Raw genomic sequence first — 47633 nt, forward strand, 5'->3', positions numbered from 1 at the left:
TCGCCAACGCACCCCACATTCCCGTGCACCTGGGGTCGATGAGCGACAGCGTGCAGTGCGTGATCCGCGAGCATGGCGCCACCATGGCGCCCGGCGACGCCTACGTGCTCAACGTGCCCTACAACGGCGGCACCCACCTGCCCGACATCACGGTGGTGAGCCCCGTATTCAGCGCCGAGCACAACGCGCCGCCGTTCACGGTGCGGCCGGAACCGCTGTTCTACGTGGCCGCGCGCGGCCACCACGGGGACGTGGGCGGCATCACGCCCGGCTCCATGCCGCCCAACAGCACCACCATTTTGGAGGAGGGCGTGCTGCTCGATAACGTCAAGATCGTGGACCAGGGTGTGTTCCTGGAGCCGCTGGTGCGCGAACTGTTCGGCGCCGGCCCGTGGCCGAGCCGGAACATCGACCAGAACATCGCCGACCTGATCGCCCAGCTGGGCGCCTGCGAGACGGGCGCCAACGAACTGCTCAAGGCCGTGGCCACTTATGGCGAGGACGTGGTGCTGGCCTACATGCAGCACGTGCAGGACAACGCGGAGGCGGCCGTGCGCCAGGCCATCAGCGGCCTGCGCGACGCCAGCTTCGAGTACGAGATGGACGACGGCGCGCTGCTCAAGGTGAGCCTCACCATCGACCACGCCACCCGCAGCGCCACGGTGGACTTCACGGGCACCAGCGCCCAGCGTCCCACCAACTTCAACGCGCCGCTGTCGGTGTGCAAGGCGGCCGTGCTGTACGTGTTCCGCACCCTGCTCGACAGCGATATCCCGATGAACGAGGGTGTGCTCAAACCGCTCAACCTGATCATCCCGCAAGGCTCGATGCTCAATCCCGTGTACCCGGCGGCCGTGGTGGCCGGGAACGTGGAAGTGTCCCAGTACGTGACCGATGCGCTGTACGGTGCGCTGGGGGTGTTGTCGGCCTCGCAGGGCACGATGAACAACTTCACGTTCGGGAACGAAGAGCACCAGTATTATGAAACCATCGCCGGCGGTTCCGGCGCCGGCCCTGGCTTCAACGGCACGGCCGCCGTGCAGACCCACATGACCAACTCGCGCATGACCGATCCGGAAGTGCTGGAATGGCGCTTCCCGGTGCTGGTGGAAACGCACGCGATCCGGCGCGGCAGCGGCGGCGCGGGCCGGCACCAGGGCGGCGACGGCGCATTGCGCCGGATCCGCTTCCTGGAAGCGATGACGGCCAACATCCTGGCCGGCCACCGCCGCGTGGCGCCGTTCGGCCTCGATGGCGCGGCGGCGGGTGCCTTGGGCCGCAACTGGGTCGAACGCAGCGACGGCAGCGTCGAGCGATTCGGCGCCACCCACACGGCCGAAATGCGGGCCGGCGACGTGTTCGCCATCGAAACGCCGGGGGGCGGCGGCTACGGCGTGTAATTTTCACCGGCGGCGCGGTCAGGGCTCGCGGCGCCGCCGGATACTCCACCGAGCCCGCATCACACTGGGGACACCAAAAAAATGAAGAAAACTATGCTTGCGCTCGCACTGGGCGCATCGGCAGGGATGGCCGCGGCCCAATCGGCCGTGACCGTGTATGGCATCGTGGACATGGGGCTGGTACGCGAGAGCGGCGCCGCCGCCGGCGCCAGCACCAAACTGACCAGCGGCGTGGCATCCGGCTCGCGGCTCGGCTTCAAGGGCAGCGAAGACCTGGGCGACGGCATGGCCGCCATCTTCCTGCTGGAGAACGGCTTCCAGGCCGACACCGGCGCCATGGGCCAGGGCGGCCTGCTGTTCGGCCGCCAGGCCTACGTGGGTCTGCAAAGCCGGGCCGGCACCGTCACGCTGGGCCGGCAGTACACGCCGCAATACCTGGCCGTGGCCGCCGTCGATCCCTTCGGTTCCGGCCTGGCGGGCGACACCAAGAACCTGATGGCCGCCACCGGCAACAGCGCCAGCCGCATGGACAACGCGATCAAATATGTGAGCCCGGCTTCGCATGGCCTGAGCGCGGAGCTGGTGTACGGCGCGGGCGAGGTGGCTGGCGACAACACGGCGGCCCGCCAGTTCGGCGGTGCGCTCGGCTATGCGACCGGGCCGCTGGCCGTCAAGCTGGCGTACCACAATCGCAACAACGATACAGCCACCGTGAAGAACGCCAGCAGCGCGCGCAACACGGTGCTGACGGCAAGCTATGATTTCGGTCCGGCCAAGGCGCACCTGGCCTATGGCACTGACAAGGGGACCAACAGCGCGCCGCTGCGCAATGCCACCAATCCGTTCGGCTACGCGGTGGCGCCCACGCCATCCACCGACAGCGCCGACCTGCTGCTGGGCGTGACCGTGCCCGTGGGCGTGCAGACCTGGATGGCTTCCTACATCCGCAAGAATGACAAATCGGCATTCAACCAGGACGCGGAACAGTTCGCGCTTGGCTATCGCTACTATCTTTCCAAGCGCACCGATGTTTATACTGCCTATGCGCGCATCCGCAACAAGAACGGCGCCGGCTATACGGTCGGCAGCGCAATCGAGGGCGGCACGGGCGACCGCGCCGTCAACCTGGGGCTGCGGCACGTGTTCTGAGCCGCCACGCCACACTGAAAACAAAATAGGGGAGGGGCATCATGGGTAAGGTATTCAAGAGCATCGTCGTGGCGCTGGCCGGAGCGGCCATGGTTTTGCTGTCGTTGACGGCCAGCGCGGCCGAGAAGGGCACGGCCGACGAAGCGGTCGCCATGGTCAGGAAGGCGGCCGAGTACCTGAAAAAGAACGGCAAGGAGAAGGCCTACGCGGAATTCAACAATCCCAAGGGCCAGTTCATCGACCGCGATTTGTACATCTTCAGTTTCTCGGCCAACGGCGACGGCATCGAGACAGCCAATGGTGCCAATCCCCGACTGGTGGGCAAGAACGTGCTGGAGCTACGCGATGCCGACGGCCGCTACATGATCAAGGATATCCTCGCGATCGGCATGAGCAAGGCCGGCAAGGGCTGGGTCGACTACAAGTGGCCCAATCCCGCCACCGGAAAAATCGATGGCAAACGCACCTATGTGGAACGGGTCGATGACGTGATCATCGGCTGCGGCATCTACAAATAGTCTGCTTGCAGGCGGGGCGCCGGGCGCTGTCCGGCACCCCTCCAGCGCCTTGCCCTCCTGCCCGCATCGCCGGGCAGTTCCGTTTTCTTGACAGGTCATCACTATGTCATTTTTGGCCACTATAGTGGCGCGGCCCGCCCCTGCGGCCCAACAATGACCTGAAGAGAAAAATATGCGTTCTACCCTGCTTTTCCTGAGCATGGCCGCCACGCTGGCGACCGTGACCGCCTGCGGTGGTTCGAGTACGACCACCACCGCATCCGACATCGTCACGGCCCCGGCCCAGCGCACCATCATCATGGTGTGGGATGGCTTGCGTCCCGATGCCGTCAACCCCGTCGATACGCCCAATTTGTACGCGCTGCGCCAGGCCGGTGTCCATTTCGTCGATAACCACTCGACCTATCCGACCTTCACGATGATGAACGGTTCGTCGTTCGCCACCGGCTCGTTCCCGAAAACCAGCGGCTTTTACGGCAACACGTTCTGGACTCCGCCGCAGGCTGGCGCGGCCCAGCCTATCCCGGTCGGCAAGAGCGCATCCGGCGGCAACCAGGACTACAACGCACCCGTCTTCACGGAAGACTACGCGGTGCTGAGCACCCTGAACGACTACTATGGCGGCCAGCTGCTGCTGGTCAAATCGCTGTTCAAGACGGCGCAGGACGCCGGCCTGAAGACGGCCGCCATCGGCAAATCCGGCGCCGCCTTCATCCAGGACCTGGGCCGTGGCGGCATCTTCCTCGATGAGAACACCGTGCTGCCAGCCTCGCTGGTAACCGACCTGCAGGCCGCCAATTTCGCGCTGCCCAAGAACACGCCATACGCCTACGCGGCGGGCGCCGTGACGCTGGCCGCCAGCAACGGCGACCCGACGGCCCGCGCCGGCGCGCTCACCTTCGCGCTGCCCAACGGCCTGCAGGCCAAGGACGTCACCGACACCACGCAAGGCAATCCGGAAGACGCGGCCAACAAGTACATGATGAAGGTCTACACCGATTTCATCCTGCCTAAAAAGCTGCCTGACCTGTCGCTGATCTGGTTCCGCACGCCGGACAACACGGAGCACGCCTACGGCCCCGGCTCGGCCAACTACCGCAAGGCGCTGGCGTCGCAGGATGCGCGCCTGGGCGAACTGCAGGCAGCGCTGAAGGCCAACAAGATGGACGCCAACACCAACATCATCGTGGTGTCCGACCATGCACACAGCAATGTGTCCGGTCCCACCAGCCTGTATCCGCTGCGCGCCATCACGGCCAGCACCTCGGTCACCAACGGCGTGACCAACGCCGCGCTGGGCAACCGCGACGCCATCAACGGCTTCTCCGTGTCGGGTGACGTACGCACGGCCGACCTGCTGACCTACGCCGGCTTCCGCGCGTTCGACGGTAATGGCTGCAGCACCTCGGCCATGTACGGCATCAAGGCCGACGGCAGCAACGTGCAGCCCGTGAACGTGGATACCACCGGCGCCCTGTGCGGCACGGCCAACGCCAAGTACCAGGCCATCAGCGCCACGCTGCCCACGCCGGTGGCCAGCTTCAAGGTGCCCGCCACCATGCCGGCCAAGGGCATCGTGGTGGCCGCCAACGGCGGTTCCGACTACCTGTACATTCCCGACCATGACGCGGCCACCGTCGCCGCCGCCGTGCGCTTCCTGCAATCGCGCGAGGAATACGGCGCGATCTTCGTCGACAGCCGCTATGGCGCCATCGCCGGCACGTTGCCCATGTCGATGATCAACCTGGAAAACGCCACCCGCTCCGGCAAGGGCCAGCCCGACATCGTCGTCAGCTTCAACTGGGATGCGCAGCAGCTGGTTAACGGCCTGCCCGGCATCGAGTTCGAAAGCACGGGCGCCAATCGCGGCATGCACGGCAGCTTCAGCCCGATCGACGTGCACAACACGCTGATCGCCGCCGGTCCCGCGTTCAAGACCTCCACCGTGATCAGCAACCCGACCGGCAACGTGGACGTGGCGCCGACCGTGGCCTACCTGCTGGGCCAGTCCATGCCGCAAGCGGATGGCCGCGTGCTGAACGAAGCGCTGGTGAAGCCCGCCAGCAGCGCCAGCGCCGTCGTCAAGAGCGCCGTCGTGAACCCGACGGCGCCGGCCACCGGCCTGGCGTTCAAGGTGCCGACCGACCTGACCGGCGCCACCGTCGACACGACCCTCAGCAACGGCAGCTATTCGATCAACCTGATGGTCAAGGACCTGACGGTGGATGGCAAGACCTACCGTTACTTCGACTACGCGCAACCAGTACGGAATTAAGATGATCGTTACCCGGGCTTTTTTGCTGGCCGGGATCATGGCGGCGGCCGGTAGCCAGGCCGCCGACCTGGATTTCGACAAGACTTTCAGCAGCAAGGGCGAGGCGCGCCAGCTCCATTACAGCGCGACGTACCTAGCCGAAGGCCGCACGCACGCGGTGCAAGTGTGGCGTGATGGCGAGCAGCGCCTCAAGCGCCGCACGGACGACAAGCTGGAGACGCATATCTTCAAGCCGGCCGGCCAGACGGAGTGGCAGATGGTGGTGCTGGACCTGCCGCGCCAGATCCGCACCGATATCGAGCGCACCAACCTGTACCGCATCGGTCACTTCACCGACTGGTTCAGCATGGCGCACGCGCTCACGCGGCCAACCGGCCCTTATCGCTTGACGGCCTTGAAGCAGGCGCCCGTGGCCGACGCGCCATTGGGGCCATGCCGCTGGTATGCGCTGGACCGTGCTGGCACGGTCAGCAACGTCTGCTGGAGCGGCCAGTTACGCTTGCCACTGCTGATCGCCGATGGTGGTGGCAAGACGCTGTGGCGCGTCACCTCCGCCAGCACGGCCGCCTTGCCGCGCGCGGCGTTCGCGCTCAACGACGCCGGCTTCGTGCACAACAACGCCAACGCCGATATCCAGACCGACTAGCCGCGCGATGCGGGGCTGCGCTGCCGCTCCGCTTCGCGGTAGGCCGCCGCGTAGCTTTCCCAGTCGGCCAGCACTTGCTGCTGCCCCGCCTGCGCGTGGTCGAGCAGGTCCGCGCGCCAGCTTGCCACGTCGGCGCCGTAGGCCATCCATGCGTCGGCGTTGGCCGAACCCTGTCGCCCGCTGGAACGCAGGTGTGCCCAGGCCAGCAGGGCGCCCATGTCACACATCACCATTTCAAGGCGGGCCAGTTTGCCATCCCAGTGGTCCAGCGTCAGCCTGTCCTGGTCCGGCAGCAGCTCTTTCAGCACGTAGGACTGGCCGTCGAACGTGAGATCGGTCAGGAAGGCGGGCGTGATGGCCTGCACCCGGCGTTGAATGTCCACGATGCGCCGGGCTTCGCTTTCCCATGCCGGTTGCGGGCAGGGCAGCACCGGCGCCCGCGCGGCCGCCACCACGTGCCCCACGTCGTCGCCCCGGCGGCTGGCGGCGGCGCCATCAGGCAGGGCCGGGACAGGAGCATGGCGCTCCGCTCACGCTGTCGCTGCCTGTTCCAGGTAGCGTTCCAGTTCCCGGATGGGCGCCGCGTCGCAGTACAGCACGTCGCGCCGGGACACGATGGCGTCGCGTACGGTATCGCGCAAGGCTGCGTCGGCGGCCAGCCGGCACGCGAGGTCGGCGTAGCCGGTGCTGTCGGGCTGCACCAGATGGTCCAGCCCCATGCGGCGCAGGATGGCGCTGCCGAACCGTCCGCGCATGAAGCGCCCTTCCACCGTCACGATGGGCAGCGCGCAATCCACGGCCTGCATCGCCGTGTTAAAGCCCGAGAAGCCTATCGTGTCGAGGAACACGTCGGCCTGGCGCAGGATGCTGTAGAAGCGGGCCGGCGGCTGCCACGGGGTGCTCACCAGGTACTGCTCCGGCGCCAGGCCGGCCTGCCTGAACGCGTGGGCCACGCGCGCCCGCAACAGGTCGGTCAGGTCGCTGGCCTGGGGATTGGCGAAGAACAGGAACTGGCAGGGACCGCTGCGCCGGGCGATATCGACCAGCACATGGTCATATTCGGGCGCGTACTTGAACGGCGAGCCGGGACAGACGAACAGCGGCACGCCCGGACGCACGCCCAGCGCCGCCAGGTCCACGTGTTGCGCTTCCACCTGGGGTGGCTCGTAGTGGCAGCCCAGGTTGGGCAGCCGTACCAGTTGTTCGGCATAGTGCTCCTGCGCGTCCTCCGCCTCCAGGCCAGCGGCCGACAGGTAGGCGTCGATGGTGGGCAGTCCGGTCGTTTCGGGATGGCCCCAGGTGGCCAGCTGGCGCGGCGCCAGGCGCAGCGCGGCCAGCCGGGGCGCCATGGCGTCCATGCCCAGTTCCGGGTAGATCAGCACATCGAGGTTGGCGCCCGCGATCAGCCGGGCCCATTCCGCCTCCGAGCGCGTACCCTGCTGCATGGTGGTGGCGCGGCTGCGCGCGTAGGCCGTCTCGCCGTCCTCCTTGCTGCCCAGGTAGTACACATGCAGTTCGAAGCGCTCCCGGTCCAGCTCACTGAACCAGCCGCGCACGATGGCGCGCCACACGGGATGCTCGACCACGTGGGCCGACACCACGCCCACGCGGACGGGCGTGCCCGCCTTGCGCGCCCTGGCAGCGGGGGCGGGTGCGGGCAGGCCGCGCTGGCTGGCCCATTGGCCCATCAGGCGGGCACACATGGCGCCGTACTGCGCCAGCAGCGCGCGGTTGTTCTGTTCGTGGTAGCTGAGGTAGAACGGGTGGCAGCCGCCTACCACGGCCAGCGGATTGGCCACCTTCTGCTGCGCCAGCCAGGTGTCGAACGCGTCCAGGTCGCGGGCGAAGGTGTCGCGTTCGGCCGCCAGGTCGTGTCCGGCCGGTCGGATGATGTGCAGCCTGACGACGGCTTGCTTGAGGCGGATGTCGGGCGCCTGCGGCGCCAGGCTGGCCGCCTGTTCCAGCGCGGCCAGCGCCTCGTCGCGCCGGCCCATCAGGTACAGCGCGCCGGCCTTGTGGTTCCACGCCGTGAGGTGGGTGGGGTCGCAGCGTAGCGCTTCCTCGAAGCACAGCAGGGCATCGTCGCGCCGCTGCAGCGTTTGCAGCACGGTGCCGCGCGCGTTGTGCAGTTCCGGCGTGGCCTGCAGCGCCAGGGCGCGGTCGATGGCGGCCAGCGCGTCCTGCGTGCGTCCCAGGCGATTGAGCACGTCGGCGCGGGCGGCCAGGGCCAGCGCGAAACGGGGGCGCAGGGCCAGCGCGGCGTCGTAATCGGACAACGCTTCCTCGAGCCGGTTCAGGTCGCGGTGCACGTTGCCGCGGTTGTTGAGGGCATCGGGATGGCGCGGATTCAGCGCCAGCGCCCGCGCGTAGCTGTCGAGCGCGAGCTGGTGGCGGCCATTGCCGTGCAGGGCCAGGCCCAGGTTGGAATGGGCTTCCGGGTTGTTCTTGTCAAGGTTGATGGCCTTCTTGATCAGGTCCACGGCCTCCTGGTGGCGTCCCTTCTGGTACTTGATCACGCCCAGGTAGTGCAGGCATTCGACTTGTCTGGCGTGGCGGGCCAGGATGGCCGCGTACAGGTTTTCGGCCGCATCGAGCTGGCCTTGCTGGTGCAGGCCCAGGGCCCGCTGCACTTGCAGATGCAATGGCACGCCGGGCTGGAAGCCGCCCGCCGCCTGATTCGCTGTGTTGCCCAACATCGTAGCCCGCCCCTTGTCTGTCGCAGACAGGCAAGGAACTGCCGAGGGTCGTTCCGGCGCGCGCATCTTGCCAAGAATGCATGTGATTGGAAGGCGATTGTAAGCGATCCATGGGGCGGCGAGCGCATGGCGGGCCGGCTTAGAGGAGTTGCTCTAGCGCCGGCGCAACAGCGGACCGGGGGCGTGCGGCCTCAGAATCCCAGCTCGCCCAGCAGGTCGTCCACGCTGGTCTGGTCCAGCGCGACGCTGCCGTGGGCGCCCGGGCCGGCCGTCAGTTCCTCGCGCGCCTGGGCGACGATGGCGCCGGGCGGGGCGGCGTCGATGAGCAGCTTGAGCAGGTTCTCTTCCGTGCTCTCCATCAGCACCACCACTTTCTTGATCAGTTGCCCCGTCAAGTCCTGGAAGTCCTGGGCCATCATGATGTCCGACAGCGCCGCGCGCGTGCTGCCGCAGCCGCTGGCCACGTTGGCGAGGAAGGCCGTGATGCGGTCGGCCGGCACGGCGCCCGTGTCCAGCTCCTGCAGCAGCGATTGGGCTTCGCGCGCCAGCTGTTCCTGGGCCGGGCCATGTTCCTCCACCTTGCTCAGTACCACATTGGCCGCGTTCTCCGTGAGGTCCGCGATATGCAGCAGGCGCCCGCGCGCGCATGGAAATTGGCTGGCCGCGTCCGCGAGCACGCCATCCGCCCCCAGTTCGCGCAAGGTGTCGTGCAGTTCGCGCACGATCACGCCCAGCCGTTCATAGACGGCGCTGGCGTCGGGCGCGCCAGGCTGCTGGTGCAGGGGCAAGGCGCGGTGCGCGGGGAGGATGGCGTTCATGCGGTTACTCCTTTACGTTGCAGGATAAATTGCAGTTTTTGCTGCAGGGTCGTCGCGTTGAACGGCTTGACGACGTAGCCGTCCGCGCCCGCGTGGGCAGCGGAGATGATGTTTTCCCGTTTCGCCTCGGCGGTCACCATCAGCACCGGCAGGCTGGCCAACCGTACGTCCTGGCGTATGGCCTGCAGCAGTTCCATGCCGTCCATTTCGGGCATGTTCCAGTCGGCGATCACGAAATCGACGGGCGTTGCGCCTGCCAGTTCCGCGTGCAGGCACTGCAGCGCCTTTTTACCGTTCTCCGCTTCCAGCACCTTGGTGTAGCCCATTTCCCGGAGCAGGGTGGCCAGGATGCGGCGCATGGTCTGAAAGTCGTCGACGATGAGAAATTGAAGTGCGCTAGCCATGAAGGGTTCCTTAATTGCGCGCACCGCGGTCATGCCGCCTGCGCGATATTGCATTCTGTCAAAATTAATTACCACAAACCAATTATAGCAAATTATTGTTCTAAATGACGTATTTGGGGAATTCAGTTTTTATTTGCCATATTTGTTGAGCCGGGATGCGGCGGCTGTCGCCCGTGCCGCCGGTGGGCGCGCCATGATTGTGGCGACGCGGCTACAGGATTGATTTGGCTCATAGAATTTTCTTTCGGCATCGACCATACTCGCGGGAAACTTTCTGGGCGCCAACACGGCGCAAGGCCATGCTTCTCAGTTGCGAATTCCCCATCAAGCGGCTCGTCACGCGCGATCTGCTCGCGTGCGCCCCCGATACCTCGCTGCTGGAGGTGGCCAGGCTCATGGCGGCGCGCCGCTGCAGCTCGATCCTGGTGCTGGACGGCGACGAGGCCGTGGGCATCTTCACGGAAAGTGACGTGCTGCACTTCGACCTGTCCAACCCGGCGCTGGCCACGCTGCCGGTGTCGTCGGCCATGAGCGGGCCGGTGCAGACCATCCAGGGCGAGCTGCTGGTGGGCGAGGCGGCCGTGCAGTTCAAGCGCAACGGCATCCGCCACCTGCTGGTGGTGGACGAGCGGGGCCAGCGTCTGGGGATGCTGTCGCAAAGCGACGTGGTGCTCAACCAGGGCGCGGAGTTCTTCCTGCGCATGCGGGCCGTCAGTTCCATTCCCTGCCATACGCCGCTGGTGCTGGCCGAGGAGATGGCGCTCGATGAAGCCGTGGCCGAGATGCGCCGCTGCGGCCGTGACGCGGCCATCATCTCCTATGCCGACGGCGGCCATGGCATCTTCACCCAGCGCGACATCGTGCGCCTGATCGCCAACGGCGGCGGCGCATCGGGCACGGTGGGCCAGCACGCCAGCCGGCCCTTGCGCAGCGTGCAGGCCGGCCAGAGCCTGTACCTGGCCCGCAAGATGCTGGCCCAGAACAAGATTCGCCACCTGGGCGTGCTCGATGACGATGAGCGGCTGGTGGGCCTGCTCAGCTTTAACGATATCCTCAGCAGCATCGAGGATGAATATGTGTCCGAACTGGGCGCGGCCCTGCGCGAGCGCGACCAGGCGCTGTGGGAGTCGCGCTACCACCTGCGGCTGGCCGACCGCGTGTTCGAGTCGACCCTGGAAGGGGTGATGGTGACGCGCGCCGACGGCACCATCGAGCGCGTCAACCCGGCCTTCGAGACGCTGACCGGCTACAGCGCCGAGGAAGCCATCGGCCGCAACGCCAGCATGCTCAGTTCCAAGCGCCAGTCGCCCGAGTTTTACCAGCAGATGTGGGCCCAGCTGGCCGAGACGGGCTGCTGGCAGGGCGAGATCTGGAACCGCCGGCGCGATGGCGAGCTGTACCTGGAACACCTGACCATCTCCAGCATCTGCGACGACGCCGGCGTGTGCACCCATTACGCGGCCATCTTCGCCGATATCACCCAGCGCCGCATGGCCGAGGAGCGGCTGAACTACCTGGCCACCCACGACGCGCTGACGGGCTTGCCCAACCGTTCGCTGTTCGGCGAGCGGCTGGAACACGCGCTGCGCTGCGCCCAGCGCACCCAGCACCGCAGCGCCGTGCTGTTCGTGGACCTGGACCGCTTCAAGCTCGTCAACGACAGCCTGGGCCACGGCGTGGGCGACGAGCTGCTCAAGATGGTGGGCGAGCGCCTGCGCGCCTGCGTGCGCGAGACGGACACCGTGGCCCGCCTGGGCGGCGACGAATTCACGCTGCTGCTGGAAGACGTGGGCGACGCGCGCCACGTGGCCCACATCGCGCAGAAGCTGCTGGACACGATCGGCGCGCCATTCCACATCACCGGCGAGGAAATCTACGTTACGCCCAGCATCGGTGTGAGCATGTATCCGGACGATGGCGAGGACGCGCAAACGCTGGTGCTGCACGCGGACCGCGCCATGTACGAAGCCAAGGGCGCCGGCAAGAACAACTTCCAGTTCTTCATCGGCCAGATGAACACGGACACCAACGAGCAGCTGCAGATCGAGAGCGACTTGCGCCAGGCGCTCGAGCGCGACGAGCTTGTGCTGCACTATCAGCCCAAGGTGGACCTGGCCGACGGCGCCGTGGTGGGGCTGGAGGCGTTGGTGCGCTGGCAGCATCCCACGCTGGGCTTGCTGGCGCCGGGACGCTTCATCCCCATCGCCGAGGAGACGGCGCTCATCATCCCGCTGGGCCAGGGCGTGCTGCGCGAGGCGTGCCGCCAGGGGCGGGCCTGGCTGGACGCGGGCTACGTGTTCGGCACCATGGCCGTCAACCTGTCGCTGCGCCAGCTGCGCTGGGAAGGCTTCCTGCACGACGTGGACACCATCCTGGCCGATACCGGCTTCCCGGCCGAATACCTGCAGCTGGAACTGATCGAGAGCCAGGCCATCGATGGCTGCGCGCAGTGTGAAGGCGTGCTGCACGCGCTGGCCGCGCGCGGCATTTCGCTGGCCATCGACGATTTCGGCGTCGGCTATTCGTCCTTCGTCTACCTCAAGTCGCTGCCGCTCGACACGCTCAAGGTGGACCGCTCGCTGCTGGCCGGCACGGGCCACAGCCGGCGCGACGTGGCGGTGCTGCGCGCCATCCTGGCCATGGCCGACGCGCTCGACATGACGGTGGTGATGGAGGGCGTGGAGACGGAGGACGAAGCGGCCATGTTGCGCACCATCGGTTGCCCGCAGGTGCAGGGCTGGCTGTTCGGGCGCGCCCAGCCGGCGCAAGAGGTCGAGCCACGCCTGGCCCGCCTGCCCGCGGCGTCCACCGCGTCCTATACGGCGCCGGCCAGCCGCCCCCGTTCCCCGTCCCTGGCCCGGTAAGGCGCGGCGCTGCTCGCCGCCACTTGCTGGCTCCACACATCGCCGCTGGCCACGCTGAACACGATGCGCCGGTGGCCGTGGCCGTACAGGCTCTCGGAGGCGACCGGGATGTGCCGTTCGCGCAGCAGCCGCAGCGCCAGCTCGCCGTTGCGGCGGCCGATGTCGTGGCCGTCGCCCAGCAGTGGCTGGGCGAACATGCTGGCGCCGCCGAACACCTTGGCCTGGCACTCGCCCGGCGCCGCGCCCAGGGCGGCCAGATCGCGCAACATCATCTCCAGCGCATCGGCGCAGTAGCGCGCGTCGGGCTGGCCGGCGCGCACGCTGTCGGGCGCGGGCAGCACGCTATGCGACATGGCGCCCACGCGGCGTCGCGCGTGCCACAGCGTGATCGAGACGCAGGAACCGAGCACGGTGCGGATGCGGTGTACCTGGTTGCCCACGAAGTATTGGCCGGGTAACAGGAAGATGTCGGTAACTCGGTGCGCGCGTTGCATGCGATGGGACTCCGCGATGGCTGGCTGGTGGGCGGGAACAGCGCCCGCGCCTCCCTGGATACGCCCACTATAGGCGGCCGCAGCGCGCCTGTCTGTTGTACTTAGGTGCAGGGGGCAAGGGCCGCGCCACTGCACCAAAGTACAAGTTACAGCCGTTCCCCGGTCCGGTACCATCTGCGGCGGCAGGCAGCAGGGCACTCCTGTTCAACAGATTAACGGTGGGCGCGTCTGACCAGCCTACGTGGCCCTGCGCGACTATCCCGATGGCGAGCCCGATGAAGCGCTGTTCAGCCGCTTTTGCATGCGGCCGGCGCGGGTGAGGGCCGTCCACACGCGGGGCACGGGGCGCGGCAAGGCGGCTATGGCGGGGGCGCACTTACGGCTGGCGGGAATGTGACGGTGCCTGATCTTTTTCTTCGCCGCCGCAAACTATTGGCGCTATCATGGAGGCATCGAGACAGACGAGGCGAACAGCGTGGCATGACAAATCCGGTGACACCAGCGTATGCTCCCCCGGAGCGGCCCGCGCAGGGCGACATCCTTGTCGTGGAGGACACGCCGGCCTCGTTGCAGCTGTTGACCGGCCTGCTGAGCGAGGCGGGCCACCGCGTGCGCCCGGCGCCCGATGGCGAGCTGGCCCTGTGGTCGGCCCGTGGCCAGCCGCCCGAGCTGATCCTGCTTGACATCCGCATGCCGGGCATGGATGGCTACGAAGTGTGCCGCCAGCTCAAGGACGATGCGCGCCTGCGCGAGGTGCCCGTGATCTTCCTGTCGGCCTGCACCGACACGGACGACAAGCTGCGCGGCTTCGCCGTGGGCGGTGTCGATTTCATCTCCAAGCCCTACCAGTTCGAGGAAGTGCAGGCGCGCGTGCTGGCCCACCTGGAGCTCGCCCGCCTGCGCCAGCGCCTGGCCTACCAGAACGCGCACCTGGAACAGCTGGTCGAGGCCAAGGCCGAGGAACTGGCCCAGGCCCGGCTGTCGCTGCTGGGCGAACGGCAGTTGCGCGACCTGGCCGAGCGCGAGTCGCGCTTGCGCCTGTCGGAGATCGCCCACATGAACCGCAACGCCAGCGCCACCGTCTATTGCGCGGCCCTGGTGCATGAGCTGAACCAGCCGCTGGCGGCCATCATGAGCAACGCCGAGGCGGCCGAACTGTTCCTGAACATGGAACGCCCGGCGCTGGCCGAGGTGGCCGAGATCCTGGCCGACATCCGGCGCGATGACCTGCGCGCCAGTGAACTGATACAGAGCATGCGCGACCTGCTCAAGAAGTCGGAGGCCGTCACGGCCAGCCTGGACCTGAACGAGGTGGTGCGGGTGGCGGCCATGCTGCTGGCCAGCGAGGCCAGGGTGCGCCAGTGCGCGCTGACGCTGGCGCTGGACGGCCCGGCGCTGCCGGTGGCGGCCGACCGCATCCAGCTGCAGCAGGTGATGATCAACCTGATCCTGAACGGCATGGACGCCATGGCGGACTTGCCGCCCGGCGCGCGCCGCTTGGAGATCTCGGCGGCGCTGGCCGGGGGCCAGGCGCAAGTGCTGGTGCGCGACCACGGGGCCGGCTTCACGTGCGACCTGGAGCGGGTGTTCGAGTCGTTCTTCACCACCAAGCCAGGCGGCATGGGATTGGGATTGTCCATCGCGGCGGCCATCGTGCGCGAGCACGGCGGCCAGATCTGGGCCGGCAACTGCCCCGATGGCGGCGCCGTGGTGGGTTTTCGCCTGCCGCGGGAGGCGCTGCCGGAGCAGGGTGCGGGGGACGCGCCATGACGCCGTCGCCGCTGATCCATGTCATCGACGACGACGTCTCGCTGCGGGCCGCGCTGGGCCGGCTGCTGGCCGTGTCGGGCTACCGGGTGTGCAGCTACGAGTCGGCCAGCGCCTTTCTGGACGCGGCCCCCGACGATGAAGCAGGCTGCATCCTGCTCGACGTCCACATGCCGGGCTTGACGGGGCTGCAACTGCAGGAACACCTGGCCGCGTGCGGCAGCATCCTGCCCATCGTGTTCCTGACCGGCAGCGCCGACATCGCCACCAGCGTGCGCGCCATCAAGGCCGGGGCCGAGGACTACCTGCTCAAGCCGATCACCCGTGACGCCCTGGTGGACGTGATCGAGCGCGCGGTGCGGCGCTGGACGGCCGCCGCCGCCGGGCGGGCCGGGCTGGCCGACTTGCGCCAGCGCCATGCCAGCCTGACGGCGCGCGAGCGGGAAGTATTCGCGCTGGTGATCCAGGGCTTGATGAACAAGCAGATCGCCTACGCGCTGGGCAACAGCGAGCGCACGGTCAAGGCCCAGCGCCAGGCCGTGATGGAAAAGCTGGGCGCCGATTCCGTGGCCGACCTGGTCACCATGGGTATCCGGCTCGGCGTGCTCAAGGGCTGACGCCGTGGCCTATGGCACCAAAGGACAAGATACGGCGCCCGCCGGCTGCGCTACAGTGTGCACCAGGGGTGGCGGACAGGGAAGGCGGACATGACGAGCGCACAGACGGTGGTGGCGATCGTGGAGAACGACGCGGCGTTGCTGAAGGCGCTGGAACGGCTGTTGCGGGCCTGCGGCTATGGCTCGCGCCTGTACGCTTCGGCCGAGCAGTACCTGGCCCGGCCCCAGGGCGAGGCCGCGGCTTGCCTGGTGCTCGACATCGACCTCGGTGGCATCTCGGGCATCGAGCTGCAGCAGCGCCTGGTGGAGCAGGGCACGGCGCCGCCCATCATCTTCATCACCAGCCAGGCCGATGCGGCCAGCCAGCGGCGGGCCCAGGCCCTGGGCTGCCTGGCCTTTCTGCACAAGCCGTTCACTTCCAGCGACCTGCTGGGGGCCTTGCAGGCGGTGGCGCGGCTGCCGCAGCGGCCGCGGGGGACGTGACATGACGCCCCGCATGGTGGCGCGGCGCGCGTGGCCGGGCGCCGCGCTGGCGGCGTTGGCCCGGCGCGTGCGCACGGATGGCGCCATCCCATGAGCGCCACGCCCATCCGCCCGGCGCGCGATGCTTCCATCGCGCTGATCGTCAGCGCCACGCTGACGGGCGTCGTCACGCTGGTGCTGCTGGCGTTCGCCCTGCTGTACTACGACATGGAGCGCGAGCGGCGCTGGGACGCGCTGCGCCAGACGCTGGCCACCAGCGCCGACCAGCTGGCCGTGGCGGTGGCGCTGCCGGTCTGGAACTTCGATCCCAGCCAGATCGAGGTGCTCATGTTCAGCGCGCTGAGCAACCGCAACCTGCAGGCGGCCGTCGTCAGCGCCAGGCCCAGCCAGCTCGACTACGTGGTGCGGCGCGACGCCAGCGGCGCCTTGCGCGGCGGCGGCGCCGTGCCCACGGACGCGAGCCTGCTGCGCGCCACCCGCCCCATCATGGTGGAAGGGCAGCGCGTGGGCGAGGTGGCCGTGTACGCCACGCCGGCGCCGCTGCTGGCCGAATTGCGGCGCAGCCGGCTGGCCATCGTCGGCATCATCGTGGTGCTGGACGCGGCGCTGGTGGCCAGCGTCTACCTGCTGCTGTGGCATCTGATGCTCAAGCCGCTCAAGGCCGTGGGCCAGTACGCGGCCTCGGTGGAGGCGGGCGGGCCGGGCCTGATGCGCCCCGGCGTGCGCTTTTATGGCGAACTGCGCACCCTGAGCGCGTCGGTGCGTAACATGGTGGCGTTGCTCGACAAGCGCTACCGCGACCTGCAGCAGGGCCAGGAACGGTTGCAGATCGCCACCCAAGCGGCCGGCGTGGGGATCTGGGACTGGGACGTGGTGCGCGACGAGCTGGTGTGGGACGACAAGATGTTCGAGCAGTTCCGCGTGCAGCGCGACCAGTTCTGCGGCGCCTACGCGGCCTGGAGCGCGGCCGTGCTGCCCGAGGACTTGCCGGCCGCGGCGGCCGAGGTGGCGGCCGCCCTGCGCGGCGAGCGCGAATACGCGACGGAATTTCGCATCCGCTGGCCGGACGGCAGCATTCGCACCATCCGGGCCGAGTCGCTCATCTTCCGCGACGCACAAGGCCACGCCTTGCGCATGGTGGGCGTGAACTACGACGTGACGGCGGCCCGCCTGGCCGAGCAGGAGCTGCTGCGCCACCGCAATCACCTGGAGGAACTGGTGGCCGAGCGCACGGCGGCCCTGTCGGCGGCCGTCAGCGAGGCCAAGGCCGCCAACCGGGCCAAGAGCGTGTTCCTGGCCACCATGAGCCATGAACTGCGCACGCCCCTCAATGCCGTGATCGGCTTCTCGCGCCTGATGGGCGAGTCGGCCACCATGGGCACCGACGAGAAGCGCAACCTGGCCATCATCCACCGGGCCGGCCAGCAGTTGCTGCGGCTGATCAACGACATCCTGGAACTGTCCAAGATCGAGGCCGGGCGCGCCGTGCTGCAAAGCGAGGCGGTCGATCCGGGCGAGCTGGCGCGCGAAGCGGTGGACATGGTGCGGGCCCGCGCCGGCCAGGCCGGGGTGGCGCTCACGCTGCGCTGCCACGACCTGCCGCCGGCCGTGCGGCTCGATGGCGCCAAGCTGCGCCAGGTGCTGCTGAACCTGATGTCGAACGCCGTCAAGTTCGCCGAGCGGGGCCAGGTGATGCTGGAACTGCGTGGCCGGGCGCGCGAGGAGGGGGGCTACTGGCTCGATTTCGCCGTGCGCGACAGCGGCATCGGCATCGCCAGCGCCGACCAGGCCCGCATCTTCGAGCCGTTCTACCGTGCCGACGATGGGGACGGCAAGGAAGGCACGGGGCTGGGGCTGGCCATCTCGCGTGATTTCGTGGAGCTGATGGGCGGCACGCTGGCCGTCGAATCGGCACCCGGCCAGGGGACCGTGTTCAGTTTCACGCTGGCGGCCGGCGCGGAGGATGTCAGCCGGCTGGCGCCGTCGGCGGAGGCGCAGGCGGAAGTGTGCGGGCTGGCGCCGCGGCAGCGCGGCAAGCGCGTGCTGGTGGTGGACGATAACGCCGATGGCCGCCAGCTGCTGGTGAGCTTGCTGGCGCCGCTCGGTTTTGTCGTGCTGTCGGCCGACAGTGGCACGGCGGCGCTGGAAGTGCTGGCGCGCGAAGCCGTGGACCTGCTGCTGGTCGACTGGCGCATGCCCGGCATGGACGGGCTGGAATTGACGCGCCGGCTGCGTGGCGGCGTGGCGGCCCAGCCCCGCGTGGTGGTGCTCACCGCCTCCGCGTTCGAGGAGGAGCGCCAGCAGGCGTTGGCGGCCGGCGCCGATGACTTTTTGCGCAAGCCGGTGGAGCAGGAAGCCTTGTTCCAGGTGCTGGAGCGGCTGCTGGGGGTGGTGTTCGAGCGCCGCCCGCGCGCGGCGGACGGGCCGGCGGCGCCGGCAGCGCCGGCGGCCACGGCGGCCCAGATGGCCCGCTTGCCGGCATCGGTGCGGGCCGCGCTGCGGGGCGCGCTGCGCGAATTGAACCAGCCCAAGGTGCTCGACATCCTGGCCCCGTACCGGGCCGGGCACGGCCCGCTGGTGGAGGCCGTGGCCGCGATGCTGCAACAATACCAGTACCGGCAACTGTGCCGGCTGATCGAGGAGGCGGAAGGAATGGCGTGACGACGGATGACGATCCCCGGACCCGGCGTGGCCGTTTGGTTCGGTGCGATCATATTCCTCGTCATCGCCGGCCTTTCATTCGTGCCAGGCGCATACAGGAAGACCTGATCGGGGAGGCGCCGCCGGCATCGGTGCCGGCGGCGTATCGCAAGCGTCAACGACGCCGTATCACAGGATCGCGCGCTGGCGCAGGCCGGCCAGTTGTTCCTCGTCCAGCCGCAGCCATTCGCGCAGCACTTCGTCCGTGTGCTGGCCCAGCGTGGGCGGCGCCAGACGATAAGCGACGGGCGAGGCGGCCAGCCGCATCGGGTTGGCCACCAGCGGCACGGCGCCCAGCGTGGGATGCGCGACTTCGATGCGCAGGCCGCGCGCTTGCACGTGCGGGTCGGCGAACACCTGGTCGATACGGTTGATCGGGCCGCATGGCACACCGGCCGCCTCCAGCGCCGCGATCCAGTCGGCCGTGTCGCGCGTGATGGTCACTTGCCGCATCTGCCGGATCAGCACCACGCGGTTGGCCACGCGCTGCGGGTTGGTGGCGAAACGCTCGTCCCGCGCCCATTCCGGATAGCCTGCCACGGCGCAGAACCTGGCGAACTGGCCGTCGTTGCCGATGGCGAGGATCATGTCGCCATCGGCCGTGGGAAAGTCCTGGTAGGGCACGATGTTGGGATGGCTGTTGCCCATGCGGCCCGGCAGCACGCCGCCGGCCAGGTAGTTCGACGCCTGGTTGGCCAGCCCCGCGATCTGCACGTCGAGCAGCGCCAGGTCCACATGCTGGCCCAGGCCGGAGCGGGCCCGCTCGGCCAGCGCGGCCTGGATGGCGATGGCCGCGTACAGCCCCGTCATCACGTCCGTCAGCGCCACGCCCACCTTCTGCGGGCCGGCGCCCGGCTCGCCCTCGGCGGCGCCCGTGACGCTCATCAAGCCGCCCATGCCCTGGATCAGGAAGTCATAGCCGGCGCGCGCCGCGTATGGGCCATCCTGCCCGAAACCCGTGATCGAGCAGTACACGAGGCGCGGGTTGAGGGCCAGCAGGCTGGGGGCGTCCAGGCCATAGCGGGCCAGCCCGCCGAGCTTGAAGTTCTCCAGCACCACGTCCGCCTCCATGGCCAGCTGGCGGATCAGCGCCTGGCCTTCCGGCTGCGCCATGTCGATGGTGACGGAGCGCTTGTTGCGGTTGGCGCACAGGAAGTAGGCGGCCGCGTCGCGGTGCTCGCCGCTGGCGTTGTGCAGGTAGGGCGGGCCCCACGAACGCGTGTCGTCGCCCTGGCCGGGGCGCTCCACCTTGACCACGTCGGCGCCCAGGTCGCCCAGCACCTGGCCAGCCAGCGGGCCGGCCAGCACGCGCGACAGGTCCAGTACCTTGATGCCGCGCAGCGGCGCGGCCCGTTGTGCGGTCGCTTCCATGTGCTTACGAGAAGGCAGCCAGGCCGGTGATGGCGCGGCCGATGATCAGCGCGTGCACGTCGTGCGTGCCTTCGTAGGTGTTGACCACTTCCAGGTTGACCAGGTGGCGCACCACGCCGAATTCGTCGCTGATGCCGTTCCCGCCCATCATGTCGCGCGCCATGCGGGCGATGTCGAGCGCCTTGCCGCAGCTGTTGCGCTTCATGACGGAGGTCAGTTCCACGGCGGCCGTGCCTTCATCCTTCATGCGGCCCAGGCGCAGGCACGATTGCAGGCCCAGCGCGATTTCCGTCAGCATGTCGGCCAGCTTCTTCTGGATCAGCTGGTTCGCGGCCAGCGGACGACCGAACTGCTTGCGGTCCATGGTGTACTGGCGTGCGCGGGCGAAGCAATCCTCGGCCGCGCCCAGCGCGCCCCAGGCGATGCCGTAGCGGGCGCTGTTCAGGCAGGTGAACGGGCCTTTCAGGCCGCGCACGTCGGGGAAGGCGTTCTCCTCGGGGCAGAACACGGCGTCCATCACGATCTCGCCCGTGATGCTGGCGCGCAGCCCCATCTTGCCGTGGATGGCGGGCGCGCTCAGGCCCTTCCAGCCTTTTTCCAGCACGAAGCCGCGGATCGCGCCTTCATCGTCCTTGGCCCAGACGACGAACACGTCGGCGATCGGGCTGTTGGTGATCCACATCTTGGCGCCGGTCAGCTCGTAGCCGCCGGCCACCTTGCGGGCGCGGGTGATCATGCTGCCGGGGTCGGAGCCGTGGTTCGGTTCCGTCAGGCCGAAGCAGCCGATCAATTCACCGCTGGCCAGCTTGGGCAGGTATTTTTGTCTGGTCGCTTCGGAGCCGAATTCATAAATCGGCACCATCACCAGCGACGACTGCACGCTCATCATCGAGCGGTAGCCCGAATCGACGCGCTCCACTTCGCGTGCGGCCAGGCCGTAGCACACGTAGTTCATGCCGGCGCCGCCGTAGGCTTCGGGAATGGTTACGCCCAGCAGGCCCAGTTCACCCATCTCGCGGAAGATGGCGGGATCGGTCTTCTCGTGGCGGAACGCTTCCAGCACGCGCGGGGCCAGCTTGCCCTGGCTGTAGTCGCGGGCGGCGTCGCGCACGGCGCGTTCGTCGGACGTCAGCTGTTCGTCCAGCAGGAACGGGGAATCCCAGTGAAAGGCGGCTTTGCTCATGTTTGTCTCCTGGTGGGGTAGGCCGGCGCGAGGCCGGCATGGAATCGGATGGCACCATCTTAGTGGCGGCCGGGCAGGCGCGCAAACGATTTATTCGCACTCAGATATGCATGGCGCTCATATCTTGAGGCATACTGGCGTGATTTTCTCCCCTTTGGCGCGCCTGTTCGCGCCGGCCAGACATGACCAGAAAAATCCCCATGCTGCAATCGCTGACCTGCTTCGAGGCCGCCGCGCGGCACCAAAGCTACACCCACGCGGCGCGCGAGCTGTCGCTCACGCAGGGCGCCGTGTCGCGCCAGGTGGCCAGCCTGGAGAGTTTCCTGGGGGTGCGGCTGTTCCAGCGCACCCGCCACGGAGTGGCGCTCACGCCGGCCGGCGCGGCCTACGCGCAGCAGGTGGCGCTGCGGCTGGCCGGGCTGGAACGGGACACGCTCGACACCATGGCGCGCCAGGGCAGCGGCGGCGTGGTGCGGCTGGCCTCCGTGCCCACCTTCGCCACGCGCTGGCTGCTGCCCCGCTTGCAGGATATGCAGCGCGTGCATCCCGATATCACGGTCCATATCGATGCCGAGACCCGGCCCTTCATGTTCACCGAGGCCGAATATGACGCGGCCCTGTACGCGGGCAGTCCCGAGCAGATCGCCAACTGGCCCGGCACGCGGGCCGTGCTGCTGATGCACGAGACGGTGGTGCCGGTGGCCAGCCCGCGCCTGCTGGCCGGGCGCAAGCGCTGGACCCCGCGCGATATCGCCACCTTGCCTTTGCTGCAGCAGAGCACCCGTCCCGAAGCGTGGCGCCAATGGTTCGAGGCGATGGAGGTGAGCACGGAGCAGGCCATGCAGGGGCCGCGCTATGAATTGTTTTCCATGCTGGCCACGGCCGCCACGCACGGCCTGGGCGTGGCGCTGATGCCTGCCATGCTGGTGGAATCGGAACTGGCGCGGGGCGAGTTGCAACTGGTGTGCGACCGTCCGCTGGGCGGCGCGCGGGCCTACTACCTGATCACCCCGGACAGCGCGCACGAGAAGCCGCCCGTTGAACAGTTCCGCCGCTGGCTGCTGGCGCAGGCGGGGCAGGGCGCGCCTGTGGTTGGCGCCTGAGGGCGTGCGCATTGTTTCGGTTTAGCGGTACGCCGCCGCGGCCGAACGGTGCGTCGCCCCGGTCCGAAGGCGCGTCGCGGTCAGTCGAAGGGCACCACGCGGTCGTCCGGGCCTGGCACGCAGCCCTCGGCCACGGGGTTCCAGCCATGGTGGACCACCACTTGTTTGTCGTCGTGGCAGATTTCCACGCGCTCGCTGTCGGGCACGCGCTGGCGCATGAACGATTCGAGCGCGGCGGGCAGGCTCACTTGCAGCCGCATGGCGTCGCGGTCCGGCAGCGGATGGTCGTCCAGGTGCAGCAGCGGGAAGAACCAGGGCGCCAGCATCAGCAGGCGCGAGCCCACGTCCACCGGATCGGGCGCGTAGCCCTGGGCGCGCAGCCAGTCCTGGGCGCGCGCGCGCAGGTCGTCCGCATCGGACATGCCGGCCCAAGCCACGGCCAGCATCTCCACTAGCCACTGGTTGCAGTTCTGGTAGGCCAGGCCGTAGGCATAGGCGTTGGCGCTGTATTGGTCGGCCAGCAGGTGCAGGGCGCGTGGATTGTCCAGCAGGGCCGTACGCAGGGGCGGCGTGGCGGCGGCGGGCAGGCGCAACACGGAAATGTAGCCCAGGGCCGGATCGTCCGTCCCCATGGCGAAGCCGGCCAGGCCCTGGTCGTAGATGCGGGGCCGGCTTTCATCGCAGGCGTAGTACAGCTGGCGGGCGGACCAGGCGCCGGTAGTCGGCGCCGTGCCGCCACCGGGCGTGCCATCTTCTGCGCCACCTGGCGCGCCATCGGCGGCCACGGCGGGCGCGCTGCGCCACGCCAGCGCCGCATGGGAATAGCGGATGCCAAAGCGCGACAGGTCCAGGCCAGAGCGGCTGACCAGGGCCACGCTGCCGGCGCTGGCGTCCAGTTCCTCGCGCACCACGGCCGCGAAGCGCAGCAGGTGGTCCTGTTCCGTCGCGTTCAGTTCATGCGGGCTGTCGCAAAAGCGCGAGGCGCCCGACAGGCCGGCGGCATGCGCGACGCCCGCGCAAGCCAGCGCCGCGCCGGCGATCCCCCGCAGAAGCGCGCGGCGCAATGTCAGATACCGACGGGGCGGGCGGCCAGTTCGCCGTACCAGTCGTCGGCCAGCACCAGGTAGAACGGCGCGCGCGTATCGTTGCGGGCGAAGGCGATGCCATAGGCGCGGTTCTGGGCGTAGATAAAGTCACCCTTGTCCAGGTGCTGCTGGGCGAAGGTCTGTTGCGGCAGGTCCAGCACCACGCGCTGTCCCGGCAGCTCGCCCAGCATGGTCACGCGGGCCATGCCGGCGCGCTGGGGCGTGGCGGCGATGTCGATGATGCGGTAGGCGCCATCGGCCACCTTGTTTCCGCCCGACGAGCTGTTGCTGGAGTCGCCCAGCGAAGTCGAGATACTGCCGCTGGAAGCGGAACCGGCGCTCGAGGCCGAGGAAGCGAAGCTTTCCGCGTGGGCGTTCAAGCCCAGCGCCAGCGCGCCAGCCAGCGCTGCGAGACGAACAGAGGTAGAAATTTGCACAACAATATCCTTGATGATGGAATGGCGGTCAGCACCGTTGCATGCTATGCGGCAATATGCGACGGCGTGACATCATAACGCATGACGGGCCCGCCGGCGGCGCGATTGGCGCCGGCGCCACACCGGGATTTGTTACACTGCGCCCTTTTCTGCGATCAGGATCGAGCATGGCGTTGCCAAATGAATTACGGGCGTGGGCGCTGCGCTGCCTGCTGGAGTGCGATCCGCAGGCCAAGGTGGCCGCCGTGGCCGCGATGGCGGCCGCCCATGCGGACGGCAGCTGCACGCTGGCCGTGGAGGCGGCCCTGGCCGCGCCGGATGGCATTCCCGGCCGCCCGGCGCGCCCTGAACTGGTGCTGCCGCGTCTCGTGGGCCGGCGCTCGATGGTGACGGTGGAAGGGCGCGCCATGCTGGTGCACGCGCTGGCCCACATCGAATTTAACGCCGTCAACCTGGCGCTGGACGCGCTGTGGCGTTTTCCCGGCATGCCGCAACCGTACTACACGGACTGGCTGCGCGTGGCGCGCGAGGAAGCCATCCATTACACGCTGTTGGCGCGGCACCTGGGCACGCTGGGGCATGCCTACGGCGACTTCTCCGCCCACGGCAGCCTGTGGGAGATGGTGGAGAAGACCAGCGGCGATGCACTGGCCCGCATGGCGCTGGTGCCGCGCACGCTCGAGGCGCGCGGGCTCGATGCGATCCCGCCGCTGCGGGCCAAGCTGGCCCAGGCCGGCGACGCGGTGGCCGCGGGGATACTGGACATCATCCTGCGCGACGAGATCGGTCACGTGGAGATCGGCAACCGCTGGTACGGCTACCTGTGCCGCCAGCGTGGCGTGGATCCCGTCGCCACGTATGAGGAGCTGCTGGTGCGCTACAAGGCCCCGCCCGTGCGCGGCCCGTTCAACCGGGATGCGCGCCGTCAGGCCGGCTTCACGGACGGGGAGCTGGACGCGTGGACGTGAGCCGCCGGCCGGCGGCGACGCCGCGCTTTGTTTGCGCGGGCCCGCTGTTGTATGATTTCCCACGCCGCGGCCCCGCCGGCCCGGCATCCCCCCATCCCACAACCTGACATGCTGACGAACCACGGAGGCGACCTTGCACTGCCTGGTCATTGAAGACGAAACCGACACCGCGCGCTACATCTGCAAAGGCTTGCGCGAGGCTGGCTACACGGTCACGGCCTGCGCCACCGGGCAGGAGGGGCTCGATTACGCCATCGGCGCGGAATGGGACATCATCGTCATGGACCGCATGCTGCCGGGCGGGATCGACGGCCTGGCCATCGTCGAGCGGCTGCGGGCGCTGGGCAAGCAGACGCCCGTCATCATCGTCAGCGCGCTGACCAACATCGAGCAGCGCGTGTCGGGCCTGCGTGGCGGGGCCGACGACTACCTGTCCAAGCCATTCGCCTTTTCCGAACTGCTGGCCCGCATCGAGGCGCTGCTGCGGCGCGCCGTGCCGGGCCAGGATGGCACCCAGCTGCAGGTGGCCGACCTGAAGCTGGACTTGCGGGCCATGCGCGCCACGCGCGACGGCCGCGCCATCGCGCTGCAGCCGCGCGAATACCGCCTGCTCGAATACCTGATGCGCCACGAAGGCCAGGTGGTCACCCGCACCATGCTGCTGGAGGCCGTGTGGGACTACCATTTCGACCCGCAGACCAATGTGATCGACGTCCAGATCAGCCGCCTGCGCACCAAGATCGACAAGGATTTCCCCACCGCGCTGATTCACACCTTGCGCGGCATCGGCTACTGCCTGTCGGCCCGGCCGCCGGAAGCGGGCCATGCTTAAGCTGCGCGGCTCCATCGCCGCCAAGCTGGTGCTGGGCTACGGCGTGCTGGGCATGGTGTCCATGGTGGCCGTGTCGGCCGTGTTCTACGTGGGCACCATCGGAGTGCTGGACCGCAATATCGATGGCCGCATCATGGCGCTGTCGGACCGCTTGCTGGCCCAGGGCCACGCTGACAGCAGCGCCGCGCTGGCCATCGAAGTGCGCCGCCAGCTCAGCGACGGCATCGACAGCGACCGCGAAATCTTCCTGCTGCAGCGCGGCGACGGCCGTGTCCTGGCCGGTAACCTGAGCGCGTGGCCCGGCCGCTTCGAAGGCGAGCTGCAAAGCGCGGACGTGGTGCGCGATGGCCGTATCACGCCGGCCCGGCTGCACCGCCGGCTGCTGCCCGACGGCTCGTTGCTGATCGTGGGGCGCGACTTGAGCGAGCAGGAAGCTATTCGCGCGCTCGTGTGGCGCGCGCTGGCGTCGGGCGCCGTGCTGTCGCTGTTCTTTACGGTGGCCGGCGCCTTGCTGTTCCGGCGCCAGATCGAGATCCGGCTGGGCGCCATCCGCCGCACGGCCGAGCAGATCGAGGCCGGTGACCTGAGCCGCCGCATTCCCGTGCGCGGCGACGATGAATTCGCGCGCCTGAACGGTGACATCAACCGCATGCTGGACCACATCGAATTGCTGATGGATGGCGTGCGCCACGTCTCCGACGCCATCGCCCACGACTTGCGCACGCCGCTGGGCCGCGTGCGCGGCAAGCTGGAGGATGCGCTGCGCCACGCGCGCGACGCGGGCGCGCTGGAGGGGGCGGCCCGTGACGCGATCGACGACATCGATGACCTGATCCGGCTGTTCGAACGGTTGCTGCAGATCGCGGAAGCGGAATCGGGCGTGCGCGCGCGCCTGTTCGAGAGCGTGGACTTGAACCGCGTGGCCGAGGACCTGGCCGAGATGTACGAGGCCAGCGCCGAGGAGGTGGGGGCGCGCTTGTCGCTGTCCCTGGCACCACAGGCCGTGGTGCTGGGTGACCGCAACCTGCTGGCCAGCGCCGTGGCCAGCCTGCTCGACAACGCGCTCAAGTACGCGGGGCAGGGCGCGGCCATCGTGCTCGCCACCGGCGCCCACGATAGCAAGGTGGCCATCGCCGTGGGCGACAATGGTCCCGGCATACCGGCGGCCGAACTGGGGCGGGTGACGGAGCGCTTCTACCGGCTCGACCAGAGCCGCAACCTGCCCGGCAATGGCCTGGGCCTGTCCATCGTGCAGGCCACGGCCGCGCTCCATGGGGGCGCGCTGGAGCTGGCCGACCATCAGCCCGGCCTGCTGGCGCGCATTGTGCTGCCGGCCGCCACGCCCGGCACCGGCCCTGGGGCCGAACCCTGATCCGTGATCCGGGCCCGGCGCCGGCGCCACCTTACCAATTTGTAATGTCTGCGCAAGGTTGCGGTAATGTGCCGCCCTTTACCATCTGAGCGCGCCGCCGTATCGGCTGGCGCGTGCGCGCCGGCCTTCGCCGGCGCCCTCAGCGGAGCAGACATGAAGCAATCGATATATACCCCACTGGCACTGGCCGCCGCCGTCGCGTGCGGCGCCTGCGCGCCCCTGCCGGCCGCGCATGACGTGGACTGGAAGAACGGCGCCCGTCACGGCTGGGTCTCCGGCTTCTACGACGCCAGCACCCCGCGCAGCGAGCTGCCGCGCTGCCTGGCCGGCGTGCCGGCCGGGGAACTGGCCAGCCACCGTTTCGTGCGCATCGACTACCGCCATTCGCGCCGCATGATGGTGGAAGTGGCCGAACTGCCCGGTGACATGCCCGTCAAGCTGGGCGACCGGGTCGAGCTGTGGCCGCAGGACTGCGACCAGGGCAAGCTGTCGCGTATCTCGCGCGTGATGCCACCGCCCGCGGCCTGACGCGCGTCCGCCACGATTCACCGGGGTGCCGTCATACGGCAGGCACCCGCAACCGACTGCTGCAACCATGGTTTTCCATTTTCAATTCAAGCCCGCCGCGCGCGCGCCGCTGGCCGCGCGTGCGCCTGTGCTGCTGCCTGTGCGCCTGCCCGCGTTCTTGCCTGCGCTGCTGGCCGCTACTCTGGCAGCGACTCTGGCCGTGGCGCCGGCAGCGGCGCAAGCCCAGGCGCTGGACTTGCGCCAGGCCGCCGCGCTGGCGCTGGCCCATAACGCGGACCTGCGCCTGGCCACGCTGGACGCGGCCAGCGCCGACGCGGCCGTCACCATCGCCGGCGCCGCGCCCAACCCCACGCTCACGCTGCAAAGCTTCAACATCAACCCCAACGCGGGCGTGGGCGCCGGCTCGCTGCGCAACAAGACGGTCGACAGCGCGATCCGCATCGACCAGTTGATCGAGCGCGGCGGCAAGCGCCGGCTGCGCGTGGCCAGCGCCGGCAGCCTGGCCGCGGCCAGTGCCCAGGATGCGCGCGAGACGCGGCGCCAGGTGCTGCTGCAAGTGAGCCAGGCTTATTACGACCTGCTGGCCGCCGAGGGCCGGCTGGCCATCATGGACGACAGCGCGCGCCTGTACGACCTGACGGTGGAGGCAGCCCGCAAGCGCCTCAAGGCGGGCGACCTGGCCCCGGCCGACGTGGCCCGGGTGCAGGTGGACGCGCTGCGCGCCCATAACGACGCGGCCCAGGCCGGGGCGGAGCGCTACGCGGCGCGCCAGGTGCTGGCCATGCTGATCGGCCAGCCGGAGCAGGCGGCCCAATTGCAGGTGGCCGACGCTTGGCCTGCCGTGCGGCCCGAATCGGCGTGGCTGGCCGAGTCGCTGGCGCAGGGCGCGCCCGTGCCGGCTGCGCCGCCAGCCGCCGGCGTGGCCAACGCCAACGGCAGGCCCATCGCCAGCGGCAATCCCGACCCCAATTTAAGCCTCAACGCAAGCCCCAACGTGGATGGTGCTGCCCTTGCTACGGCCGACGCGCTGCAAGCAGCACTGGCCCGCCGGCCCGACGTGGCGGCCGCACAGGCGCGCGTGGAGGCGGCCGAAGCTGGCCGCAAGCTGGCGCTGGCCGCGCGCAGCGCTGATGTGACGGTGGGCGTGCAGGCCGAACATTATCCGACCAGCGCCGCCAATCCGCTCGGCAGCGGCAACAGCTTTGGCATCGCGCTGCAAATTCCACTGCAAGTGCGCTACGCCTACCAGGGCGAATTGCGGGCTGCCGATCTCGCGCTCGACAGCGCGCAGCAGCGCTTGCAGCAAGTGCGCCAGCGCGCGCGGGCGGAACTGGAATTGAGCCTGGAACAGGTGCGTACGGCCGGCCAGAAGCTGCGCCGCGACGACGAGGAATTGCTGCGGGCGGCCGGCAAGTCGGCCGACGCCGCCGAATTCGCATTCCAGCGCGGCGCGCTGGGCATCATGGATTTGCTGGACGTGCGCCGCACCTACCGCAGCGCCCAGCTGGACGCGCTGGCCGCGCGCGCCGATTACGCCAAATCAGTAGCGGCCCTGCAGGCGGCCGTCTCGGAAGGAAAATAACATGAGCACTCAAGTAGTATTCAAGCGGGCCGCCGCCACGGTGGCCGTGCTGGCCGCGCTGGCCGCCAGCATTCATTTCGTGCACGCGTCGCAGGCGCCGCACGCCAACGGCGCGGCCACGCCGGCCGCACCCAAGGCCGTTCCCGACACCATCACTTTCGACGCCAACGCGCCCCAGTGGTCCTCGCTCAAGGTGAGCGCGCTGGCGGCGGGCGCTTTGCCCGTGGCCGAGCCGGTCAACGGCCGCATCACCTATGACGAGAATCGCACGGCCCGCGTCAGCTCGCCCATCGCCGGCCGCGTGACGGCGCTGCGGGCCGAGCCGGGCGACACCGTCCACCGTGGCGCCGTGCTGGCGACGCTGGACGCGCCGGAGCTGGCCACGGCGCAGGCGGACTGGCGCAAGGCCCAGGCCGATGAAGGCCGCAAGCGCATGGCCTACGAACGGGCCCAGGCCCTGTACGGCGGCGAAGTCCTGGCCCGCAAGGATTACGAGTCGGCCCAGGCCGACCTGGCCCAGGCCAGCGCCGAGACGCGCCGCGCGGCCCAGCGCCTGTCCAACCTGAACGCCGGCCCCCGCGACGACGGCAGCTTCGGCCTGCGCGCGCCCATCGATGGCGTGGTCGCCGAGCGCCAGCTCAACCCGGGCCAGGAAGTGCGGCCCGACCTGCCCAATCCCTTGTTCGTGGTGACGGACTTGCGCCACCTGTGGCTGGTGGTGGACGTGCCGGAGCGGGGCGCGGGCGCCATCGCGGCCGGCCAGGACGTGGCGCTGGAGACGGACGCCTATCCCGGCGTGCAGTTCCCGGCCAGGGTGGAGCGGGTAGGGCAGACGCTGGACCCGGTCACGCACCGTATCCAGGTGCGCTGTGCCGTGGATAACGCCGACCTGAAGCTGAAGCCGGAGATGTTCGCCCGCGTGTCCTTCCTGGCGCGCGACGGCGCCCACAAGGCCGTGCAGCTGCCCAACAGCAGCCTGTTCGTGGAAGGGCGCTATGAATATGTGTACGTGGAAGTGCATCCGGGCACGTTCCAGAAGCGCCGCGTGGGCATCGCCTTGCGCGGCCATGACACCAGCTACGCGGACGCGGGCCTGACGGGCGGCGAGCGCGTGGTGACGGAAGGCGCGTTCCTGCTGAACGCCGAGGTGGCGGCGCATGCTCAGTAAGCTGATCGATTTCGTCCTGGCCCAGCGCGTGTTCGTGCTGATCCTGACGGCGGCGCTGGCCGCCTTCGGCATCCGCGCGTTCAACAACCTGCCGATCGAAGCCTTCCCCGACGTGCAGGACGTGCAGGTGCAGATCGTGACCCAGTATCCGGGCCAGGCGCCGGAGGAAGTGGAACGCGCCGTCACCTTGCCCATCGAGCGCGAGATGAGCGGCGTGCCGCACCAGACCCAGCTGCGTTCGGTCACCATCAGCGGCCTGTCCGTCGTCACGCTGACCTTCGCGGACGGCACGGACGACTACTTCGCCCGCCAGCAAGTGCTGGAAAAGCTGCAGAACGTGACGCTGCCACCGGGCCTGCAACCGGGCCTGGCGCCGCTGACGACGGCCGTGGGCGAAGTGTTCCGCTACATCGTCGAGGCGCCGCCGGGCATGGGCCCGAACGAAGTGCGGGCGCTGCAGGACTGGGTGGTGCGGCCCCAGCTGCGCATCGTGTCCGGCGTGGCCGACGTGGTCAGCTTCGGCGGCACCGTCAAGGAATACCAGGTGCAGGTCGATCCGGCCGCCCTCAAGCGCTATGGCGTGACGATCGACCAGGTCAGCCAGGCGCTGGCGGCCAACAGCGCCAACGTGGGCGGCGGCCAGGTGCGCCGCGGCGACGAGGCGCTGCTGGTGCGCGGCATCGGCATCTTCAACAGCATGGACGACATTGGCCGCGTCATCGTCAGCGCCACGGCCGGCAAGACGGTGCTGGTGTCGGACCTGGGCACGGTGAGCGCAGGCTTCCGGCCCCGTTCGGGCGTGGTGGCCTTCAACGACAATGACAGCGTGGTCGAAGGCATCGTCCAGATGAGCAAGGGCAGCAACGCGGCCAAGGTGGTGGCCGACGTCAAGCTGGCCGTGGACGCCGTCAACGCCCGCCTGCCCAAGGGCGTGCGCCTGAAGACCATCTACGACCGCACCCAGCTGATCAAGCACACGGTGCACACGGTGGGCGAGAACCTGCTGGTGGGTGCGGCGCTGGTGATCGCCATCCTGATCGTCTTCCTCGGCAACTGGCGCGCGGCCCTGATCGTGGCCACCGTGATCCCGCTGTCGCTGCTGTTCGCCTTCATCATGCTCGACGCGCGCGGCATTCCGGCCAACCTGATCTCGCTGGGCGCGGTGGACTTCGGCATCATCATCGACAGCGCCGTGGTGCTGGTGGAGGCGCTCATGGTGCGCCTGGCGCTGCACGAGTACGACCCGGCCGGCGACTTGTCGCCGTATGCCTGGCGCAAGCGCACGCTCAAGCAGACGGTGGTGGAACTGGGCCATCCCATCCTGTTCGCCAAGGCCATCATCATCGTCGCCTTCATCCCCATCTATACGTTCCAGCGGGTGGAAGGCAAGATCTTCTCGCCGGTGGCTTTCACGCTGTCCTTCGCCATGCTGGGCGCCATCGTGCTGAGCATGACGCTGGTGCCGTCGCTGCTGGCGTGGACCGTCAAGCGCCACCCGATGGCCGAGCGCCACAGCGCCTGGATGGCGCGCCTGACGGCCAGCTACCGGCGCGTGCTGGCGCGGGCCCAGGCCCGGCCACTGCTGGTGTTCGCGGCCTCTGGCGCCGTGCTGGCTGTCACGCTGGCGTTGGCGCCGCTGCTGGGCAGCGAATTCCTGCCCAAGCTCGATGAGGGCAATATCTGGCTCACCATCAGCCTGCCCAATTCGGCCGCGCTGGAGAAGACCCAGGCCATCGAGCACAAGGTGCGCGCCATCCTGAAAAGCTATCCGGAAGTGGGTAACGTGATCTCGCACGTGGGCCGTCCCGACGACGGCACCGACCCGAAAGGGCCGAACAACATGGAAATCCTGGCCGACCTGGCGCCCCGTTCCAGCTGGCGCTTCGACGACAAGGATGCGCTGGTGGCCGACATCTCGGCCCGTATCCGCCGCATGCCCGGCGTGCCCACCAACTTCTCGCAGGTGATCGAGGATAACGTGGAGGAAGCCTTGTCGGGCGTGAAGGGCGAGATCGCCGTCAAGATCAGCGGCCCCGAACTGGACGTGCTGACCCAGGCCAGCGAGCAGATCGCCGCCATCTTGAACGGCATCGCCGGCGCCGCCGACGTGGCGGCCGTGCGTATCGGCGGCCAGAGCGAGATCGACATCGTGATCGACCGCGTGCGCATCGCGCGCCTGGGCGTGAACGTGGCCGACGTGAACGGCGCCATCCAGACGGCGCTGGCCGGGGTGGCCGTCAACACCTACTTCGAAGGCGGGCGCCGCTTCGACATCACGCTGCGCCTGCAAGAGCGCAGCCGCGCCTCCGTCAACGACATCGCGGCGCTGCAGATCAACCTGCCCGGCGGGGTGGGCACGGTGGCGCTGGGCGATTTGGCCCGCATCGAGGTGCGCCAGGGCGCGGCCCGCATCAGCCGCGAGGCCGGCGAGCGCAACGCCTCCGTCAAGGCCAACCTGCTGGGCCGCGACCAGGGCAGCTTCGTGGCCGAGGCCCAGCAGAAGGTGGCGGCCCAGGTGCACCTGCCGGCCGGCTACCAGATCACGTGGGGCGGCCAGTTCGAGAACCAGCAACGGGCCGTGCAGCGGCTGCAGGTGATCGTGCCGATCACGGTGCTGCTGATCTTCTCGCTGCTGTTCTGGGCCTTCCGTTCGGTGCGCAAGGCGCTCTTGATCCTGGCCATCGTGCCATTCACGCTGATCGGCGGCATCGCCGCACTGGCGGCGGCCGGCCTGCATTTCTCCGTGTCGGCGGCTGTGGGCTTCATCGCCGTGGCCGGCATCTCGGTGCAGAACGGCGTGATCATGGTGGAGCAGATCGTGGAACTGGCCAAGGGATCGGCCTCGCTGGCGGCCAGCGCGGCCGAGGGTGCGGCCCAGCGCCTGCGCCCGATCCTGATGACGGCCCTGATGGCGGGCCTGGGCTTGCTGCCGGCGGCCCTGTCGCACGGCATCGGCTCGGAAACCCAGCGTCCGTTCGCGGTGGTGATCGTGGGCGGCATCGTGTCGGCCACCTTGTTCACCTTGCTGCTGCTGCCGCTGGCCTATCCCTATTTCGCGGAGCGCGCCAGCCAGGACTAGGCGCGAGCGCACCAGGCCGGGGCATACACCGGCCATTTACCTTCATTCTTGAGAGAGCACACCATGCATGACCTGAGCGACATCGCCACCTGGCTGGAAAGCCATCCCATCCACCACGAATCGGCCGTGCACGACACGCTGCCCGATCCCACCTTCGTCACCCAGGGCGAGACGGTGGTGTCGTTCAGCACCAATAACTACCTGGCGCTGGCCAACCACCCGCGCCTGGTGGCGGCCGCCAAGGCGGGGCTGGACCGCTACGGCGTGGGCAACTGCGAGTCGCGCCTGCTGGGCGGCGACCTGGAGGTGTACCGCACGCTGGAGCGCCGCCTCGGTGAACTCAAGCACAAGAGCGACGCCGTGCTGTTCGTGACGGGCTACATGACCAACATTGGCGTGCTGTCGTCGCTGGTCAAGGCCGGCATGCTGGCCCGCCTGCACGGCTACCGCGCCAAGACGCGCCGCAAGTATGCCTACTATTCGGATGAGTTCAACCACATCAGCATCCGCGAGGGCATCGCGATGTCGGGCGCCGAGCGCCACACCTACCGCCATTGCGACATGAACCACCTGGAGGAGTTGCTCAAGGCGGCCGAGGGCACCTGTCCCATCATCGTCAGCGACGGCGTGTTCAGCATGGAAGGCACGATCGCGCCGCTGCCCGAGCTGGTGGCGCTGGCCGAGCAATACGGCGCCATCCTCTACATCGACGACGCCCACGCCACCGGCATCCTCGGTGAACACGGGGGCGGTACTTCCGAGCACTTCAACTGCTACAGCCCGTGCATCATGCAGATGGGGACGCTGAGCAAGGCGCTGGGCGCCATTGGCGGCTTCGTGGCCGTGGAACAGGAGATCGCCGACGTGATCCGCCTGACCAGCTCGGCCTACGGTTTCACCTGCCCGCCGCCGCCGGACCAGGCGGCCGCCCTGATCGCCGCGCTCGACCTGCTGGAGCAGGAGCCGCAGCGCCGCCAGCGCCTGTGGGACAACCAGCGCTATTTCGTCGAGAAGATGGCGCCGCTCGGCTACCAGATCCTGTCCACGGCCACCCCCATCGTGCCGGTGCTGATCGGCGACGCGGCCCAGTGCCGGCGCCACGCGCAGGAACTGCGCAAGGAGGGCATCCACGTGGACGCCATCCAGTTCCCGGCCGCGCCGCTGGGCCAGGCCCGCTTGCGCTTCATGATGAACGCCGGCCACACCCGGGCCCAGATCGACCATGCCGTGGCCGTGATGGCGCGCCTGGCCGGGCGGGTGTGAGAAATTACTTTCTAAACAAAAAAGATGACAAAATTCCATTTTCCATGGTAATCTTCGCGTCGATGATTTAAGTGCAACTTAAGTTCAACTTTATAAATACGGCAGGCGGAGCAGGCGCGCCTCTTTTTTGAACGGTAGAAAACAGATGAACAAGCAAATCCGCGCCCTGGCGCTGAGCGTGGCCACCGTGGCCGCTGTGACCCTGGCGCCTGTCGCCCAGGCCACCGTGATCGATATCAGTTCCGCACCCAGCGCCATCACGCTGGCGCCGAACGGCAGCGCTCATTTTGGCGACAAGTTCAAGGCCAACCTGAAGAACGACACTTTCGCTGACCAGTTCACCTTCACCACGGCCGGCACCACCAAGCTGGACTTGATCCTGACCTCGACCAGCACCAGCGCCCTGAACGGTCTGAACATCACCGGCTTCAGCCTGTACAAGGCGAACGGCGCCCTGGCCATGGCCGGCACCCAGGTGCTGAGCGGCGCCACCGACAAGTGGACGCTGGGCGACGCCAGCCTGGCCGCCGGTTCCTACTATGTCAAAGTGAGCGGCAACATGGTTTCCAACGGCGGCGGCGCGTTCGCTGGCAACGGCACCATCAGCGCCGTGCCGGAACCGGAAGGCTTAGCCATGCTGTTCGTCGGCCTGGGCCTGATCGGCCTGGTCAAGCAGCGCCGTCAATCCACGCGCTTCGCCTGAGATTGCCGCCGCGCCGGCGCACCCGTGTGCACGGGGCGCGGGCGCACGGTCTCCGCATTCCACCTCAACTTCTGGTGACTAACATGAAAAACATCACGCAACGCCTGCTGGCGACCGTCGTCCTGGCCACTTCCTGCATCGCTGCGCACGCCGCCGTGGACCTGAGCCAGGCTCCGATCGACATCACCCAAGACCTGATCGATTACAACAGCTCTGATTTCGGCCACACCTTCACGCTGGGCCTGGGCCAGCAAGCCGGCGCGCTGAACAACTACTTCGCCGATAAATACACGTTCGCCATCTCGGGCGTGAACGACGTGGTCGGCCTGATCACGTCGCTGAAAGCGTCGGCCAACGATGGCCTGACCATCACCGGCTTCGACCTGCGCAACGCCGGCGGCATCGTGTTCCACGGTACCCAGGACCTGAGCCAGCCCAGCGAGCAGGCATGGAACTTCGCCTCGGGCTTGCACCCGCTGGCGGCCGGCAATTACACGCTGGAAGTGGATGGCTATGTTGCTTCCCCTAACGGCGGCAGCTACAGCGGCAACATCGCGGTGGCGGCAGCCGTACCGGAACCCGAGACCTACGGCATGCTGATGGCTGGCCTGGGCCTGCTGGGCGTGATCGCGCGCCGGCGCAAGAACGCGCAGTAATCTTCCGCATCCCCCATATCGCCGCGCGGCACGATGCGCGGCGCCCCGTCCGCCCGCGCGCCGTGTTCCGGCCCGCGGGCGGCGGCGTTTTCGGGTCCCGCATCGCCTTGCCGATTGTTCAATAATTTATAAGGAAAGTGCCTAACGGCGGGCGAAAACAGTGTAGACTGCGCAGCCATACCGGCCACGGCCAGTGATGGCGCGCGCGGTGACAAAACAACGCACATCGATGAGTGGAGATATTACTTGAGCCTTTTTCGAACGAAGAATCTGGACCACATGGTGGCGCAAGGGCGCGCTGCGGGTGGCTTGAAAAAAGTACTGGGGCCGCTGGACCTGATCCTGATGGGCATAGGCGCCATCGTCGGCACCGGCATCTTTGTGCTGACGGGCACCGGCGCGCTGACGGCCGGCCCGGCGCTGACGCTGTCGTTCGTCATCGCGGCGCTGGCCTGCGGCTTCGCGGCCATGTGCTACGCTGAATTCGCCTCCACCGTGCCGGTGGCCGGTTCCATCTACACCTACAGCTACGCCACCATGGGCGAGCTGGTGGCGTGGATGATAGGCTGGGACCTGATGCTCGAATACGGCCTGGCCACGTCGGCCGTGTCGGTGGGCTGGTCGGGCTACTTCCAGTCCCTGATCGGCGGCTTCGGCCTGCATTTGCCCGTCGCGCTGACGGCCGCCCCCGGCGCCGTGCCCGGCGTGCAGACCCTGATCAACCTGCCCGCGTTCATGATCATGATGTTCCTGACGGCCATGCTGTCGTGGGGCGCGCGCGAATCGGCGCGCATGAACAGCATCATGGTGGCCATCAAGATCGCCGTGGTGCTGCTGTTCATCGCCGTCGGTGCGCGCCACGTGCAGCCGGCCAACTGGCATCCGTTCATGCCCTTTGGCATGGGCGGCACCATGAGCGCGGCGGCGCTGGTGTTCTTCGCCTTCATCGGCTTTGACGCCGTGACGTCGGCGGCCGAGGAGGTCAAGCGTCCCGAACGCGACCTGCCGATCGGCATCATCGGCTCGCTGGCCGTGTGCACCGTGCTGTACGTGGTGGTGTCGGCCATCATGACGGGCATCGTGCCGTTCCAGAAATTTGCCGGCATCGACCATCCCGTCTCGCTGGCGCTGCAATACGCCAACGAGAACTGGGTGGCCGGCTTCGTCGACCTGGGCGCCATCCTGGGCATGACCACCGTGATCCTCGTGATGAGCTACGGCCAGACCCGCGTCGTGTTCGCCATGTCGCGCGATGGCTTGCTGCCCGCGCGCCTGTCGAGCGTGCATCCCAAGTTCGGCACGCCGTTCTTCGCCACCTGGATGGTGGGCATCATCTTCGGCCTGATCGCGGCCGTGGTACCGCTGGACGTGCTGGCCGAGCTGATCAACATTGGCACGCTGGCCGCGTTCTGCCTGGTATCGGTGGCCGTGGTGGTGCTGCGCAAGAAGCGCCCGGACCTGCACCGCGCGTTCCGTTGCCCCGGCGTGCCGGTGGTGCCGGCGCTGGCCGTGCTGTTCTGCGTGGCCCTGATGACCTTCCTGAGCCGCACCACGTGGATCGCGTTCACCATCTGGCTGGTGATCGGCCTGGTCGTGTACTTCGGCTATTCGCGCCGCAACGCCGTGCTCCATCCCAAGCACTCGTAACTAGCGGCGGGGTCGCAAGAGCGCCGTACTCTTTTCTGTGTGCTGCGCGCTTGCGGCTATCGTTGAAGGCGCGGAAGCGCCTGGAATTCCCGCCAATCCGTGAAGCACCGCACTTTCTTGTGAGAATTTGCGCATTTCTAAGATTGATAAACTGTTATCCTCACGACCGGCCGGCGGCCAGTTCCGCTAGCCGTTCGTTAAGCCAACTTTTATTCAATCAACTATTTGGTGCTTATGTTTTTGCGATTTTGTTCTTGCGTGCCTGGATACGCATTGCTGACCGATTGCGTCAGCGTACAGCCCATCCTGGGTGATGACGTGCCGGCCGACCCGGCGGTGGGCGATCAATTGAGCGCCTGAATGAAAACCAAGATACTCATCGCGTTGCTCGCCCAGTTCGCCCTTGACAGCGTGGTAGGGGGATTCCTTGATGCCCGTCATCTATCCGAACCCGTCTGGTGGTCGGTTACTTCGGCGCTGATAATAGGCGCGCTCATATATTATTGGTATCGGCTGGATAGTACCGAGAAGGCATTCAACCGCACGTATATGTTGACGGTTGGCATAGTGGCGATCGCGCCGTTGGCGGTGCCGCTATATCTGTATCGAAGTAATGAGCGCGGATACCGCTTGCGTCCATTTGGCCGCATGTTGGCCTACGTCTGTGTGGTGATGGTTATTTCAGAAGTGGCCGACAGGGTCGGCCGTGTCATCGGATAAGCGGAGCTCACTGGCCCCCGTGCGCGCGGTTGGCATCGCCCGCGCGCTCCGCGCTCCCGGCCGCTACCGCAGGTCGTCGCTGATTTGTTGCAGAACTTGCTTGAGCTTGCTTTCCTGCTCCGGCGCCAGCTTGGTGAACATGCAGCCCAGGTGGATTTGTTCGCCCAGCAGGAAGGAACGGAAGGGGCGCGTGTAGCGCACTTCCAGTTCCGCCACTTCGACCGTCTCGTCGCCCAGCTCCAGCAGCACGTTCTCCACCTTGCGGCCCTTGATCAGCCCCTTGGCATTGAGCTTGCTGCAGTGCAGGCTGATACCGCCCAGCGACAGGTCGAAGATGGGCAACTCATAGCTGTGGGAGTTGTTGACGACATTGATCACGAACGAGGCCATGCACGTGGCGCCCAGCGGCACTTCCACGCGCTCCGTGGCGCGCCGGTTCAGCACGGCGCACGTTTCGGGGAAATCCATCGGAATATGCTGCGGCTGGCCGGGCAGCGCCTGCCAGTCCTTGCTGGACAGGCGGAACTGCAGCTTGGCCGAACGCAGCCAGGTGACGAAGGTCAGCTTGCCCGGCTGTAGGGTCATCCCCTCGTTCAATTCCATCACAAAATGCGGCAACTCGGGATCGACCGACAGGATGCGCCCCAGCACCACCTCGCGGCTGCCGGGCACGTAGATCGAAATCGGGTCGCCACTTTCGGCCAGTTGGGTCAGCGTATCGCCGATCTCGTCCTCGGACGTCAGCTCGTACGCGTTGGCGTTGGCCGGAATCTGGCTGACCGCGTCTTGTGGCCGTGGCGGTCCCTTGCGGATCGGGGCGGGGTGGAGTGCAGTGAGTGACATGATGTGATGAGCGAAATGTTAGACATGGTTTGGGTCCGCATGAGTTCATCATAGTTCGAGTTTTTCCTGATGGCAACCTATTTCGGATTATGAGAAGGCGGCCATCAGGGTGGGCAGCTCCGCTCAATGCTGGTGGTGGCCGCCCTTGGTCGCTTCGAACATGGGCGTCTCCTGTCCCGTGGCCCCGCCGGCCGGCGCTTGCGGCGCGGCTGGCAGCGCGCCGTCCTGACCCGCGTACTCGTAGGCCAGCGTGCCCGGCGGATGGCGATACCAGCCCGGATCGCGGTAGTCATGCCGTCCCAGGCCCTTGCGCACCTTGACGGTGGTGAACATGCCGCCCATGCCGATGGCGCCGAACGGCCCCATGCCCGTCATCATGGGCAGCGTGTTGGCCGGCAGGGGCATGGGCATGGCGGCCATGTCGGCCATGCCCTTGTCGCCCATGGCCATGTAGTCCGGCACCAGCCGGTTGATCTTCTCCAGCACGTCGTTCTGGTCCACGCCCGTCATGGTGGGCACGTCGTGGCCCATGGCGTTCATGGTGTGGTGCGATTTGTGGCAGTGGAAGGACCAGTCGCCCGGTTCGGTGGCGTCAAACTCGATGGCCCGCATCTGGCCCACGGCGATGTCGGTGGTCACTTCCGGCCAGCGCGCCGCCGGCGGCACCCAGCCGCCGTCCGTGCCGGTGACGGTGAATTCGTGGCCGTGCAGGTGGATAGGGTGGTTGGTCATGGTCAGGTTGCCGACCCGGATCCGGACCCGGTCGCCCTGCGCCACCACCATCGGATCGACGCCGGGGAAGGCGCGGCTGTTGAAAGTCCACAGGTTGAAGTCGAGCATGGTGTTGACCCTGGGCGTGGCGCTGCCCGGTTCAATGTCGAAGGCGTTGAGCAGGAAGCAGAAGTCGCGGTCCACGGCCATGAAGCGCGGATCCCTGGGGTGGGTGATCCACAGGCCCATCATGCCCATGGCCATTTGCATCATTTCGTCCGCGTGCGGGTGGTACATGAAGGTGCCGGCCCGGCGCGCGACGAATTCATACACAAAGGTCTTGCCGGGCGGGATGCCGGGCTGGGTCAGTCCCGTCACGCCATCCATGCCATTGGGCAGGCGCTGGCCGTGCCAGTGCATGCTGGTGTGCTCGGGCAGCTTGTTGGTGACGAAGATGCGGACCCGGTCGCCTTCCACCACTTCGATGGTCGGCCCGGGCGACTGGCCATTGTAGCCCCACAGCCGGGCCGTCATGCCGGGCGCGATCTCGCGCACCACGGGTTCGGCCACCAGGTGGAATTCCTTGACGCCGTCTTTCATCCGCCACGGCAGGGTCCAGCCGTTGAGCGTGACGACGGGATGGTAGGGCCGGCCGTTGGGTGGCGCCAACGGTGGCTGGGTGGCGGGGCTGGCCATGCTGGCCGCTTCCGGCAGGCCGGCCGCGCCCACCCGGCTCACCAGCGCCGTGCTGACGGCGGCGGCGCCTGCGCCGCGGAAGAAATCTCTGCGAGTAACCATTGTTTATTTCCTTGATCTTGTCCTTGTTCGTATGCCGTGATGGGGCGGGCCTTCAGCGGCCGGCGCGCGCCACGTTGCCATCGGCGCCGTCCGCGCCACCCGTCATGGCCGCCTGCAGGGCCGCGTCGGCCAGCCAGAAATTGCGTTGCGCTTCAATCGCCGCGTTCACGCTCAGCACCTGCTCGCGCGCGTCGGCCAGCAGTTCGAACACGCTGGTGAGCATGCCGTTGTAGCGCAGCAGCTGTTCGTCGGCGATGCGCTTGCGCAGCGGGACGATCTCGTCGCGGTACTGGCGCGCCAGCGTGTAGGCGGCGCGATAGGCCGAATAGCTCTCCCGCACCTGCGAGCGGGCCTCGATGGCCCCTTGCGCGGCGCGCTGCAGCGCCTCCGTGTAGGCCGCCTCGGCGCGCGCCACGCGCGCGCCGCCCCAGTCGAACAGGGGCAGTTGCAATTCGATTTCCACGCCGCGCGCGTGGCCGCCGTCGGCGCCCGTGTTGCGCTGGTAGCCGGCGTCGAGCACGTTGATGAAGCGGGTGGCCCGGGTCAGGCCCAGTGTGCCGGCCAGGCCGGCCAGCTCCTTTTGCGCCATCAGGATGTCGACCCGGTTGGCCAGCGCCTGGGCTTCCGCGTCGCCCTGGGCGCGCGGCGCGGCAGGCAGGTCGGGCAGGCGCTCGGGCAGGGTGAACGAGGCGTCCTGGCCGGACAGGCCCAGCAGCCGTACCAGTTGTTCGCGCGCGGCCACTTCGGCGTGCCGCGCCGCCGTCAGCTGGGCCACGGCGTCGGCCAGGAACACCTGCTCGCGCGCTTGCCGCAACGCGCTCCAGTTACCGGCGGCGGTCATGCGGCGCGCCAGTTCGGCGCCCGCTTCGGCCGCGTCCTGGACCTGTTCCAGGTAGCTGACCGACTGGCGTGCGGCGACGGCGCCGTAGAACGCGCGCCGGGTCTGGTTGGCGATGCGCAGCACGTCGCCGGCTACGGCCAGCTGCGTTTGCTCGAAGCGGCGCTGCTCGATGCCACGTGCGGCCGGCATCGTGAGCAGGCTGATCACGGGCAGCATCAGCTTGCGTTCGATGTCCAGGCCCTGGCCATCGGTCAGGCGGGAAAAGGTGAGGGTGGGATTGGGCAGGCGGCCGGCCTGCACCAGGTCCGCTTCGGCGATGCCCAGTTGCGCGTAACTGGCTTGCAGCGCGCGGTTGTTGAGCAGGGCGATGGCGACGGCGCTGTCGGCGCTCAAGGGGGCGGCCAGCAAGGAGGCGACGCGCCGCGCGGCCGCGCCGTCTCCGTTGGCGTTCGCGCGCGCCAGGTCGTGGCCCGTGGCCGGCCTGGTGATGACCTGAACGGCATCGAGGCCGCCGTCCGGCGAGAACGTGGCGCAGCCGGCCAGCGACAGCGCCAGCGCGGCGCCCGCGGCGGCGCGCATGGTGGTGTAACGATACATGGTGACTCCTGATACGTTTGCGCGGGCCGTCAGCGGTCCCGCGTGGCGTTGATGCGGCGGGCACGGCGTCGCGCCTGCCATGCTGCTGGCAGGCTGTCGGCCGCGCGCGCGGATTCAGGCAGAGTGGGAATGCGGCGGCCGTTCGGGGCCGCCGGGAATGTGCGCCGTCACGTGCCTGAGCCGATAGGGAATGGCTTCGGAGCCGGCCGGGCGCATGTCCGCCAGCGCGAGGGCAGGGCACGGGACCGCGATGGCCGCGCCCATGCAGCAGGACGCGCCGTGGCAGCACCGGGCTTTGCCGGCATCGGCTCCGGCATCGCCGTGGCGGGACTGGGCCAGCATGGCGCAATGACCGGGGACAGCGGATGGATCTGTCGCTGCGGCGTGCTGCTGGCCGGCTGGCGCCGCGGCGTTCGCGACGGCCATGAACGCGCCGGCGGCCGCGTATCCCTGCAACGGGAGCGCGGCCAGCAACAGCCAAAGCAGCAAGATGCGGACGTGGTTCATGGTGCGGCGAGTGTAGCACAGGCACACGGCGCGCGTGGCGTCGCCATGGCGTCAGGCCGCCGCTTGGCGCGGCTCCCGGTGCTCCGGCGCGGCGCCGTGGGCCGGCAGGGCCGATGGCGACGGCGGCGTGTGCGGCACTGGCGCCGGTTCGCCGGCATGGCGTGCGCGCCACTGCGATGGCGCCATGCCGCTCACGTTCTTGAACGCCGTGTTGAAGGTGGACTTGCTGTTGAAACCGGCCGCATGGGCCAGTTCCAGCAAGGTGCGCCCAGCCCCGGCCGGGTCGCGCATCATGTTCTGCACTTCGGCGATGCGCAGGCCGTTGACGTAGTCGAAAAAGCTCAGGCCCAGCATGTGATTGAGGTACTGCGACAGCAGTTGCGGCGTGGTGCCGATGCGCTCGGCCAGCTCGGTCAGGCGCAAGTCGCTTTCGAGGAAATCGCGGTGCAGCGACATGCGCCGTTGCAGCCGTTCGCCGATCAGGCGCTGGGTCGCATCGGTCATGCCGGAACGGGCATACTTTTCCCGCTCCGCCGTCGCGCCCGCGGCCAGGTCCGCCGTGGCGGGGTTCGCCGGGACGGGGGCGGCGACGGCCACCAGGGTGGGCGCCGGCGCGGGCGCCGCTGCGGCAGTCCGCCCGGCCGGTGGCGCCACGGGCGCGCAGCGCTCCACTGGCGGTGCCGCCGTGGCAGGGAGGAACACGGTGGCACGCCGCAGCCCGTACCAGCCGACAAAGTAGAACGTGGCCAGCCGGCCCGCCACGAAGCAGGCGGTCCAGTTGCCATGCAGGCGCACGGCCAGCACCCAGCTGATCCACAAGGCCGCCAGCACACAGGACAGTGTCGTCAGCCAGCGCAGCGCGTCCGTGCCGGCCGTCGTATCGCCGGCGCGCAGGCGCTGCCGGTGCTGGCGCAGCCGCAGCAGCACGGCCCCCAGGTAGAACGCGCCCTGGCATTGGTAGAACATGGCCGCCCCGGCGCCATGTTCCCAGTCGGCGAACCAGGGCGCGAACGGGCTGCCGGGCAGCAGCGCCACCAGCGCGGCCGACAGGTAGCAGGCCAGCGGCACGAAATGGATGGTCTGGAAGCGGCCATTGCCCAGTCCCGTCATGCTGCGCACATAGCAGTAATAGAGCACATCGACGGCCAGGTTGGGCCAGGCCATGCCGGCGATCCAGGGCAGGTGCTGGTAGTGCGCATAGTCTTCCAGCGAGGCGGCCGAGATGGTCAGCACGTACAGCGCCAGCCACATGCTGGCCGGACGCTGGCGCGCCAGCGCGATCAATGGCATGGCGAGGAACAGGCCCAGCACCCCCGTCCCGAGGGACAGGTTCTCAAGCAAGATGAGGCTCATTTGGCTTCCTTCGTTAAAAATACCACAACCTTGCCTGTATCTTCCGGCAATGGTGCCCATCCATTGCGCCCGCTTCCCGGCCGGACCGGGTACGCGCCGATCCGGCCGAACCTGTCATCACCGACAACGTTGCGTTTTTGATACAGGCTGGTGCCGCATGGGTGCGCGCCGATCCGTTCAGACGATGGGGCGGCCGTTGCGCACCAGACTGGGCCTGCCGATGCCGGCCACCCGGCGGCATCCACCCGGCGCACGCCACGCAATGAGCGATATTAGCATGTTGATATGGCTAATTGAATGGCAATACAAAATCGCAACACTCAAGACACCTGAAGGAGTATTTGATGAGGTTAAGAATGAAATCGATCCCGCTGGCCGTGGCCCATATCCTGGCCACTGGCGCGCTGACGGCGCTGGCGCCCCACACGGCCCAGGCGCAGGAAGCGGCGGGTGACAATCAGGCCAACAACCAGGCCATCAAGCGCGTGGTCGTGACGGGCTCCTATATCAGCCGCGCCGACCAGGAGACCCCCAGCCCGGTGCAAGTGATGACGGCGGCCGACTTGAAGAAATCAGGCTACACCACTGTCTCCGAGGCGCTGCGCGACATCACGGCCAACGGCCAGGGCACCCTGAGCCAGGGCTTTAATTCGTTCGCGGCCGGCGCCAGCGGCGTGTCGCTGCGCGGGATGACCGTGGGCGCCACCCTGGTGCTGATCGACGGCCACCGCATGGCGCCTTACCCATTGTCGGACGACGGCCAGCGGCCCTTCGTCGACATCACCTCCATCCCTATGGAAGCGGTCGAGCGCATCGAGATCCTGAAGGATGGCGCGTCGGCCGTGTACGGTTCGGACGCCATCGCCGGCGTGGTCAACGTGATCCTGAAGAAGTCCTTCCAGGGCACCAGCGTGCTGGCCGAAACGGGCACTACCCAGCATGGCGGCGGCGCCACCCATCACCTGTCCTTGATGCGCGGCTTCGACCTGTCGGACAACACCAACGGCTACGTGGCCGTGGAATACCGCCACCAGGACCAGATCCGGCTGGACCAGCGCGATGGCCCCTGGACCCGCATGGACTGGTCGGGTGACCCGGGCGGGCGCGACCTGCGCCCCGGCGCGCGCAACAGCATCGTCAGCAACCCCGTCACCCTCACGCCGTATTTGCAGGACCCGGCGCAGGGCAGCGTGGCCGGCGCCTACGCCTTCCTCGACAACGGCTGCGATTTCGCGCGGCGCAACGCCAACCAGTGCGTGTACACCAATACCTGGTCCCAACTGCAGCCGGCGACGGAAAACCTGGACTTGCTGGCCAGCCTCACGAGCCGCCTGAACGAGGACTGGACGCTGGGGCTGAAAGCGTCCTACTTCGACAGCAAGGGCCAGCAAACCATCCGCGACTCCACCATTCCGGTCGGCAGTTTCGCCGGCGTGACGGCCATCGGTCCCAACCGGGCCCCGGCCATTGTCGGCACCATCGATCCCGGCGCTTATACCGTGCCGGCCAGCTATCCGGGCAATCCGTTCGGCCACCCGGCCTATGTGCGGGCGCTGGTGCCGGACACGCCGTTCCGCCGCACCGACATCGATACCAAGTCGTATCGGGCCGTGGCCGACCTGAATGGCACGGTGGCAGGCTGGGACATCGCCGCCGCGCTGGGTCTGACGCGGGTCGAAACGGAAACCATTTACCATGGCTACCTCAATCCGACGGCGCTGCAGCGAGCGCTCAACGACACGGCCAATCCCTTCAAGCTCACCGGCGGCAACAGCGCGGACGTGATGGCCAAGGTCACGCCCGCCGTGCGCGGCAAGGCCACCGATGAATTGAATTTCCTGGAATTGCGCGCCTCGCGCGAGCTGGCCAAGCTGGAAGGGGGCCCGCTCAGCCTGGGCACGGGCCTGAGCTTCGTGCACAAGTCGCTCAACGCCCCGGATCCGGCCGAAGCGCAGGATGGCAGCGTCAACGCGCTGCCGAATGCTTATGCCATCGGCAAGGAAAACAACACGGCGCTGTACGCGGAGCTGGCCGCGCCGGTGCTCAAGACGCTGGAGCTCGATGCGGCCGTGCGCGCCGACCACTACGACACCTACGGCCATTCCTACACGCCCAAGGTGGGCTTCAAATTCTCGCCGTCCTCCATGTTCTCGTTGCGCGGCACGGTGTCGCGCGGCTTCCGCGCGCCGTCGGCGACCGAGAACGGCACCGGCGGCCTGCTGTACGCGTTCAACACCATCCGCGATCCGGTCCTGTGCCCGGAATCGAATCCGGACGGCTCGCCGAACACGGACTCGCCCAAAAACGTGCCGGCCCAGTGCGAACTGAGCCCCACCTACCTGCAAACGACCACCAAGGATCTGCAGCCGGAGAAATCGAAGTCGTACACGCTGGGTGTGATCGTCGAACCGATCAAGAACTGGTCGACCACCCTGGACTATTACAAGATCACGGTGGATAACCAGATCATCTCGGCCTCGGCGCTGGCCAGTTTCGACCCGCTGCTGTATGCGGTGCGGGGCGGCCCGGAGACGGTCACCTATGGCGACGGCAGCACCGGCACCTCGCCGGTCGGCACCATCCAGTACATCTCTACGCCCTACGTGAACGGCCAGACCACCTCCACCGCCGGCGCCGAGTTTGAAACGCGCTACCGCTTCAAGCTCAACGAGGCGGCCAGGATGACGGTGGGCCTGCAGTGGTCGCATATGTTCAACTACAACATGACCCTGAACGGCAAGACCTACAACCTGGCCGGCACCCACGGCCCGGCCATTGTCTCGGGCGACACCGGCAATCCGAAGGACCGCGCGCAGTTCACGCTGTCGTATGACCAGGGACCGTTCACCATCAGCGCCACCACCAACTACGTCAGCGGCTTTGATGTGACCGACCCGTCCAACGGCTTGACCGATTGCGACAGCAGCCTGCAGGCGAACAACTCGCGCTGGAAGGCGGGCCAGGCGCCGGCGCAGTACTGCAAGGTATCGTCGTTCACCTACACCAACCTGTCGATGAGCTACCAGATCAACAAGGCGTGGACCTTGAGCGGCTCGATCACCAACCTGTTCGACCGCTCGCCACCGGTTGACGCGCAAACCTATGGCGGCAACGGCATCAACGCCAGCAGCAACGGCACTGGCGCGGCCTACAACCCTTCGCTGCACGAGACGGGTGCGGTGGGCCGCTTCTACAACGTGGGCCTGAACTACAAGTTCTAAGCCAGCAAAACCGGGGACGGCCCTTTAATTGGGGACGGACCCCAATTTCCCGGCAGGGAAATTTGGGGTCCGTCCCCAATTAAAGGGCCGTCCCCCATGGCCGTTGCCGGTTCAGCTTAGAACTTGACCCACAGGCGGCCGAAGTAGGAAGCGCCGTTCAGGCCGAACTGCACGCTGTCGTACTTGAAGCCGTTGTCGGTTTCGTTCGGATCTTGCGCGGTCGGCTTGACGTTG

General features: G+C 68.0%; 38 protein-coding genes (1 of these 38 only partly in view). 24 read left to right on the top strand and 14 right to left on the bottom strand.

Annotated features, from left to right (window positions below; all coding sequences use genetic code 11):
* From H3H36_RS20705 to H3H36_RS20725, 5 genes are all read left to right on the top strand, one after another.
* Window positions 1-1400, top strand: the final stretch of a protein-coding gene (locus H3H36_RS20705; RefSeq protein WP_182219987.1) for a hydantoinase B/oxoprolinase family protein. Its footprint begins 2236 nt before the window's first position; 1400 of the gene's 3636 nt are visible here — the last part of the coding sequence; its start codon lies beyond the left edge, outside the window; the stop codon is at window positions 1398-1400.
* Window positions 1401-1481: 81 nt separating this feature from the next.
* Window positions 1482-2549 (top strand): porin, encoded by a 1068-nt coding sequence (locus H3H36_RS20710; protein ID WP_182219988.1) that lies wholly within the window; start codon window positions 1482-1484, stop codon window positions 2547-2549.
* Window positions 2550-2590: 41 nt separating this feature from the next.
* On the top strand, window positions 2591-3067 hold the full coding sequence (locus H3H36_RS20715; protein ID WP_182219989.1) for a cache domain-containing protein: 477 nt from the start codon (window positions 2591-2593) through the stop codon (window positions 3065-3067).
* Window positions 3068-3239: 172 nt separating this feature from the next.
* The gene (locus tag H3H36_RS20720; RefSeq protein ID WP_229220019.1) at window positions 3240-5342 is read left to right on the top strand and encodes an alkaline phosphatase family protein; all 2103 of its coding nucleotides are present in this window, start codon (window positions 3240-3242) and stop codon (window positions 5340-5342) included.
* A gap of 1 nt (window position 5343) precedes the next feature.
* The gene (locus H3H36_RS20725; RefSeq protein WP_182219990.1) at window positions 5344-5988 is read left to right on the top strand and encodes a hypothetical protein; all 645 of its coding nucleotides are present in this window, start codon (window positions 5344-5346) and stop codon (window positions 5986-5988) included.
* Here H3H36_RS20725 and H3H36_RS20730 read toward each other — a convergent pair.
* From H3H36_RS20730 to H3H36_RS20745, 4 genes are all read right to left on the bottom strand, one after another.
* Window positions 5985-6452, bottom strand: a complete 468-nt coding sequence (locus H3H36_RS20730; RefSeq protein ID WP_182219991.1) for a DUF2252 family protein — start codon at window positions 6450-6452, stop codon at window positions 5985-5987. The two genes, H3H36_RS20725 and H3H36_RS20730, sit on opposite strands and share 4 nt — an antisense overlap.
* Window positions 6453-6518: 66 nt before the next feature.
* The gene (locus H3H36_RS20735) at window positions 6519-8684 is read right to left on the bottom strand and encodes an O-linked N-acetylglucosamine transferase, SPINDLY family protein (protein ID WP_182219992.1); all 2166 of its coding nucleotides are present in this window, start codon (window positions 8682-8684) and stop codon (window positions 6519-6521) included.
* 191 nt (window positions 8685-8875) lie between these two features.
* Complete coding sequence (locus H3H36_RS20740) at window positions 8876-9502, bottom strand: protein phosphatase CheZ (protein WP_182219993.1); 627 nt, start codon at window positions 9500-9502, stop codon at window positions 8876-8878.
* Window positions 9499-9939, bottom strand: a complete 441-nt coding sequence (locus H3H36_RS20745; RefSeq protein WP_375539611.1) for a response regulator — start codon at window positions 9937-9939, stop codon at window positions 9499-9501. The genes H3H36_RS20740 and H3H36_RS20745 overlap by 4 nt, the downstream gene beginning before the upstream one ends.
* 266 nt (window positions 9940-10205) lie before the next feature.
* Between H3H36_RS20745 and H3H36_RS20750 the strand changes: the two genes are divergently transcribed.
* Window positions 10206-12770 (top strand): EAL domain-containing protein, encoded by a 2565-nt coding sequence (locus tag H3H36_RS20750; RefSeq protein ID WP_182219994.1) that lies wholly within the window; start codon window positions 10206-10208, stop codon window positions 12768-12770.
* On the opposite strand, the gene H3H36_RS20755 is transcribed toward H3H36_RS20750, so the two are convergent.
* Window positions 12722-13264 carry a chemotaxis protein CheD gene (locus H3H36_RS20755; protein WP_182219995.1) on the bottom strand — a complete coding sequence of 181 codons (543 nt, stop codon included), beginning with the start codon at window positions 13262-13264 and terminating at the stop codon, window positions 12722-12724. The two genes, H3H36_RS20750 and H3H36_RS20755, sit on opposite strands and share 49 nt — an antisense overlap.
* 480 nt (window positions 13265-13744) lie before the next feature.
* On the opposite strand from H3H36_RS20755, the gene H3H36_RS20760 reads away from it, so the two are divergent.
* The 4 genes from H3H36_RS20760 to H3H36_RS20775 all read left to right on the top strand — a co-directional run bounded on the left by H3H36_RS20760 (window position 13745) and on the right by H3H36_RS20775 (window position 18792).
* Window positions 13745-15034, top strand: coding sequence for a sensor histidine kinase (locus H3H36_RS20760; RefSeq protein WP_182219996.1), 1290 nt, complete (start codon window positions 13745-13747; stop codon window positions 15032-15034).
* Window positions 15031-15648 carry a response regulator transcription factor gene (locus tag H3H36_RS20765; protein WP_182219997.1) on the top strand — a complete coding sequence of 206 codons (618 nt, stop codon included), beginning with the start codon at window positions 15031-15033 and terminating at the stop codon, window positions 15646-15648. Before H3H36_RS20760 ends, H3H36_RS20765 begins: the two co-directional genes overlap by 4 nt.
* A gap of 90 nt (window positions 15649-15738) precedes the next feature.
* Complete coding sequence (locus H3H36_RS20770; RefSeq protein WP_182219998.1) at window positions 15739-16131, top strand: response regulator transcription factor; 393 nt, start codon at window positions 15739-15741, stop codon at window positions 16129-16131.
* Window positions 16132-16221: 90 nt separating this feature from the next.
* On the top strand, window positions 16222-18792 hold the full coding sequence (locus H3H36_RS20775) for an ATP-binding protein (RefSeq protein ID WP_182219999.1): 2571 nt from the start codon (window positions 16222-16224) through the stop codon (window positions 18790-18792).
* A gap of 168 nt (window positions 18793-18960) precedes the next feature.
* Here H3H36_RS20775 and H3H36_RS20780 read toward each other — a convergent pair whose 3' ends face one another.
* Together H3H36_RS20780 and H3H36_RS20785 are read right to left on the bottom strand one after the other, a co-directional pair.
* Window positions 18961-20202 (bottom strand): CaiB/BaiF CoA transferase family protein, encoded by a 1242-nt coding sequence (locus H3H36_RS20780; protein WP_182220000.1) that lies wholly within the window; start codon window positions 20200-20202, stop codon window positions 18961-18963.
* Window positions 20203-20206: 4 nt separating this feature from the next.
* A complete protein-coding gene (locus H3H36_RS20785; RefSeq protein ID WP_182220001.1) occupies window positions 20207-21385 on the bottom strand; it encodes an acyl-CoA dehydrogenase in 1179 nt (392 codons plus the stop codon).
* Window positions 21386-21567: 182 nt separating this feature from the next.
* On the opposite strand from H3H36_RS20785, the gene H3H36_RS20790 reads away from it, so the two are divergent.
* Window positions 21568-22488 (top strand): LysR substrate-binding domain-containing protein, encoded by a 921-nt coding sequence (locus H3H36_RS20790; RefSeq protein WP_182220002.1) that lies wholly within the window; start codon window positions 21568-21570, stop codon window positions 22486-22488.
* An 80-nt stretch (window positions 22489-22568) separates the two neighbouring features.
* Here H3H36_RS20790 and H3H36_RS20795 read toward each other — a convergent pair whose 3' ends face one another.
* Window positions 22569-23558, bottom strand: coding sequence for a DUF2145 domain-containing protein (locus tag H3H36_RS20795; protein WP_182220021.1), 990 nt, complete (start codon window positions 23556-23558; stop codon window positions 22569-22571).
* Entirely contained in the window at window positions 23555-24010 is a 456-nt protein-coding gene (locus H3H36_RS20800) for a hypothetical protein (protein ID WP_182220003.1), read from the bottom strand. Before H3H36_RS20800 ends, H3H36_RS20795 begins: the two co-directional genes overlap by 4 nt.
* 167 nt (window positions 24011-24177) lie before the next feature.
* On the opposite strand from H3H36_RS20800, the gene H3H36_RS20805 reads away from it, so the two are divergent.
* The 12 genes from H3H36_RS20805 to H3H36_RS20860 all read left to right on the top strand — a co-directional run bounded on the left by H3H36_RS20805 (window position 24178) and on the right by H3H36_RS20860 (window position 38528).
* Entirely contained in the window at window positions 24178-24978 is an 801-nt protein-coding gene (locus tag H3H36_RS20805; RefSeq protein ID WP_182220004.1) for a ferritin-like domain-containing protein, read from the top strand.
* A 133-nt stretch (window positions 24979-25111) separates the two neighbouring features.
* A complete protein-coding gene (locus tag H3H36_RS20810) occupies window positions 25112-25810 on the top strand; it encodes a response regulator transcription factor (RefSeq protein WP_182162539.1) in 699 nt (232 codons plus the stop codon).
* The gene (locus H3H36_RS20815; RefSeq protein WP_182220005.1) at window positions 25803-27182 is read left to right on the top strand and encodes a sensor histidine kinase; all 1380 of its coding nucleotides are present in this window, start codon (window positions 25803-25805) and stop codon (window positions 27180-27182) included. Before H3H36_RS20810 ends, H3H36_RS20815 begins: the two co-directional genes overlap by 8 nt.
* Before the next feature lie 153 nt (window positions 27183-27335).
* Window positions 27336-27710 (top strand): hypothetical protein, encoded by a 375-nt coding sequence (locus H3H36_RS20820; protein WP_182220006.1) that lies wholly within the window; start codon window positions 27336-27338, stop codon window positions 27708-27710.
* Window positions 27711-27777: 67 nt separating this feature from the next.
* The gene (locus H3H36_RS20825) at window positions 27778-29292 is read left to right on the top strand and encodes a TolC family protein (protein ID WP_182220007.1); all 1515 of its coding nucleotides are present in this window, start codon (window positions 27778-27780) and stop codon (window positions 29290-29292) included.
* A gap of 1 nt (window position 29293) precedes the next feature.
* Entirely contained in the window at window positions 29294-30460 is a 1167-nt protein-coding gene (locus tag H3H36_RS20830) for an efflux RND transporter periplasmic adaptor subunit (RefSeq protein WP_182220008.1), read from the top strand.
* Window positions 30450-33539 (top strand): efflux RND transporter permease subunit, encoded by a 3090-nt coding sequence (locus H3H36_RS20835; protein WP_182220009.1) that lies wholly within the window; start codon window positions 30450-30452, stop codon window positions 33537-33539. The genes H3H36_RS20830 and H3H36_RS20835 overlap by 11 nt, the downstream gene beginning before the upstream one ends.
* Window positions 33540-33602: 63 nt before the next feature.
* Window positions 33603-34802, top strand: coding sequence for an aminotransferase class I/II-fold pyridoxal phosphate-dependent enzyme (locus H3H36_RS20840; RefSeq protein WP_182220010.1), 1200 nt, complete (start codon window positions 33603-33605; stop codon window positions 34800-34802).
* 145 nt (window positions 34803-34947) lie between these two features.
* Window positions 34948-35505: an FxDxF family PEP-CTERM protein gene (locus H3H36_RS20845; RefSeq protein WP_182220011.1), complete on the top strand. Its 558-nt coding sequence runs from the start codon at window positions 34948-34950 to the stop codon at window positions 35503-35505.
* 83 nt (window positions 35506-35588) lie between these two features.
* Entirely contained in the window at window positions 35589-36161 is a 573-nt protein-coding gene (locus H3H36_RS20850; RefSeq protein WP_182220012.1) for an FxDxF family PEP-CTERM protein, read from the top strand.
* 246 nt (window positions 36162-36407) lie between these two features.
* Complete coding sequence (bcaP, locus tag H3H36_RS20855; protein ID WP_311196667.1) at window positions 36408-37808, top strand: branched-chain amino acid transporter BcaP; 1401 nt, start codon at window positions 36408-36410, stop codon at window positions 37806-37808.
* Between the two features lie 360 nt (window positions 37809-38168).
* A complete protein-coding gene (locus H3H36_RS20860; protein ID WP_182220013.1) occupies window positions 38169-38528 on the top strand; it encodes a hypothetical protein in 360 nt (119 codons plus the stop codon).
* A 63-nt stretch (window positions 38529-38591) separates the two neighbouring features.
* On the opposite strand, the gene H3H36_RS20865 is transcribed toward H3H36_RS20860, so the two are convergent.
* The 5 genes from H3H36_RS20865 to H3H36_RS20885 form a co-directional block, all read right to left on the bottom strand.
* A complete protein-coding gene (locus tag H3H36_RS20865) occupies window positions 38592-39371 on the bottom strand; it encodes a flagellar brake protein (protein ID WP_229220020.1) in 780 nt (259 codons plus the stop codon).
* A gap of 123 nt (window positions 39372-39494) precedes the next feature.
* Window positions 39495-40880 carry a multicopper oxidase family protein gene (locus H3H36_RS20870; RefSeq protein ID WP_182220014.1) on the bottom strand — a complete coding sequence of 462 codons (1386 nt, stop codon included), beginning with the start codon at window positions 40878-40880 and terminating at the stop codon, window positions 39495-39497.
* Window positions 40881-40932: 52 nt separating this feature from the next.
* The gene (locus H3H36_RS20875) at window positions 40933-42318 is read right to left on the bottom strand and encodes a TolC family protein (protein ID WP_229220021.1); all 1386 of its coding nucleotides are present in this window, start codon (window positions 42316-42318) and stop codon (window positions 40933-40935) included.
* Between the two features lie 114 nt (window positions 42319-42432).
* Window positions 42433-42825 carry a hypothetical protein gene (locus H3H36_RS20880; protein WP_182220015.1) on the bottom strand — a complete coding sequence of 131 codons (393 nt, stop codon included), beginning with the start codon at window positions 42823-42825 and terminating at the stop codon, window positions 42433-42435.
* Between the two features lie 51 nt (window positions 42826-42876).
* Window positions 42877-44178 (bottom strand): helix-turn-helix domain-containing protein, encoded by a 1302-nt coding sequence (locus tag H3H36_RS20885; protein WP_182220016.1) that lies wholly within the window; start codon window positions 44176-44178, stop codon window positions 42877-42879.
* Window positions 44179-44534: 356 nt separating this feature from the next.
* Here H3H36_RS20885 and H3H36_RS20890 point away from each other — a divergent pair, with 356 nt between their 5' ends.
* The gene (locus H3H36_RS20890; protein ID WP_182220017.1) at window positions 44535-47399 is read left to right on the top strand and encodes a TonB-dependent receptor; all 2865 of its coding nucleotides are present in this window, start codon (window positions 44535-44537) and stop codon (window positions 47397-47399) included.
* The last annotated feature ends 234 nt before the right edge of the window (window positions 47400-47633 follow it).

Source organism: Rugamonas fusca, assembly GCF_014042365.1.
Taxonomy (GTDB): Bacteria; Pseudomonadota; Gammaproteobacteria; order Burkholderiales; family Burkholderiaceae_D; genus Rugamonas; species Rugamonas fusca.

Coding starts and splice junctions, on each gene's coding strand:
- H3H36_RS20710 (WP_182219988.1), top strand. CDS start 1,482: ATGAAGAAAACTATGCTTGCGCTCGCACTGGGCGCATCGGCAGGGATG.
- H3H36_RS20715 (WP_182219989.1), top strand. CDS start 2,591: ATGGGTAAGGTATTCAAGAGCATCGTCGTGGCGCTGGCCGGAGCGGCC.
- H3H36_RS20720 (WP_229220019.1), top strand. CDS start 3,240: ATGCGTTCTACCCTGCTTTTCCTGAGCATGGCCGCCACGCTGGCGACC.
- H3H36_RS20725 (WP_182219990.1), top strand. CDS start 5,344: ATGATCGTTACCCGGGCTTTTTTGCTGGCCGGGATCATGGCGGCGGCC.
- H3H36_RS20735 (WP_182219992.1), bottom strand. CDS start 8,684: ATGTTGGGCAACACAGCGAATCAGGCGGCGGGCGGCTTCCAGCCCGGC.
- H3H36_RS20740 (WP_182219993.1), bottom strand. CDS start 9,502: ATGAACGCCATCCTCCCCGCGCACCGCGCCTTGCCCCTGCACCAGCAG.
- H3H36_RS20745 (WP_375539611.1), bottom strand. CDS start 9,939: ATGACCGCGGTGCGCGCAATTAAGGAACCCTTCATGGCTAGCGCACTT.
- H3H36_RS20750 (WP_182219994.1), top strand. CDS start 10,206: ATGCTTCTCAGTTGCGAATTCCCCATCAAGCGGCTCGTCACGCGCGAT.
- H3H36_RS20755 (WP_182219995.1), bottom strand. CDS start 13,264: ATGCAACGCGCGCACCGAGTTACCGACATCTTCCTGTTACCCGGCCAA.
- H3H36_RS20760 (WP_182219996.1), top strand. CDS start 13,745: ATGACAAATCCGGTGACACCAGCGTATGCTCCCCCGGAGCGGCCCGCG.
- H3H36_RS20765 (WP_182219997.1), top strand. CDS start 15,031: ATGACGCCGTCGCCGCTGATCCATGTCATCGACGACGACGTCTCGCTG.
- H3H36_RS20770 (WP_182219998.1), top strand. CDS start 15,739: ATGACGAGCGCACAGACGGTGGTGGCGATCGTGGAGAACGACGCGGCG.
- H3H36_RS20775 (WP_182219999.1), top strand. CDS start 16,222: ATGAGCGCCACGCCCATCCGCCCGGCGCGCGATGCTTCCATCGCGCTG.
- H3H36_RS20780 (WP_182220000.1), bottom strand. CDS start 20,202: ATGGAAGCGACCGCACAACGGGCCGCGCCGCTGCGCGGCATCAAGGTA.
- H3H36_RS20785 (WP_182220001.1), bottom strand. CDS start 21,385: ATGAGCAAAGCCGCCTTTCACTGGGATTCCCCGTTCCTGCTGGACGAA.
- H3H36_RS20790 (WP_182220002.1), top strand. CDS start 21,568: ATGACCAGAAAAATCCCCATGCTGCAATCGCTGACCTGCTTCGAGGCC.
- H3H36_RS20805 (WP_182220004.1), top strand. CDS start 24,178: ATGGCGTTGCCAAATGAATTACGGGCGTGGGCGCTGCGCTGCCTGCTG.
- H3H36_RS20815 (WP_182220005.1), top strand. CDS start 25,803: ATGCTTAAGCTGCGCGGCTCCATCGCCGCCAAGCTGGTGCTGGGCTAC.
- H3H36_RS20820 (WP_182220006.1), top strand. CDS start 27,336: ATGAAGCAATCGATATATACCCCACTGGCACTGGCCGCCGCCGTCGCG.
- H3H36_RS20825 (WP_182220007.1), top strand. CDS start 27,778: ATGGTTTTCCATTTTCAATTCAAGCCCGCCGCGCGCGCGCCGCTGGCC.
- H3H36_RS20830 (WP_182220008.1), top strand. CDS start 29,294: ATGAGCACTCAAGTAGTATTCAAGCGGGCCGCCGCCACGGTGGCCGTG.
- H3H36_RS20835 (WP_182220009.1), top strand. CDS start 30,450: ATGCTCAGTAAGCTGATCGATTTCGTCCTGGCCCAGCGCGTGTTCGTG.
- H3H36_RS20840 (WP_182220010.1), top strand. CDS start 33,603: ATGCATGACCTGAGCGACATCGCCACCTGGCTGGAAAGCCATCCCATC.
- H3H36_RS20845 (WP_182220011.1), top strand. CDS start 34,948: ATGAACAAGCAAATCCGCGCCCTGGCGCTGAGCGTGGCCACCGTGGCC.
- H3H36_RS20850 (WP_182220012.1), top strand. CDS start 35,589: ATGAAAAACATCACGCAACGCCTGCTGGCGACCGTCGTCCTGGCCACT.
- H3H36_RS20860 (WP_182220013.1), top strand. CDS start 38,169: ATGAAAACCAAGATACTCATCGCGTTGCTCGCCCAGTTCGCCCTTGAC.
- H3H36_RS20865 (WP_229220020.1), bottom strand. CDS start 39,371: ATGTCACTCACTGCACTCCACCCCGCCCCGATCCGCAAGGGACCGCCA.
- H3H36_RS20870 (WP_182220014.1), bottom strand. CDS start 40,880: ATGGTTACTCGCAGAGATTTCTTCCGCGGCGCAGGCGCCGCCGCCGTC.
- H3H36_RS20875 (WP_229220021.1), bottom strand. CDS start 42,318: ATGTATCGTTACACCACCATGCGCGCCGCCGCGGGCGCCGCGCTGGCG.
- H3H36_RS20880 (WP_182220015.1), bottom strand. CDS start 42,825: ATGAACCACGTCCGCATCTTGCTGCTTTGGCTGTTGCTGGCCGCGCTC.
- H3H36_RS20885 (WP_182220016.1), bottom strand. CDS start 44,178: ATGAGCCTCATCTTGCTTGAGAACCTGTCCCTCGGGACGGGGGTGCTG.
- H3H36_RS20890 (WP_182220017.1), top strand. CDS start 44,535: ATGAAATCGATCCCGCTGGCCGTGGCCCATATCCTGGCCACTGGCGCG.